Below are 57671 nucleotides of genomic sequence, written 5' to 3'. Positions count from 1 at the left end.
ATTTTAGGTTGTTGAGTGGGTAACCTCAATTCAAACCAAAAAAGTAAAGGAGTGGCAAGTTTTTGTATATATACCTCTAATATTGAAGAATGATTACGTTTTGAATATTGAACCTTTTAAATAGGAAAAAGAAGATGGATGTGAAACATGGAGAAATACTTTGATGTAAATTACATAGTTGAATCAGTACCAATGTTAATTCCTTTTCTAAAAGTAACATTAATGGTTGCTGGTCTTTCGGTCCTATTCGGGACAATCTTAGGTTTCATCTTAGCAGCCATGAAAATAGGAAATAGTAAAATTGCTAAGAAAATTGCCTATGGGTATACAACAATATTAAGATGTACACCATCTATTGTTCTCCTATTTCTAACTTATTATGGGATTCCAGCAATTGCAGATAATTTTGGCGTAAACCTAAACGACATTGACAAAGCGGTATTTGTTGTTATTACCTTTTCGCTTCAATTTGCAGCTGCCATGTCTGAGGTTATCAGAACATCGTATGAATCTATAGATAGAGGGCAATTTGAAGCTGCAGTAAGTGTAGGATTAAGTAATACACAAGCGTACTGGAGAATTATTTTACCGCAAGCTTTTGTAGTTGCTTTACCAAACTTCGGTAACAGCTTACTTGAGTTGATGAAAGAAGGAGCCCTAGCATATACAATCGGATTGATAGATATCATGGGGAAAGCAGAACTTATAATCGCTGGGAATTATAATACTCATGCATTAGAAATTTATCTTGCTTTAGCTGTTATTTACTGGATATTATCAATTGCTATTGAACAACTATTCTTAAAATTAGAGAAGGTATTTAGTAAAGGAAAACAAGTGATAACAACTACATAGGGGGTGACAGAGTGTCAGAAGGATTGGATTATAAATTTTTAGTGGAAACCTTTTTTGTAGCATTATCAGGGGTGCCCACGGCGTTATTCATTACAATTGTAGCTTTACTTGTTGCGCTTCCGTTAGGATTTTTGCTTGCTTTAACAAGAATAAATCAAATTCCAGTTTTAAATCGTGTAGCACAGATATATGTTTCCTTTGTAAGAGGAACTCCTGTCATAATTCAAATTTTTATTATTTATAGCAGTGTACCCTTATTGCTAGCTTCGATATTTGATAAGTATAACATCGAAATGAATGTATACGATGTAAATCCGATTTGGTACGCATTCATTGTTTTTTCATTGAATACGACAGCTATTCTAATAGAAGTGTTTCGTTCAGCAATAAGCACAGTGAGTAAGGGACAACTAGAAGCTGCTTATTCAGTCGGATTAACAAATGTCCAAGCATTTAGAAGAATTATTATTCCACAGACATTAGTTGTAGCATTACCAAATATTTGTACAGCAACAGTCAATCTAATTAAAGCAACATCTCTCGGATATGCATTGTCATTGCAAGAAATTACTCTAAGAGCCAAGGTAGCTGCCAATGTAGGCTACAATTATGTTGAGGCTTATATTGATATCTTTCTTGTATACCTGATTTTATGTAGTTTAGTAGAGTATTTATTTAAGCTGTATGAAAAACGTTTAAGTAGGTATAGAGCAGTAGGTATTTGAAATGAAGCAGGAGGTGGACATGATGTTAGAAATTACAAATATCCATAAATCATTTGGAGAAAATGAGATTTTAAAAGGTGTAGATTTAAAAATAGAAAAGGGTGACGTGGTAGTAATTCTGGGCCCAAGCGGTTCAGGAAAGACAACATTACTTCGATGCATTAACTTTCTTGAAAAAGCAGATCAAGGACATGCAATTTTTGGGGATATTGATGTAAATCTTAAAACAGCATCAAAAAAGGCGATTCATGGAATTAGGCAAAAGATCGCTTTTGTATTTCAAAATTATAATCTGTTTAATAATAAAACGGCATTAGAAAATGTGACAGAAGGTCTTGTTATTGGAAGGAAGATTGCGAAAGCCGAAGCAAATGAGATTGGTAAAAAAGCATTAGATAAAGTAGGTCTGTCAGAAAAATACAATGCTTACCCAATTGAACTATCAGGTGGTCAGCAACAAAGGGTTGGCATTGCGAGAGCAGTAGCTTTAAATCCTGACATTATTCTATTTGACGAACCAACTTCTGCACTTGATCCTGAACTTGTCGGTGAAGTTTTAACAGTAATGAAGCAAATAGCAAAAGAAGGAACAACCATGTTAGTAGTCACGCATGAAATGTCTTTTGCAAAGGATGTAGCAAACAGAGTAATATTTATGGATGCTGGTGTCGTAGTAGAAGAAGGATCACCTAAAGATATTTTTGTGAAACCAAAAGAAGAAAGAACAAAGAAGTTCTTAAAAAGAGTCTTACCGGAGGATTATATTTTTTACATTTAATTTTTAAATGAAATTAAGAGTTAATAAGAAAAGGGTGAATTTTTGAAGCTGATCCAGAGCGATAGATTAATAGCGATCACTCTATACATATAAGTAATTAAAACAAACGCATGGTAATCCATACTTGTGTTGAAATAAAAAATCATTCTTTTCAGTAATAATCAATGAAATTATGGGCTTCAGTGTAGCCTATATGAAGTAGTCAAAAAACGAATTACCTATGAAAACCTGCTTGGGAATTTCGTGTAAATAACTAGTGATCCTACGAGATGAAATTAACTCTTCACTTGATCACTAGATTAAAAAAATTGCATAATTGAACGTATGTTTTCAATGCTTTTCTCCTTGCGTTTAGTTAATTGATGACGGTGCTCTTTAGTTTTTACAAGTGTGTTTTTGGTTTATAATAACAATTATCAAGTCATATCAGGGGGTGAAACTTTGAATGAATATAATGTTACAGTTAAGAATGGCAGCACAGTAATTCTGTCAGAAATTATTAAAGCTGAAGATGAAAGAGAAGTCCTTGGCACACTATTGATTACTAGCGAATTATTTAATCAACCTTTTACTGACATTAGGATTTTAGAACGCTAATTTGTTACTGAACTCTCCATTTGTTACAATCATAATAAATCTTAAAACAGTAGGCGATATTATGTGCGGGCGTTTCACCCTTTTCACAGACATTGAAGAAATAATTGACAGGTTTGATATTCAAGCGCCATTTAATGCCGAGTACCAATTCAGCTACAACATAGCACCTTCTCACTCTGTCTTATCCGTTATTAATGACGGATCTAGGAATCGACTTGGATATCTTCGTTGGGGACTCATACCTTACTGGGCAAAAGATGAGAAAATGGGCTACAAGATGATTAATGCCCGAGCGGAGACCATTGCTGAGAAAACAAGTTTTAAGAATTCGTATAAGAAGAAACGGTGTTTGATACTTGCCGACTCTTTTTATGAGTGGAAGAAGACACCAGAACGTAAAATACCTATGCGAATAAAACTTAAGAGTAATGCCCCATTTGGAATGGCTGGTCTCTGGGAATCATGGAAATCACCTGAAGGTATCACGATATATTCCTGCTCAGTTATTACCACTACTCCGAATGAGCTAATGACTAGTATTCATGATCGCATGCCAGTTATACTTAAACCTGAAGATGAAAAGACTTGGCTGGATCCTTCAATTAATGATACTGCATATCTACAGCAATACTTAAAATCATTTGATACTGAACAGATGGAAGCTTTTGAGGTATCGAATGATGTGAACTCACCTAAAAATAATTCACCTAAGTTAATACACCAAATTTGCTGAGAGGTCCTAGGACCTCTTTTTGTTTTTCTCTTTTCAATTAAAGGTGAAGTACTTTATCATCATTCATAAGTTCCTCTTTACTCATTTGAAAAAAGCCTCTTTATAAAATACTTTAGGCTACACCTTGCGGAAATACATAAAATACTGTACTCTTATATTTGCTTTTCGATGCGGGTATCGATGTCACTTTCCTAGAGTGAATGGATGAAAAGCTAGGACTGCAAAAAGACAACTTAGCAATCGAACAATGCAGTGCACTTGTTAACCTGCCTGATTCTTTACTCGTAGACATCGGAACATTTGATAATATCATTACGTAATTTGGATCTTCTTATCAAGAGAGACGGAGGGACTGGCCCGAAGATGTCTCGGCAGCAGACTTAATAGGAGTGCTGTGCCAAATCCAGCAGGCGAATACGTCTGAAAGATGAGGAGGGTGTTTTTTATAGATTAAAAGACCTCTTCTTATTGTTTAATAGAAGAGGTCTTTTTTCACGTTCGATGGTTTAGCTTTAGCTTCGTATTGGCTATTATGCTTTTGGAGTCATGCTTACAATAATATGAAAGAAATGTTGGATCTTACTAGAATTTTTTACCGAATTAGTTCAATGAATAAGGGCTATGACATATTTGTCATGGGAAAAATAAAAAGAGGTGTTCATCATGAGTACAAACAATAAAGGGAATCCTTGGGCTTTAGTCCCATTTGTCGTTTTTTTAATTTTATTTATAGGTTCCGGGGTTATTACAAGAGATTTTTATTCATTTCCGGTGATTGTGGCGATTGCGATTGCATCAGCGGCTGCATTGGCAATGAATCGAAAAGAGTCTTTCAATCAAAAAGTTGAAATCTTTTGTAAAGGTGCCGGGGACTCCAATATTATGTTAATGGTTATCATTTTCCTTTTGGCCGGTGCTTTTTCAGAAGTGGCGAATGGAATGGGTGCGGTAGAATCAACGGTGAATCTTGCGTTATCGGTTTTTCCGCAAAATCTATTAATGGTAGGTATTTTCATTATCGCTTGTTTTATTTCTCTATCTATGGGGACAAGCATGGGAACAATCGTAGCGCTAGCACCTATAGGTGTAGGAATTAGTGAACAAACCGATATTTCGCTTGCCCTTTCAATGGCCGCCGTTATCGGTGGTGCGATGTTTGGTGACAACCTATCTTTCATTTCAGATACGACAATCGCAGCTGTTCGAACGCAGGGAACGAAAATGAAGGATAAGTTTAAAGTGAATTTTTTCATTGTTTTACCTGCGGCCATCATCACATGTGTCATCCTTGGCTTTTTAACAATGGGTGAACAAGCAGCTATCTCTCAACATTCCTATAATTGGGTGAAGATTCTACCTTATATTTGCGTTTTGATCACTGCATTAGCTGGAGTCAATGTGTTCCTTGTCCTCTCCATCGGTATTGTGTTTGCCGGAATTATCGGGTTAGCGGATGGTAGTTATCAACTGATGGGCGTCATTCAAAAAATGGGGGATGGAATGGCGGGAATGTATGAGATCTCTTTTCTTGCCATTTTAATTGCTGGTATTGTGTCAGTCATCAAACATAACGGCGGCATCGATTATCTTCTCCACGTCGTGACCCGTAATAGCAAATCAAGAAAAGGTGCTGAATTCAGCATTGCCGGTTTAGTCGGTTTGACAAATCTATCTACGGCAAATAACACGATTTCTATTATCATTGCCGGTCCGCTAGCCAAAAATATTGCGGAAAAGTATGGCATCGATCCCCGTAAATCGGCGAGCTTGCTTGACGTTTTTGCTTGTTGTATTCAAGGGTTAATTCCATATGGGGCACAACTGCTTGTTGCGGCGGGGGTAGCACAAATTTCACCTGTAAGTATTTTACCCTATTCTTTTTACCCAGTATTAATTGGGATTTGTGGAGTCATAGCCATTTTGATTGGTTTTCCGCGATTTTCAGGGAGCGAAGAGAAGAAACATACTTCTTGAAAAAGTGAATTAAACAGAAAAACACCCTGAATCTTTAGATCTAGGGTGTTTTTTTATATGCGTCCATTTTAATAAATATATATTTAGCTTTTATTCATAGAACTCTTTACAATTTTGATCTTAGAAGGGTTCAATTGAAAGTATCAGAAAGCGTGGGAGAATAATTATTTATATTTAGAAATGATACAGAATATTATATCATTCTTATTCTCGATGGGAGTTTCCCGATTCATTCCTCAAATTTATGAATGAAATAAATTGAATGGTAGGATATAATAGATTATTGTATTGGGGATTCATTCTTGAATCTCCCTTTTTTACTATGGACTTCTATCGTTTATCTTACCGAGAGAATGGGGAAATAAACAATGGTTGTCAATTGCTATCATATATAAGTTAATAATTAGAGGTGGTTTGTTTTTAATGGAGATGTTAGGAAGTTTTATTAGTGGAACAAATGATTTACTGTGGTCAAAAATACTGATTATTATGCTGATTGGATTGGGTCTTTATTTTTCCGTTCGTACGAAGTTTGTCCAATTCAGAATGGTAGGGGAAATGTTCAGGCTTTTGGGAGAAGGTGCCACAGCGGATAAAAAAGGTGTGACATCGTTTCAGGCTTTTTGCATCAGTACTGCTTCACGGGTTGGAACAGGTAACCTTGCAGGTGTTGCCATAGCCATCACAATGGGTGGTCCAGGAGCCGTTTTCTGGATGTGGTTAATAGCACTTATCGGGTCTGCCTCTGCCTTCATTGAAAGTACACTTGCACAAATTTATAAGGTCAAGGATGGCGATACATTCCGAGGTGGCCCTGCTTATTATATGGAAAAAGCATTGAATGCCCGTTGGATGGGTATCACGTTTGCTGTATTGATTTCGCTTACATTTGGGCTTGCTTTCAACTCTGTACAAGCCAACACGATCACAAGTGCGTTCAATGAATCGTTTGGGATCGATAAGTGGGTTACGGCAATCATCCTTGCTCTTGTTACGGCTGTCATCATTTTTGGAGGCATTAAAATGATTGCAAAAGTATCTGAAGTCATCGTACCGATTATGGCAGGAGCATATGTGATAGTAGCATTGATTATCATTATCATGAATATTACCGAGTTACCTGGTGTTTTTGTTTTAATCTTTGAAAGTGCTTTTGATGGATTAAGGGAAGTTGCTGGCGGAGCACTAGGCGCTGCCATGATGCAAGGAATCAAGAGAGGTCTATTTTCTAATGAAGCCGGGATGGGTAGTGCCCCTAATGCAGGTGCGACAGCAGATGTCAGTCATCCCGTAAAACAAGGGCTCATTCAGTCTCTTGGTGTATTTGTGGATACGCTTGTCATTTGTAGTTCGACCGCCTTCATCATTTTGTTCTCAGGCCTGTATACATCGAAGGAAACAGATGGTATAGTCCTTACCCAAAATGCACTTGGTACGGCATTAGGATCTTGGGCTGGCATTTTCCTTGCCATTATCGTACTGTTATTCGCCTTTAGTTCCATAGTTGGTAACTACTATTATGGAGAGTCGAACATTGGCTTTATTAATGAAAATAAAGTTTGGCTAAACTTATATCGTATCGCAGTCGTTGGGATGGTGATTTTCGGTTCGCTTGCTTCACTCAAGTTTGTATGGGGTCTAGCTGACTTGCTGATGGGGTTAATGGCCATTATCAACTTAATCGCCATAGCCTTACTTGGAAAAATTGCATTTGCTGCACTAGCCGATTATCAAAAACAAAAGAAGAGTGGAAAAAACCCAGTTTTCCATGTAAACAATATTAAAGGTTTGAAGAATGTGGAATGTTGGGGTGATCCATCCGATAATGTGGATGAGAGTAAGAGCAATCGAAAGTTAAAGATAAATTAAGGCATTTCAGCTTGTAGAAAAGTCCCTTTTTTTGGGACAAGTCTATAAGCTTTTTTTGTATAGGCGATGTTAAATCTAAATGTTGATATGTATACATTAAGAAAGGGAACTCTTGATACATATTAAGTTCCCTTTTTAATTCAACTAACGCTACCCTTTACTTGATAAAGGATTACTCCAAAATCAACGTTATATTTTTATTATCAAGGATAATTTCTTCTACCCAATTAAATATAGTTGAACCAATGTTCATTTTTGCATCCCTTATTTCTTTAATTACTTTTTCTTCATTACTTGGATGGCAATTTTTCAACATCTCATTCAGTATGGTTATTGTTTCTCCGTACACTAAATCGATTTTAGATTTGACAGAATTTCTCCAAAAAATTGTATATTCTTCTTCAACTTCTATATCACCGAAACCACCAAATAAAATATCATTAAATGCATCGAGACTTCCATTCCACTTGTATTTTCCAGAGAGAACTACATTCGAAAACTCGTTACAGAGTCCATTAAAGTCCGAAAAATTTTCACCATCTAAGACAAAAACTTTGTTAAATTTAATCACCTCTAATACATCATTTTCGTTATTTTAATTAAATCGCCTTCTTCAACTCAATACTTCTTTAGTGAAATAAGAATTAACTCGTCAAACTGAATTTTGACATAGGACGTAACTTCTATATATATTTTAAACGAACTTCAAGTTTTAGAGATAGAAAAAAATTATTAAAAAAACTCCTTCCTGAATTTAAGAGTTTAGACTTCAATTCGGCTAGTGTTAAAGGGTTAGAGAAAAATAGTTCTTGCCACTTCTTATGAGGCAATGGGAGCTAAAATAGTGGATAGCATGTTAACTAACATTGCAGATGATAACTTAAATTATTCGTTTATAGGTGGGAGGATATCAGCATATAAAAAGCATATGTCCTTTCTTATTCCACTATCGGGGCAGAAGAGTTGAATAAGGAAGTGGATACGTTGAGACAATATTGGAATAAGAAAAAGGCAAACTTTCTTTAATATGGGCTGGGTGAAATATAATACCGATAATACAAAACGTTATTAAACTCATGTAGCATACTTATACTGGCTTATGAAGTGATAATTTATAGGGGGATAATATGGAACTTTCTTTATTATTAGAGTATGGCTGGGTATTAATTATTTTGATTTTTTTAGAAGGTTTATTATCTGCAGATAATGCTTTAGTTTTAGCTATTATGTCAAAACATTTACCAGAAGAACTGCAAAAAAAGCGATTAATATTGGGTTGCTATTAGCTTTTATATTTAGGATTGGTGCAATCTTTATTATTTCGTACCTTTTCCACGTTTGGCAAGTTCAAGCAATTGGGGCTGCTTATTTAATTTTCATCTCATTAAAACATTTACTAAAAAAGGACCACGGAGAAAAAGAGAAAAAAGGGAAAAGCTATCGTATGACTATTGTGCAAATTGCATTAGCTGATATCGCCTTCGCTGTTGATTCTATTTTAGCAGCGGTAGCTCTTGTCATTGCCCTGCCAGATACACCAATGGGGGAAATTGGGGGGATGGATGGCGCACAATTTATAGTTATTTTATTAGGAGCAATTGCTGGTTTAATTGTTATTAGGTTTGCAGCAGGTTACTTCGTTAAGATATTGACAGAACGCCCTAGTCTTGAAACTGCAGCAATGTTACTCGTTGGTTGGGTTGGGGTTAAGTTATTAATGCATACTCTTGCGCATCCAGCCTTGCACATTATTCCTCACGAGTTTGTTGAAGGACCTATTTGGAATACAATCTTTTGGTCAGTAATGCTGCTTATTGCATTAGGTGGATGGTTTTTATCTAAAGGAAGAACAGAAAAACAGTGAAGCAAAATAAATATATTTGTCTGTAAAAAAATAACGATTTTTAAATTGACAAACGTTCATTCCGTTTACTAATTTTGAGTTATTTGATAATTAAACGAAAAAGTTTTGTTCTACTAAGGGGTGCTTTACTTTAATAAGGGAGGTTGTCTGCGGCAACCTTTTTTTCTTACCTACTAAAGGGGGAGGTGAGTGGTGGAAGGAAAAGTTCATCTAGAAGTTGCATATCTTCTTTCTAAACTCTGAAGAAGAAATTGATGATGAAGAATAACAGAAATTCTTATTAAGCAAAAAGGGTTATTGGTGAAGGAGGACTTATAAAAAAGCCGATTCCTTAGTGTTTTAGGGAATTACTTTTCATTTGGGAATATCAAAGTCACCATTGATCAAAATGGAAGATAGAATGAAATATGAGAGAAATCATAATAGAACTATGCTTTTGAGGAACAATAAATTGAAAAGATATAAAAAGGATACAAAGCGAGGAGTTTTATGAAAAAGATAGCAATGTTTTTCCTATGTCTTCTTATCTTAATTTTTCCATCACAAGTTATTGCTCAACGAAAAGTACCTATTTTAATTTATCATTCGATTGACGAGTTTAATGGACACGGTTCTATGGAGTTATATGTAACCCCAAAGAATTTCGAGAAACAAATGATTTATTTACGAGACCATGGCTACACATTATTAACTTTTGATCGATGGCAAGACATTAATAAAGTAAACAAACCCATTTTCATTACCTTTGATGACGGATACAAAAACAACCTGAATGCATTTGCTATCTTTCAAAAATTGAAAAACGAACGTTTTAAACCATCTGGTACCATGTTTGTTATATCTGACTTTATTGGTCGCTCAAACCGATTATCGAAATCGGATTTGAAAACGATGGCTGATTCGGGTATGATCTCAATTCAGTCTCATACTGCTACACATCCTGACTTGACGAAAATTAAAAATTATGAATATGAAATGAAAGGGTCCAAAGATAAAATTCAAAAAATAACGGGCAAACCAGTTTATGCACTTGCGTATCCATACGGGAATTTCAATGACAAAGTCGTAGCAGAAACGAAGAAATATTATTTGTTTGGACTTACGACAACTCCTGAACCATTTTCTGAGAAGGGCATTAAAGACGAACTCTATCTTTTACCACGAATCTATATCAAATATTCAACTAGCCTTGACGACTTTGCAAAGATTGTTGACAGAGAATGAAGGCGGTTCCTATTCCAAGTAATTGCTTTTTCTATTGGACCTAAGGGAAAAGTAATAGTGCTTATAAGCTAATGGATCAGAAACAAGGAAAATTTCAAATAAAAAAGGAGGATGAAATTAACCTCATTCTTCAACTTCAATTGGGCGCTTTTTTGAAAAAATAACATTAAACGGAGTTCATAAAAATGGATAGGAATGATGGATATGGATACTGAAATACCTCCATGTTTCCCATTCAAATAAGATTGAACCCTCTGGTTGTTAAATCAGTGATAAATCATTTTTTTATCTTTATTGAATATTGGATTATTTTTTACGCAAAATACCATTGTTATTACTTCATGCTGTCAATCTATATGAGATGACAAATGAAACCAAGTTTCCCTGTTTTAATAAAATAGGCAAGATAAAAATAATTCGAAATAAGGAGTGAATTCTATGGATAGCAAGGAATCAAAAAAGGATTCTTTAGATATAGCTGGAAGAATTTATGACGTCAGTGATTATAAACGAAAGGATACATTGTCCTATGGGCTTGCTAAAACCCACGAGCAAGTTTCGGATACCTATACGGAAGGTGAAATGCAATCTATAGTTGATGATGTAGACGGAAAGAATATAGAGATAAAAGGGGAAGAGGCTGAAGAAGAAAGCCAATAAAATAATTAGGGATAAATACCAGGGCATTGCATGAGCTTTCAAGAGTGATACTTTGCAGCTACTTGTGTTTCTCTGAGGTTAAAACTATCCAGGTATTGGGGTACCGACTCAATTACCTGGATAGTGAAGAATATCTCCATTTTATCCCCTAGTTTGTTTTGACCTAATGAAACAGGCTAGGGGTTGCTTCTTAATTAACCTTTTCAATCTCCATTTTTTGAAGTAATTCTTCTTTCGTTCTAGGGGCAGGGTCTTTTTCTGTGAATATCTTTGATTGAATAAGTGATTGAAACATTTCAAATATCCATGGTTTTTCTAAATGTGCTTGATACAAAAGGTCTTCATGATGAAAAATAGTGACAGGATCTCCTTGATATATGACCTTTCCATCGTTCATGACAATGATTTCGTCAGCCCATTGATAGGCTAAGTTAACATCATGGGTTGATAAAATGATTGTTTTATCAGGGAGATGGATGTTATCCAAAAGAGCCATAATCTGTTTGGAAAAATAAGAATCCAATCCCGCCGTAGGCTCATCTAGGATCCAGACTTCGGGTTCCATGGCTAACACACCAGCTATGGCAACACGCTTCTTTTGTCCTAAGCTCAAAAAATGGGTGGGCTTATCTTTCAATTCTGTTACTTCTGTTTGGGCCATCGCCCATTCAACTTTCTCCCGCACGACATCTCTTTCCCAACCTAAGTTCATCGGTCCAAACGATATATCCTGTTGAACATTAGCGGAAAAAAGTTGTGAATCCGGGTCTTGAAAAACGATTCCAATCTGTTTTCGTAATAGTAATAATGTTTTTCTGTCATATTTTAATTTCTTTCCCTTAAATTTGATGGATCCTGTTGTTGGCTTTAATAGACCGTTTAAATGTTGGAATAAAGTTGACTTACCGGCACCGTTATTGCCTAATAAAGCAATTTTTTTACCTTGTTGAATAGTAAGAGAAAGATCTTTTAATGCGAACGTCCCATCTGCGAATTGATGGGTGAGGCCATCTATATTAAAAATATGTTCTTCCATTATCGAACTGCCCCCAATTTATATATATCTATAAATAAAGAATAAGCTTACTAGAGTTACAATGGTAATCAGCCAATTACGAGAGGAATAAGTGTAAGAGTCATCGATAAATGAAATATTCTCTTGATACCCTCTTGCGTTCATTGCCATCGTTAATTGTTCAGAGCGCTGAAACACTCCTAAAAACAGGGAAGATATGAGTAACCCGAGAGATCGAATTCCCTTCCTCACTGAACTATACCCAAGCCGTGATGACTGTGATTGATGAATGGCCATAGCTGTATCTAAAAAAATAAAGATGAAGCGATAAGTTAATTCGATTAAATCAATCAGCAATGAAGGCAGTTTCAGCTTACGCAATACATATAGTATAACTGTGATGGGAGTAGTTAAGGTTAGGAAATATAAACAGCTGATACTGCTTAATACAACAACGATTAGACCAATTACCGTTTTTATACTGTCTTCGCTGATAAATATTTGCCAGCTACCGAAATTCCAGGACCACCATACATTTGGTATCGAAGTGAATTTACTTGCGAATGAAAAAAGGATGGTAATTGTACCTGATAGTACAAAAAATCCAGGTAATAAGAGTAATTTTAGATAATAAGAGATTGGGATTTTTGCCCCGAAAATGATAAAAGCACTCATCACGGTAAAGGTGATGAGTGAGACGGTCGTATCCCTCACTGCTAAAGAAAACAACAAAAGGGAGAGGGCAAAAATCATTTTCTCTAAAGGATGTACATGCTTTAGCCGGTTGAAATAGGCGTATTTATCTATGAGTAACATGTTTTGCCTGTTCGTCCTTTTCTTGAACGGACTGTTTATTTTTTTGTCGCATAACGCCGATGAAGTATCCTATGAATCCGGCGCCAATCGCGGCTTGGAGAGCAAACAATAAGCTTTCGGTTTCTGCACCTGGCGGCTCCCAGATACTGTTGAACCAAGGCTTATATTCTGGTTGGATTTTAGTGATGGCTTCTTCCGCCACTCCATCAGCTCCACCAAATTCTGTTCCTTGTTGGGTGATTAACGGAATTATAGCAAGTATGACGACTAGAAAAAGCAACAATAAACTTTTTTTCATGCTAACGAGCCTCCTTAGATAACACTCGCAGTAATTTCAATTCGCCTAGATTGTATTTCTTCAAGAAATTCATGACAACGACTGTCAATAAACCTTCACTGATTGCTAAAGGTATTTGGGTAAGGGCAAAGATTCCTGAAAATTTAGTGAATGAGGCCATGAATCCACCTACCTCCGATGGGAAAGCTAAAGCAAGTTGTACAGAAGTTATCACATAGGTGCCCAAATCTCCGAAAGCTGCTGCTAAGAAAACAGCAAGAGAGAAGGACCAACCTAATTTAGTAGCGCCTTTGAATACAAAATAAGCAATGAACGGCCCGCAAACAGCCATGGAAAAGGCATTGGCTCCTAGCGTAGTTAGTCCTCCATGAGCTAGTAATACAGCTTGAAATAACAGAACAATAGAACCGACGACACTCATGGCCAGTGGCCCAAACAAGATTGAACCTAAACCGACGCCGGTAGGGTGTGAAGAGCTTCCTGTAACGGAAGGGATTTTTAGGGCTGATAAAATAAAAACGAATGCGCCGGACAGACCCAGCATCATTTTTGTTTCTGGGTTTTCCTTCACTTTAGACCTAATAGAACGGTAACCCAAGATTAAAAATGGAAGTGTCACAGCCCACCAGAATATCGCCCATTCGATCGGTAAGAAGCCCTCCATAATATGCATTGCCATTGCTTTCTTTGGTACGAAAAGTAGTAAAATGACAAAATAAAGTATTTTCCAATTGGCTTTTTTCATTTTTTCTCCTTTCAACGCTTTTATTTTTAATGATTAAAGCTGAGAAGAGAAGTGGCGGGCAACATAAAAAGCACTTCTCTCAAAAAGAAAGAAGTGCGTAATGAACAGTAAGTTTGCAGCATAATACAAATATTAGCTTAGCTGCCTGATCCGCACACCCATCCTCGTAGGTTGTAAACAGTTTCACGCTTCATGGCAGGTCTCCTGGCTCTGGATCATCATCCTCATACATCCTTCCCATCGCGTTTGACAGTGGATTATTCATTACGTATTAGGACTTCCCTTTACAGTGGCGGGACCGCGCCGGATTTACACCGACTTCCCTATTAAGCTAAATTCCGAGGAATCTAGCACCATAAAACTTATGTAATTTTTTGAAAATTCTCGTTTATTGTACCATAAAGCAATGATTCCATCTACACTCTATTCATATTTTTTTTGAGAAGGATAAAATCGCAGTGAGGATAGGCATTAAGCTGGATTTTCACCATTAAACTTTTCAAAACAGTCGGAATAAACTATTGAATTTTAAAAAAGTTGTTATATGATAGATAAAGTTAACTAGAAATATATTATTATAAAACCAAATATTTCAATTTAAAAGTGCTCTTGTATGAACACGCAAGGGATAATAGGGAAATCGGTGAGAATCCGATGCAGCCCCCGCTACTGTAACGCTGATGAAATTGTCGATAACCACTGGCCTAGAGCTGGGAAGGGACAAAAGTAAATTGAAGCGTAAGCCAGGAAACCTGCTTTTAAAATTGTGTGATACTTTTCGGAGGGAAAGGTAGAAGGACTATGGAGATTTTGAGAGTTTCACTTTGCTTGCTGGAGGCTCCCTTTTCATATAGTTTTTTTAAAACCTTAACTCTAACAGTTAAGGTTTTTTATTTTGCCTTTTCTCAGATTTAGGAGGAAGAAGATGACAACTTGGAACTTAAAAGGCACAAATTCGCATCTTTTGATTTGTAACGGCAGCAGTTGCATGAAAAAAGGTGGCGAAGAAATAACGCAAGCAATTCGTGATGAAATTACTTCACAAGGTCTGAATCAAAAAATTCATACTACTAGAACTCGCTGTAACGGAAGGTGTAAGGATGCCTGCGTTGTGATTGCTTATCCTCAAGGGACATGGTATCGAGTGGATTCACCTGATTTTGGACGAGAGATTGTCCGTAATCTCGATGATGAGAAGTTCATTCCACAGATGATTTACCAATTTACTAATGGAGAAATGACTCCTAATCCAGATTTTCCAGCTCAAACAGGAATTTCAAAAGACAAGTTGTAAAAGGAGATGTCTAAATGAGTACAAACGGTAAATTATTTGTCGTTGGCTTTGGACCAGGGAATTTTGAACATATTACCAAACGTGCTGTAGAAGCCCTTCAAGAAAGTGACTTCATCATTGGTTACAAAACATATGTGGAACTCATACAGGGCCTTCTTACAGATCAAACGATTATAAGTACAGGTATGACTGAAGAAGTATCACGTGCACAAGAAGCAGTGAAACAGGCGGAGTTGGGAAAGAAAGTGGCTGTAATTTCGAGTGGTGATGCAGGGGTATACGGAATGGCAGGGCTGGTTTATGAAGTATTGATTGAAAAAGGCTGGAAAGAAGAAACGGGAGTAGCCATTGAAATCGTTCCTGGTATTTCTGCCATCAATTCATGTGCGTCTTTACTTGGTGCACCTGTCATGCATGATTCCTGTACCATCAGCCTCAGTGACCACTTAACGCCTTGGGATCTGATTGCCAAAAGAGTGGAGGCTGCAGCAATGGCTGACTTTGTCATTGCACTTTATAATCCTCGAAGCGGTAGACGGACAAGGCAAATTGTTGAAACACAGAACATTTTACTGCGTTACCGCTCGCCCGAAACACCTGTCGGATTGGTAAAAAGTGCTTATCGCGATCGTCAGGATATTGTGATAACCAATTTGAAAGACATGTTAAATCACGATATAGGGATGCTAACAACCGTCATTATTGGAAATTCATCTTCCTTTTTATATGATGACAAAATCATCACGCCACGTGGATATCAAAGAAAGTATACATTGAATTCGGAAAAGCAACCATTGAAGCCGCATCAACGCTTGCAAAAAGAAGCAGAACCTTGGGCATTAGATCAAGAAACAGGTTCTATGCAGGAAGCGTACACCGAGTCGACTGGCGGAGTTGGATTGCTTACAAAAGCACCAGAAAAAAAGAGCACTTCTTTTGAAGTGGCAATGGAAGCACTCACAAGAGTTAAGGGTCAAACAGTTCAGCAATCAATTACGCCGATTGTTCAGCAAAAAATTGAGTCGGTATTCGAGCTTGCCGTTAGCCCAGGTGTGGCGAACAAGCAATTTACTCCGAAACAAATGATGACACTTGCAGAAGTTGTTGGAGAAAAGGGAACGATGGAATACACGCCAAATCATAAAATCGTTTTAAAGATTCCTACAACAGATCCAGAAGTTATTACTGGAAAATTGCAATCAGCAAACTTTTTATTATCGCCAATTGGGGATGTATTGACTTTAAAAGCCTGTGATTTCTGTGATGGTGAAAAAGTGGAATCCATTCCTTACGCGGATGAAATACAGAGGGTGCTTGGTGGGATTGATATGCCTAAGGAACTGAACATTGGTTTTAATGGGTGTGGAATGGCTTGTTATAGTGCAGTGATGGATGATATAGGGATCGTTTTCCGAAAAGGGAAATTTGATTTATTCCTTGGAGCGAAACCTGTTGGCAGAACGGCTCATCCTGGTCAACCAGTTGCAGAAGGAATTGAACCGGATCAACTAGTTGAATTAATTACAAACATTGTCAACGAATATAAACAAAATGCTCATCCTAATGAACGACTATTTAAATATTTCAAACGGGCGAAAAAGATACAGGGCTATTTATATCAAGACATTGCTCCCAAAATAAAAATAGAGCCTGCGCCTTGTGAAGACTAATCAAGAGGGGGATAACAAATGAAAGCAGTATTATTCGTAGGACATGGAAGCAGACTAGCTTCTGGAAACGACGAAGTTATTCATTTTATTAAAAATATGATTCCAACAATGGACGACTCTTTATTAATTGAAACATGCTTCTTGGAATTTGCCACGCCAAGTATATCCCAAGGCATTGACAATTGCATAAAAAGAGGAGCCACTGAAGTTATTGTCATTCCGATTATTTTGTTGCATGCAGGACATTCAAAATTACATATTCCAGCTGAAATAGAGGATGGAAGGAATAAGTATCCAGCGGTTACATTCACATATGGACAAACGATTGGGGTTCACCAGGAAGTATTAACGATTCTGACAGATCGCCTTGAGGAAGTTGGATTCGATACATCTTTGGAACATCCGGAGACAGCAATATTGCTGATAGGTCGAGGTGGAAGTGATGCTGATGCAAATAGTGATATTTATAAAATTTCACGATTATTGTGGGAAAAATTAAATGTGAAGTGGGTCGAAAATGCCTTCATGGGTGTTACGGATCCGTTTGTTGATGAAGGCATTGAACGCTGTATTCGGTTAGGTGCCAAAAAAATAGTGATGCTTCCATATTTCCTCTTCACAGGTGTGTTAATGGAGAGAATGGAGAATATGCTAACAGGCTATCAAGACCAATATCCAGAGCATGAATTTGTTTTGGCGAAATACTTTGGTTATCATCCAACATTACAAACCATACTGAAAGAACGTGTAATCGAAGCTAGCGAAGGAAGGTCAAGTGGTACCCGTGATCTAGAAAACTATCGTAAACATGTGGAGGAACATGGCCATGCCCACCATCACCATCATCATCATGACCACGATCACGACCATGGGCATGACCACCATGACCACGATCACGGTCATGAAACAGACCATGGACATGACCACCATGACCATGATGAGCAAGTGGTGGGGACGACAAAATGATTTTGTTCTTAGCGGGTACAAGCGATGCAAGGGAATTAGCGATTGAAATCCAACGGGTTGGATTCCAAGTTTTGGCAACGGTAGTAACCGAGTCGGCAGCAAAAAGTTTGCAAGATGCGAAGATAGCAACTCAAATTGGACGATTAACTGCAACAGATATGGCATCTTTAATCATCGAAAAAGGATTTCATGCGGTAGTTGATGCAAGTCACCCATTTGCAGAAGAAGCATCGAAAAACGCTCTTCAGGCAGCAAAGGAAGCAAATGTTCCTTATATTCGTTATGAACGTGAAAGTCAACGATTCCAGAATGAGAAATTGATTATGGTTCGTGATTATGCTGAAGCCGCCAAGCTTGCTGCTACAAAGCGGGGAGTTATTATGCTAACGACTGGAAGTAAAACCTTAGCGATTTTTGCTAAAGAGTTAGTAGGTCTGGAGAATACAAGAGTGATAGCGAGAATGCTTCCGCGCATTGATAATATGGAAAAATGTGCTCAGTTAGGCATTGAGCAAAAAAATATAGTCGCTGTTCAAGGTCCATTTTCAAAAGAATTGAACAAAGCGCTATACAATCAATATGGTGTCACGTTAATGATTACAAAAGAAAGTGGCAAGGTTGGATCTGTTGATGAGAAATTGGAAGCAGCATTGGAATGTGGAATTGAGACGATTATGATTTCTCGTCCTGATGTTGATTATAAAAATGTTCATTCCAGTTTTAATCTGGTCATTGCCGATTTGAAAAAACAACTAAACGAAAAATAGGAGGAATGTACGATGGATTTTAAAACAGATTTTAAACCCCTAACGGTTGATCCAGATAAAATATATGATTATAGTTTTTCAATTATTGCTGAAGAAATGGGTAATCATGATTTTTCAGAAGATGAGTGGAAGATAGTTCGCCGTGTAATTCATGCATCAGCAGACTTTGAATTAGGAAGAAGTGTCATTATCCATCCAAATGCCATTCAAGCTGGTGTGGAAGCAATCCGCAAAGGAAGACATGTTATTGCCGATGTTCAAATGATAGAAAGTGGAACGGGGAAAAAACGTTTTCAAAAACATGGCGGGGACGTGCATTGCTATATTTCAGACCCAGATGTAATGGTTGAAGCAAAACGATTGAAAACGACAAGAGCCATCATTTCGATGCAAAAAGCCGTAAAGGAAAATGAAGGCGGGATATATGCCATTGGTAACGCACCAACAGCATTATTAGAACTCATTCGTCTTATTAAAGAAGGGATTGCTAAACCCGACTTAATTATTGGTATGCCTGTTGGATTTGTTTCTGCCGCGGAATCAAAAGAAGAACTAGCAAAAATTACCGAAGTGCCATTCATTACAAATGTTGGCCGAAAAGGCGGAAGTACTGTCACGGTTGCGGCATTGAATGCGATTTCCCTTTTAGCTGATTAGGTTAAATCATGGAAAAGAAAGTCAAGAAAGATCCCTCCCAAATGCGGCATGGGTATACGACCGGAGCCTGTTCAACAGCAGTAACTAAAGCGGCATTGATCGCATTGATCACTGGTGATGCACTTGAGGAGGCAACGATTTCTTTGCCTATAGGTAGAGATGCTACTTTTACAATTGAGAAATATGATATAACGGAAAATTCAGTTAGTGCAGAAACAATTAAAGATGCTGGCGATGATCCAGATGCCACTCATCTGGCACATATAATTTCTACTGTCAGCTGGGTAGATACACCTGGCATCATCTTGGATGGAGGGATTGGTGTTGGTCGCGTGACCAAAGCTGGTCTTCCTGTTCCTGTCGGAGAAGCGGCAATTAATCCTGTGCCGCGCAAAATGATTTTAACAACCGTGCAACAAACATTAGAAGAATTTAAGGTTAATAGAGGTGTGAAAGTCGTTATATCCGTACCAGCAGGTGAAGAAATTGCGAAGAAAACATTAAACGGCCGGTTAGGGATTGTCGGTGGCATTTCCATTTTGGGAACAAGGGGCACCGTCGTTCCTTTTTCCAGTTCCGCGTATATGGCAAGTATTGTTCAGGCGATTAGTGTTGCTAAAGCTGGTGGCTGTGATCATCTTGTCTTAACGACAGGTGGTCGAAGCGAAAAGTATGCAATGGGTCTTCTTCAGGGGTTACCTGAAGAAGCCTTTATTGAAATGGGTGACTTTGTAGGGTTCTCGCTAAAGCAATGCAAAAGACAGGGAATTAAAAAGGTATCTCTTGTCGGTATGATGGGGAAATTTTCGAAAGTTGCACAAGGTGTGATGATGGTGCATTCAAAAAGTGCACCAGTCGACTTCGGCTTTTTATCTGAAATTGCCCAAAGTGTCGGAGCAGATGATAATCTTGTTTTTGAAATTAAGAACGCAAACACCGCATCGCAAGTCGGTGATATGATGGCCGAGATTGATAACAAAGAATTCTTCAATAAACTTTGTGAAGCCTGCTGTCACTCAGGATTAAAGCAAGTGAAGGGCGGCATTGAAATGGAAACAGCGATTTATTCGTTGAAAGGACAATTACTAGGAAGGGCTGTTGGAATTGACTCAATCGATTAAATTAATCGGGATAGGAGATAACGGTCAAGAAAGCTTACTGCCTCAATATGCACAATGGATTGAAGAAAGTGAAGTGCTTATCGGCGGTGAGAGGGTCTTGTCCTTCTTCCCGAATTATCAAGGAAAGAAAATTGTCATAAAGGGCGGCATGAAAGCAGTTGTAGAACGACTACAGGAAGAGACTCGTCCGACGGTCGTTTTAGCTTCTGGTGATCCGCTATTTTACGGAATTGGCGGCTATCTTTCCAGCAAGATGAATATAGAAGTATACCCATATTTTAGTTCAATTCAACTCGCTTTTGCCAAAATGGGTGAAAGCTGGCAAGATGCTTTCCTTGTTAGTGTTCATGGTCGAAGTATGAAAGGGTTGGCCCAACGGATCGATGGGAAAGCAAAAGTTGCATTGCTTACTGACGTTGAAAATAGTCCTAATCAACTTGCTAAATATCTTCTATCATTTGGTATGACAGAATATCGGGCATTTGTGGCGGAGAATCTTCAAGGAGAAAATGAACATTCAGGCTGGTATGAACTTGAAGAAATGATAGAGCGGAAATTCTCTCCGTTAAATGTCGTCATTTTGAAAAAGATATCTGAAGGACCGAGCTGGTCTTTAGGCATTGAAGATGAAGAATTTTCGCAGCGGAAGCCAGATAAAGGTCTCATTACCAAAAAGGAAATTCGAGTATTAAGCCTTCATGCGTTAAAACTTAAGAAAAGCAGCATAGTCTGGGATGTTGGGACGTGTACGGGCTCAATGGGGATTGAAGCTGCGAAGCTCTCACCTGAAGGTCAAGTTTTTGCGATTGAAAAAAATGAGCCGGATTTAGAAAATTGTTTACAAAACCAACGTAAGTTTCGTACCGATTTAACGGCGATTCATGGAAAAGCACCGCAAGGCTTAGAAACGTTTCCTGATCCGGATGCCGTTTTTATCGGTGGGACAGGCGGAGAGATGGTAGACCTCATCAATACTTGCTGCAATCGGTTGAAAAAAGGCGGAAGGATTGTCCTTAATGCCGCTACGATAGAAAATCTTTACCGTGCGAACGAGGCATTTGCAGAAGCAGGTTTTCAAACCTCCATCATGCACGCTCAAATTTCACGAAGCAAGCCTATTTTAGGAATGAACAGATTTGTTCCGCTGAATCCGGTTTATATCATTACTGCACAACGAAAGGAAGACATGAATGAGTAATCTTGGTACATTATATGGTCTTGGCGTCGGTCCTGGAGATCCGGAGCTTATTACAGTAAAAGCGTTTCGAGTCATTCAGGAATCGCCAGTTATTGCGTATCCGAAAAAAAGAAAAGGTAGCAAAAGCTACGCCCATCGTATCGTAGAAGTATACATTCGGCCTGAGGAGAAGGAAATGCTCGGACTTGTTTTTCCGATGACGAAGGATCAAACGATTTTGGATCGGGAATGGAACGAAACAGTTGAGAAGGTTTGGCAAAAGTTATATGAAGGTAAGGATGTTGCTTTCGTTACAGAAGGAGATCCGCTTTTATATAGTACGTTCATACATATGATGAAATTGATGCAGGAATTGCATCCTGAAGTTGAGATTAAGACGGTACCAGGCATTTCTTCGTTTAACGGGTCAGCTTCAAGATTGGGCATTGCTTTGGCAGATGGCGATGATCATGTCGCGATTATTCCTGCAAGAGATGATTATGAAGCGATGAAGAAGGCGATTGAAGATCATGATGCTGTAGTGTTCATTAAAGTCGCAAAAGTAATCGATTTAATGATAACTGTATTAAAAGATTTAGATTTGCTTGAAAAGGCTTCAGTTGTAACCAAAGTCACTTCCGATGAAGAAGTAATTTGGAACTTAAGTGAATTGGAAGGACTTGAACTAGAATACTTAACTTTGATGGTGGTGAGAAAGTGAAAATATATATTGTAGGTGCTGGTCCAGGAGATCCGGATTTGATTACGGTAAAAGGATTGAATATTCTCCAAACAGCAGACGTTATTTTATATACGGATTCATTAGTAAATGAAGAATTGATTGCAAAGGCAAAACCTGATGCCGAGGTGCTGAAAACGGCTGGAATGCATTTGGAAGAAATTGTTGATGTTATGGTTGATCGTGTTAAAGCAGGAAAAATGGTAGCCCGTATTCACACAGGAGATCCTGCTATGTACGGTGCAATCATGGAACAAATTGTTCTATTGAAGAAAGAGGATATTGGCTATGAGGTGATTCCTGGTGTTAGTTCAGTATTTGCTTCAGCAGCAGCAATTGGCGCCGAGCTGACGATTCCCGATTTAACTCAGACACTTATTTTAACGAGAGCTGAAGGACGGACACCGGTTCCAGAATTCGAAAAATTACGAGATTTAGCGAGTCATCATTGTACGATTGCCCTTTTCTTAAGCGCAACCTTAACAAAAAAAATCGTCAAAGAACTCCAAACAGCGGGGTGGAAAGATGATACGCCTGTTGCAGTCATTCAACGGGCAACATGGCCGGACCAAAAAATTGTTCGTACTACCTTAGTGAATTTAGATGATGATATGCGTAAAAATGGAATCCGCAAGCATGCAATGATTTTGGCTGGATGGGCGTTAGACCCTAATATCCATGATAAAGATGAATACCGTTCCAAACTATATGATGCGAGCTTTACCCACGGTTTCCGAAAAGGTGTCAAGCCATGATCATTGAATTAAAAGAAGAGGAACTAGCCCCCATAAAACAGTCTCATACTTATGCAATCGTAGCGATTACAAAGCATGGTGTAGAACTAGCAAGAAAATTACACACTGTTTTTTCAAATTCTGATCTATATTACATGAGCAAGTTTGAAAAAGGGGATGAAGAGCACAGACAAATCCAGCTTTTTTCGGGAAGTGTCCGTATGCTGTTACCCGCTTTATTCAAGGAATATAAAGGAATCATTTTAATTATTTCACTCGGTGCCGTCGTCCGGATGATAGCTCCAATTTTGAAGGATAAAAAAACGGACCCAGGAGTTGTTGTCATTGATGACAAAGGGGAGAATGTTATCAGTGTTTTGTCAGGACACCTTGGAGGAGCAAATGAACTTACCAAGGAAGTTGCAGCAGCGCTTGATGCAAATGCAATTATTACAACTGCATCAGATGTACAAAAAACAATTCCTGTCGATTTATTTGGCCAGCGCTTTGGCTGGGTTTGGGATTCTGCGGAAAAATTAACGCCAGTCAGTGCGTCCGTTGTAAATGAAGAGCATGTTGCAATCGTTCAGGAGTCGGGTGAACGGAACTGGTGGACGTATGAAACAGTATTACCTGAACAAATAATCGTTTATCCGTCAATTGATGACGCCCTTAAAGCAAAGCCTCAAGCAGCCTTAGTAGTTACTCATCGGGAGCTTAGGCAGACTGAAAATAAGATCCTGGACAATGGTATTGTATTTCGTCCAAAAGTCATTGTTCTTGGAATCGGCTGTAATCGAGGAACATCAGCCGTTGAAATTGAGCAGGTAATTGTGGAAACATTAGCGGAACTATCATTTTCAATAAAAAGTGTTAAAGCAATATGTACAATTTCAATAAAGAAAGATGAAATTGGTTTGCTCGAAGTCGTTCAAAAACACGGTTGGGAATTTGTGTATTTTGAACCGGAAGAACTTAATCAGGCTAAAATTGAAGCTCCGTCAGACACAGTATATAAATACACAGGTGCTTATGGTGTGAGTGAGCCAGCTGTTAGAATTTTTACAGGAGCGGAACAACTGGAGCTGGTTAAGAAAAAATCGGGAAATGTCACTATTTCTGTAGGGATTATTCCTTTATAAGGAAGGGGGGATATTTATGAGCGATAGAAGATTAGTTATTGCTGGCACCGGAAGCGGGGTCGGAAAAACGACATTGACCATCGGAATTATGGCAGCCCTCCAGAAGAAAGGGTATACCGTTCAGGGTTTTAAATGTGGTCCTGACTATATTGATCCAACCTATCATACAGCCGTTACAGGGCGAACTTCACGAAATCTTGACAGCTGGATGTTTGAGCACGATATCGTCCGAGAAATACTTAACAAAGCAAGCGTTGGAGCGGATATCTCGATTATCGAAGGAGTCATGGGCTTTTTCGATGGAAAAAATCCTTTATCGAATACGGGGTCAACAGCTGAAATCAGCATGAGTACTGAAAGTCCTGTCTTGTTAATTGTCAACTGTGCGAGTATGGCGCGTAGCGCAGCTGCGATTGTTAAAGGGTTTCAAGCTTTTTCTACGGGTCCGAACATTATTGGAGTAATTGCCAATCAAGTGGGAAGTGAGGGGCATTACAAAATTGTCAAAGCAGCCATCGAGCAGGAATGCGATGTTCCAGTGATGGGGTATATGAAGCGAGAGTTAGATATTGATATTCCTAGCCGTCATTTAGGCTTAATTCCTGCCATTGAACGAGGTGAACTTGAACCATTTTTCGATAAACTCGCTCATTTAGTTATGGAAACGATTGATATCGAACAGCTGTATCTCTTGGCTAAGACCAGCACCATTTCCAGTGGGAATTCAGGAATCTTTCAGTCTAGTAGCAAGAAAGACGTGTGCATAGCCGTTGCAAAAGATGCGGCCTTTAATTTTTATTATCAGGAAAACCTTGAGTTGCTTGAAGCAAAAGGAGCGAACATCAAGTATTTTTCTCCATTAAAAGGGGATGAAGTTCCGGTGGATGCGGATGGCTTATACCTTGGAGGCGGTTTTCCAGAAGAATTTGCAGATGAACTTTCTCGCAATGAAATTGCTATAAAATCCATCAGAAATGCCATTGAAAAGGGTTTGCCAACTCTAGCAGAATGTGGTGGATTCATGTTTTTGAGCAAATCTATTGAAACAACTTCTAGAGAAATGTATCCGATGGCAGGATTGATTCCAGGTAGGATCAAAATGCAGAAAAAGCTTGCGGCACTGGGATATCGTGAAATAACTGGAACCGAAAGCAATTTTTTAATAAAAGATTGTGAGCAGGCAAAAGGTCATGAATTCCACTATTCCACATTTGAGTCAGATGATGTGCTTCCGCATGCCTACGAGGCGAAAGGAAGATTTGGTTCAAAGAAAGAAGGGTGCATAATAGGTAATCTGGTTGCTGGTTATACCCATTTTCATTTTGCTTCCAATCCTAAACTTGTTGAGAATTGGATAGGTGCATGCTTAAAACAAAAAAAACTGATGGGACACGAAACATATCAACAATGAAAAGTTGTTTTTTTGATAAATAAGAGGAGGCAAGAGCATGAAACCGGGAAAGGTACATCTGGTCGGTGCGGGTCCCGGAGATCCGAAACTAATTACGGTATATGGAATGGAATGTATTCAAAAGGCTGATGTCATAGCTTATGACAGGCTCGTCAATCCAAAACTATTAACCTATGCAAAAGAAAATGCGGAGCTTGTATATTGCGGGAAATCACCCGGGAGACATCATCTCATTCAAGAAGAAATTCATTCACTTTTGGTAGAAAAGGCCTTGCAGGGGAAAAATGTTACCCGCCTAAAGGGAGGAGATCCGTTTGTCTTTGGTCGGGGAGGAGAGGAAGCTGAGGTCCTGGCGGCTAATGGGATAGAATATGAAATAATCCCAGGAGTAACTGCGGGCATTGCAGCTCCAGCTTATGCCGGTATACCGGTTACCCATCGTGAACATGCGTCGAGTTTTGCGATTGTGACCGGCCATGGACGTGATTACAAGGGTCAAGACAACCTGAATTGGCAGGCATTGGCTCAAGGAATTGATACCATCGCCTTTTACATGGGAATTGGTAATATGCCATTTATCTGCGAACAATTGATAGAGCATGGTAGGGACGAAGAAACACCAGTGGCTGTCATTGAATGGGGTACTACAGATAAACAAAGGACGATAACTGGAACCTTGAACACGATTTCTATGCTTGCTTTGAAAGAGGAAATTCAAAATCCGGCAATCTTTCTGGTAGGTGAAGTCGTTCAATTAAGAGAAAAAATCCAATGGTTTGAAAAAGTGATTGAATCAGAGTCTACGAGTGAAGGGAACGAGTCTAAATGTCTATCATTCAAGAATTGAAAGACCGCAGAGCTATTCGGAACTATGAAGAGCAAGAAGTAGAAGATGAAAAAATCAGGCAGTTATTAGAAGCAGCTACATATGCCCCTAATGACCGACTACGTGAACCTTGGGGGTTTTATGTAATAAAAGGAGACGCGAAGCAGCGCTACGAACAGTTGGCAGAAAAATATTTACATGAGCGTTTCCCGACCAAGCCGAAATTGATTGATAGTTCACTAGAAGTTGTAAAAACCACACCGCTTATCATTGTCGTAACCTCTGATATTTTGCCTGACGATCCGGAATCAACCGAGGACAATGTGTTTGCCTCTTGTTGTGCTGTCCATTCGATGTGGCTTGCAGCAAAAGAACTAGGTCTTGGCTTTGTATGGCGCACTAGAGGAGTAGGCCTTGTCAGAGATGAACGACTGCACGAATTTATCGGTTCGCCGGAAAACAAAAAAGTAATCGGTACTATTTTTATAGGCTATCCTAAAAAGGGTCAACCTGTTCCTGCTACTAAAAGAACTTCATACATAGAAAAAACAGTTTGGCTATGAAGGTAGGCGAATAAGATGGCTCGCAGAGGATTGTTTCTTATATATACCGGAAATGGGAAAGGGAAAACGACTGCCTCGCTTGGTGTTACTTTACGGGCGATTGGGAGAGGCATGAACGTTAAATTTCTCCAATTTATAAAATCTCCAGAGCGTACATATGGAGAGGCATTGGCTTTAAAGAAATTAGGGGTTGAAATGGAACAACTCGGGATTGGTTTTACATGGACCAAAACACCACAAGAGCATCGGGAGGCACTAACGATTGCTTGGGAAAAAGCAAAACAGGCCCTTTGTGATTCAACCATCGATTTACTGGTTCTGGATGAGTTAAACAATGCGTTAGCCATCTCTAAGTTCCCGATTGAAGATGTCTTGCCACTAGCAGAAGTAATCGATGTGATTCGTAATCGACCCGCTCATATGCATCTAGTCGTTACTGGCAGAGATGCCAAACGGGAACTGATGGATTTGGCGGATTTAGTCTCTAATATTGATGCGACTAAGCATTACTATGAAGAGGGAATCGGCGCTGTCAAAGGATTAGAGTTTTAAGGGGTGAGTCGAATGAAGGCAAGATCCATTATGATACAAGGGACGTCCTCTGATGTAGGGAAAAGTTTGATTTGTACGGCACTGTGCCGGGTTTTTTCCAATAAAGGATTACGAGTCGTACCATTCAAATCGCAAAATATGGCTTTAAATTCGTATGTAACGTTGGATGGCGGTGAAATCGGCCGTGCTCAAGGAGTACAAGCCGAGGCTGCACGTATTACAGCAACCACTGATATGAATCCGATTCTATTAAAACCGAAGCAGGATATGGTTTCAGAAGTCATTGTGCATGGAAAACATTTTCTTGATATGGATGCAAAAAGCTATCGATATCAATTTGTCCAAGAGGCCATGCCCATCGTTCGTAAATCGGTGGAAAAACTTCAGGACGAATATGACATTATCGTTCTTGAAGGAGCAGGAAGTCCAGCTGAAATCAACCTGAAGGACCGAGATATTGCAAATATGCGTATGGCCAAACTTGCAGATGCCTCGGTCATTTTGGTAGCTGACATTGATCGCGGTGGAGTTTTTGCGTCAATTATTGGAACACTTGCCTTATTGGATAAGGATGAACGCGAATGTGTAAAGGGGATTATCATCAATAAATTTCGTGGGATGCGTGAGTTATTGGATGACGGCATTGAATGGGTGGAAAAAGAAACAGGGATTCCAGTCCTCGGTGTACTTCCTTATATAGACGTGAATATTGAAGCGGAAGATTCATTAGCACTATCTTCCTTGCGGTTTAAAAAACCTAAAAAGGCGGAATTTCCAATCGATGTCGCCGTTTTAAGATTGCCTCGTATCTCCAATTTTACAGATGTGGATCCTTTCTTTGATGAACCGGGTGTAGGCGTCAGACTTGTAGGCAGTGTGCAAGAATTAGGGAATCCTGACCTGCTTATCTTGCCAGGTACAAAAAACACGATGGAAGATCTAGAGTGGCTGAGAAGAGCAGGACTGGATAGGGCTATCCAAGATTTGCGTGAAAAAGGGACATTAATATTTGGGATATGTGGTGGATTTCAAATGCTTGGTACGAATCTTTTCGATCCTGATGCTGTCGAGGGCTGCGGAGAAAATGCAATAGGACTTTCTCTTCTTCCAGTACAAACCGTTTTTAATGCAGAAAAGAAAACGGTCCAAATGGAAGGTGTTCTTTCTTCAGGGATCATGGAAGGAGAAATGAATCTGACCGGATTTGAGATCCATTTAGGGAGAACATCATTGGACTCTGCACTAGTAAGGCCATTTCTTTTATTGAAGGATGGAAGAGAGGATGGGGCTATTTCTGCAGACAACAAAGTCATTGGAACCTATCTTCATGGGATTTTCCATAATCGCTTGTTTACAAGAATGCTAGTTAATCAAATTCGAAGGTCAAAAGGATTAGATGAAGTGAAGGAAAATGTTCAAAGTGACTTAGAGCGAAGAGAAGAAGCTTATAACCTCTTAGCTTCACATTTGGAAGAAAATATAGATATGGATACTATTTATGAATGGCTGCAGTTTGAAACCATGGAAAGTTGAATAGTAGTCTCACCTTATCCATCAAGCTATCGTGAATTATTATCCAAAATAAAGCGCAATTCTTTCCATGTATCATGGAAAGAATTGCGCTTTATTGTATATCGTAAGGATTCAAATGAACTAATATTCTTTCGTTTTTATATGATTTACTTTCGTGAAAATCACATTCACCATTAATTACAGGGTTAAACTTTCTTTTATTTAGTCATATTAAGTGACAGACATATACAAGATATGTTATGTTGGCTTCTCTACATAATTTATAGAATTAAAAGGATGAGGTGTTTGATATGAACAAAACAGAACTAGTGAGTAGTGTAGCGACACAAGCTGAACTAACAAAAGACGACGCTAAAAAAGTAGTGGATGCATTGTTTGAAACAATCACAACTACGCTTGCTAAAGAGGAAAAAATCCAATTAGTAGGATTTGGAACATTTGAAGTGCGCGACCGTGCGACTCGTACAGGAAGAAACCCACAAACAGGTGAAGAAATACAAATTGCGACTAGCAAAGTACCCGCTTTTAAAGCAGGTAAGGAATTAAAAGAAGCTGTAAAATAAAATAAACATGTAGTGAAAAAAACTCTGGAGATGAGAAAAGTCTCCAGAGTTTTTTTATTTAAATAAGTTTCATTTTAAAAGTTTATTCTTTTATTTGCGTTTAATTTAGGCCGTACTAACATTTAGTTATATTGCGCTGAAAAAGGTAGCTATTGAAGTTAAACAGATTTAACAAACGAAGATTTTTAATAAGTACTTATTAGTAAGGTTTATCTCTAGTATATGTTAGGCTATAACAATAAAACAGTAAGCGCTAGAAAAGAAGAAAAGAGGTGAAAAATATGTTTAAAAAAATAATGAAGAAAATTAAGCAGCTTTCCGAAGGCAGCAGCGAGGGAAGACATAGCCATTATCGCCGAGGCAGCAGTAGCAGTAGCAGCAGGGGGTATAAACGGTCTCCAATGAGTGGTAGTAACCGCTATAAACGAAAAGGAGGGAGGAGTAGCAGTTAATACCCCTCCATGAATTAATTTATTTTTCTTTAGATATAAGTGCAGCATGAAGATCTGCTGAAAGTTCACTGATATCTGAATAAGGTTCTTGAATTCTTAATAACCTTTTTAGTAAATGTACGGTTTTTTTTTCTAAAGAAAGTTCTTCTGTCCAAGGAAGAACTTTTTTATTGTTGGAAGAGTAAGTCGTATAAAGTAAATATAAAAGTATGTCTCCTAAATCATAATAGTCCTGCTGTTTCATTTCTAATTCTATTGATGATGAACAAAATGGGTCAACCGAGACAATCTGTTTCGACAGACCAAAGTCGATTAAAAAAGGCTCTTTGTCTTTTAGTAAAATATTTGGAATTCGTAAATCTTGATGGTACATACCATTTTTGTGAAGATAAGCTACTAATTCTAGCAGGTGAGCAAGTAAAAGTAGAGACTCTTTCTCTTTAAAGGTTTTATGATTTAAGAAAATTTGGTCTTCCAAATTGTCCCCTTCAATGTAATTCATTACATAATAAAAATATCCGTTATTTGAAAATTCATCATATAACTTAGGCATACTTTTGTGGTTTAACAAACGCAGAATAGAGATTTCATTTTCAAACAGCTTAATCTCTTTTTTGATACGGCGTTTACTTGGACGAAGCTGTTTGACTACTCTATTCTCATTTGTTTTCAAATCGTTGCAGAGATAAACAATGCCGTAACTTCCAGTTCCTATAACACTTATGACCTCGTATCGATCATACAAAACTGCACCTTTTTTAATAGGTTTATCTACAAAAAACTGAAAGAACTTTCGAATGGAACGCCAAATTGAAACTTTCCTCACCTCTTCATTTACATTGGAGTCATACACACATAGGACAATTATGATTTAAATTAACATTATATTTTCTTGATGCTTTAAAAAACAAAACAGTTTGGAAAAAGAAGCATTATGGTTATCATTTACTTTTCTGATAGTATTTGCTATTTATGCCTTGTATAATAATAAAAAGCTTATAAAAAGGAGATATCTGATGACTATGAGGCCACATTTGTCTTTACCTAAAGAATTAGAGAAATTCAGGAAAGACATTGAATCAACTATGCAACCGACTATAAAAATCTCGACATCAACGAACAAGCCGACTTTGTTTGCAAGCAAGTTTGCAGGCTATCCTTATTTACCTAAAAATTTTGAACACCCAATCGATGGAAAAGGGAACTATATGAAACTATTAGCGCAAATCAATTTTGAAGATTTACCACGTGTACTAAATGATATGCCACAAAAAGGTATGTTGCAAATTTTCCTTTCTGGTGACGATGATGTTATGGGGCTTGATTTTAATAATCAAACCAACCAAAAGAATTTCCGGGTCATCTATCATGAAGATATCTTGAAGGAAGGCGAGGTGACAACTGATTTCTCATATATGGCCACTTTTGAAGATGAGCATTTTCCAATTGGAGATGAGGTTAGTCTATCTTTCTCGGTAAATTTTGAAGCCGTTTCTACCTCTGATCGAGCTTTTGATGAATTCTATGGTGAATTAGATTTTGAGGAAATAATAGGAGAAGATGAAAATGGAGATGAAATTACTCTCTTGGAATTGTATGAAGAAAACCTATCTAATGAGGGTCATAAGATTGGTGGATATGCTTTTTTTACGCAATCTGATCCAAGGGAAGATAGATCTTATAAGCATTATAACGTCTTATTACTACAAATTGATACAGACGATGATAATGAGATTATGTGGGGAGATTGCGGCGTAGCTAACTTCTTCATCAAGGTAGAGGATTTAAAGAAACTTGATTTCTCTAACGTTTTATACAATTGGGATTGTCATTAATACTGGTATTAAGTGTAACGAGTAGAATATTTATTAGATCTCAGGTGTACATATAGATAAATCGTTACTCTGCTATCAAAAATTTAATAGATTGAGATATAAGATATTAATCTAGGAGCTGTTTATTAGTGGAAACACTACTCATTTTTAAAGACGCCACATCACATAAGTTCTGGAAAATTCATATTGCAGGAAACACATTTACCGTGACATATGGGAAAGTAGGTACTATAGGTTCGGTGAAATCAAAGGAGTTTGAATCAGAAGAAATCTGTAAAAACGAAGGAGAGAAACTGATTCAATCCAAAATTAAAAAAGGGTATGTGGTGACCCAATTGTCAGATCAGGTTGTAAAAGATAGTTCGATGACAGAAGATTTGTTTTGGGGATTACTGGATAGATGCAAGGAAAAGGGAAACGATGCTGATGAACAGGTCGAGTGGTTAGTCGCTCAATTGTCAAGAAAACCTGTGAAAGATATAATTATGTTTGAATCGATTTTTAAACAATACTATTACAAGTTGCACACATCCAATTTATGGGCAATTGCCTATATTGTCATGGGTGGGTGTTCAGATGATTGCTTTGACTATTTCAGAGCATGGGTTTTATATCTTGGAAAAGACCCTTATGAAGCGGCTATACAAAATCCTGAAACACTGCTTCCCTATTTTATATTATTGAAAGAGCAAGAAGAAATACCCCAGCTGGAAGAATTGCTTTCTGCAGCATGTATGGCCTACGAAGAGAAAACGGGGCTGGATGATGATAGGTATGATAAATTATACCATCAATTGGCGAAAGATGATTATACCGAACCAGAAATAGAATTTGATTGGAATGAGGATGATGAAGAGGGGTTACGTCAAAAGTTTCCTTTGCTATGGGAAGCATTTGGAGAAAATCCGTTAGATTGAGCAAAAATCATTCTTTTGAAGGAGTATTAGGTGGCATCACAAAAACAAGTGATGCTGCTTTTCTTATGAGCACTCTTATTTTTTAAAAGGTTACTTTCCATATTTGATGTGTTGTAATTGTCCACGCTACACCTTTCATTTGCATTGAATATTATGTATAGTTAGTATTATATGCAAAATAGTTAGAATATTCAAAATAGAGAGAAGGGAAGTTATGAGCTTAACAATCACAGATTTGTTTATCGGACAGATTGCTAGTCTTCAGCGTACTTTTAATGAATCAGATGTAAGGTTATGCAGTGAATTAACAAAAGATTATAGCCCGATTTATCAAGTGAATAAAGAGGAGTGGAGAAGCAATTACAGCAAGCCGATTGTTCCTGGTTTGTTAACAGAAGGGCTTATTACTCAAGTAATAAGTGAAAAACTCCCTGGCAGTGCCTGTATTTTACTACAAAAGGAATTAGTGTTTTACCATCCTGTACATATAGGAGATATGATTTCGGCTGAGCTGGAGGTTATTGACATTAATTTAAATAGAGATTGGGTGACACAAAAGGTGACTTGCTATAATCAAGCAGGAATTGAAGTTATTAAAGGACAAGTTGTGATATTAGTTTTAACTAATCAAGATGTTAGGTGATGTGAATGGAAAACGTCAAAAACGTTAAAAGAAATTGGGGATCAATTGAAGTCGATGAAAACGGAAAAGTTATAGGCGCCAGTGCTGATTTTTATGAGCATTTCACTATAATACCGACTGATTTGATAGGGGAGTCCATTGCGAAGGTCATTCACACTTCTACGAATAATTCTTTAAAAAATCCTGATAAAAAACATGTGTTTCCCGGTGTGATCTCAGGACACTCTTGTTTTATTAGAACTATTCGAAAAAAAAGCATTACCATTTATAATGTAATCATCCGACAAGAAGAGCTTGAATACGCTGATTTAGTATATTATGCCAATTCCTTGGATAGGCATAAAGCTAAGAAAAAAACTGGAAGTCAAAGTCGATATGGCTTTGAAGAGATTGTTGGAAAAAGCCAAGCGATTGAACGGATAAAAGAGCTGGCAGCTAGAATTGCTACCAGTAGTTCAACAGTGCTGCTTACCGGAGAAACTGGAACAGGTAAGGAACTGTTTGCTCAAGCGATTCATGGTTTGAGTACAAGAAAATCACACCCGTTTGTTCCGGTCAATTGTGCTGCAATACCAGATGAATTATTTGAATCGGAGATCTTTGGTTATGAAGCTGGGGCATTTAGCGGTGCGAAAAAAGAAGGTAAACCTGGGAAAATAGAATTAGCTCAAAATGGTACCCTTTTTTTAGACGAGATTTCTGAACTGCCTTATCAGGCTCAGGGCAAGCTCTTACGTGTCTTACAGGAAAGGGAAGTAGAAAGACTCGGTGGAACAGGGAGTAAGAATGTCGATATCCGTATTATTGCGGCGACGAACAGAGATCTAAAAACCCTTATTCAAGAAGGAAAATTCCGGCAAGATTTATATTACCGTCTTTATGTTTTTGAATTGAAAATTCCTTCATTAAGGGAACGGCCGGAAGATATTCTTCCGTTAGCTTATTATTTTATCGATTATTTTAATAACAAATTAGGGTGTAACGTTAGAGAAATTGAGCCTAAACTCCAAGAATGGCTTTCAAATTATAGCTGGCCCGGAAACGTTCGTGAATTTAAAGCAATTATCGAACGAGGTATGAATATCGTAGAGGGACGGACTTTAACATTGGACTCTTTATATTTTACACCTAATTTAACTTTGCATGATGAGGTAGAGGAACTGGGAATTTCTTACTCAAGTAGCTTGGATGAGGTGGTCGGGAAAGCTGAGATATCTGCTATTCAGCGTGCGTTAACAGAGTCGGATGGAGATCGTTCTTTAGCCGCTCAAAAGCTGAAAATTCATATTGCGAGCTTATATAGAAAAATTGCGAAGTACAAGCTGAAATAACGTTACTATAAAGTTGATAAGTGAAATATAAATCAAGTTAGCCTTTGAACACACTTTAGAAGTGTGTTCTTTTTTTGATTTCGCATATTTGATTTGCAAGATTGCGAAAAAAATTAAAAATGCGAAAACGATATTAAATGAAGCCTGATATGCAGCAAAAATAAGTTGGCACACAACTTGCAATAATAGATTGACAAAGGATGAAGTTACTTAACTTAGATCATAAGATAGCCCGTGAATAGATTGTTTTGTAACTTCGTTAAACATAACAAAGGAGGTAATAATATGTTGAATTTTTCCTTTACAGAAGAACAAGATTATTTTCGTAAAATGTTGAAAGAATTTGCGAAGGAGGAACTGCTTCCTCACTATACAAAGTGGGATCGAGAAGAGATTACTCCAAGACACTTGTGGAAAAAGCTTGGGGAGTTAGGCGTAAATGGCCTGCGGATTCCAGTTGAGTATGGCGGTAGCGGTGCCGACTGTGTGACAACGGGGATTGCTGCGGAGGAGATAGGACGAGGTGATTTCAATCTAACCTATGCTGTGATGTTGAATGCGTTAATAGGTGAAATTATCAATAATCACGCTAGAGAGGAATTGAAAAAAGAATGGCTTCCCAAAATTGCGAGCGGGGAAAAAATTGTCGGCATCGCTATTACAGAACCATCGGCAGGGACGGATGCAGGCGGGATTAAAACAACAGCAGTACATAAAGGGAATGTATATGTTCTTAATGGAGAAAAGTCAGGAATTAGCGTAGCTACATGTGGAGATGCCTTTGTTATATTTGCAAAAACAGAACCTGAATTAGGAAATCGGGGAATTAGCGCTTTTATAGTTCCTGCCAATCTTCCAGGAGTTGAATGCAAAGGTTACAAAGACATGGGTAATATTCCAATTAGCAGAGGTTCTATCTATTTAAACGATGTAGAAGTTCCAGAAGAGTATATGATCGGTCTTCAGAATAAAGGCTTTTCCCAGGTGATGAATGGGTTTGATCTAAGCCGGCTCTTAATTGGATTGCAATGTGTTGGGGCTGCCTCACAAAGTATTGATGAGACCATCGAACATGTGAAAGTTAGACATTCTTTTAACAAGCCGTTGGCAACGTATCAAGGAGTTTCATTCCCAATAGTGACTCACTATACTCAGTTAGAGCTTGTGAAGTGGCAAGCCTATCGAGGACTTTGGCTTCGTGATCAAGGGTTGAACCATAGTAAAGAATCAGCTTCAGTAAAATGGTTAGGTCCAAAATATAGTGTAGATGCCATTCATGAATGTTTACTGTTGAACGGCCACTATGCTTATACGAAGGAAATGCCGCTAGAGCAACGTTTACGTGACGTCATTGGTTTAGAAATTGGTGATGGAACTGCTCAAGCCAATATGATGGTCATTGCAAAAGACATTATTGGAAAAGAATTCCGATCATATTAAACTAGAGGATTGTAGTGTATGGAAAAGGTAAATTGCTATTTTATCGGTCAAATTGCAAGAGTGCAAAGAACCTTTACAGAGGATGATGTGAAGCGCTGGAGTTTGTTAACGCAGGATTTCAATGATGTCTATGACCCGGAATTTTTCAGTAAAGATTTAGGTCGCTCACTGGTCCCAGGAATTTTAAGCGAAGGTCTCCTAACAGAGGCAATCAGTAAAGAGTTGCCAGGTGGATCATGTGTCATTATACAAAAGGAATTAGTGTTCATACATCCAGTTCAAATCGACAACACGATTACAGCAGAGATAGAGATTATTGATGTGAATGTACAGCGAAATTGGATCACAATAAAAGTTCGATGTAGGAATGAACTTCGTATTGACGTGATTCAAGGGAAAATTATTCTGAAACTATTATGACAATGGAGGGATTAATACGATGGAATTAACAGATGTTTTATATGAAAAAACCAATGGGATTGCAAAGATTACAATGAATCGGCCTAAAGTCTACAATGCTTTTCGTGCAAGAACAGTTCAAGAATTAATTTGGACCTTCCGTGATGCTTGGGACGATAACCGTATTGGCGCGGTAATCTTGACAGGAGCTGGAGAGAAGGCATTTTGTGTCGGTGGAGATCAAAAAGAAAAAGGAGAAGAAGGTGGATATGATTATTCTGGAGGTTTAGGGGGAGGGATGGGGTTGGAAATTGAAAATCTACACCAAACAATCCGCAATATCCCAAAGCCTGTTATTGCAGCGGTTAATGGATTTGCTATTGGAGGTGGGCATGTCCTTCATGTCGTTTGTGATTTAACGATTGCATCTGAAACGGCAAAATTCGGCCAGAGTGGGCCTAAGGTAGGAAGTTATGATGCCGGATTTGGTTCTGCTTATCTAGCCCGAATTGTCGGTGAAAAGAAAGCAAGGGAAATCTGGTATTTGTGTGAACAATACACTGCACAAGAAGCAAAAGAAATGGGACTTGTGAACAAAATCGTTCCCGCAGAACAACTGCAACAAGCAGCAGAAGAATGGGCGGAAAAGATTCTCGAGAAGAGCCCGACAGCGCTTAAAATGCTTAAATACTCCTTTAATGCTGATAGTGCAAACATCCAAGGGATTTCTCAGCTATCGATGGGCAGTCTAGCGATGTTTTACAACACGCAAGAATCGGAAGAAGGAAAGAATGCTTTCCTAGAAAAGCGGCCAGTAGATTTTAAAAAGTTCAGAAGGTAATGAGGGGGATGGAAACTAGTGAAATTGGATACGATTTTGAGTCAAGAATATGTGGAAAAATATCAATGTATTTGGCCAAATCGAACGATTTTAGATTATTTAAATGATGCGATAGAGAATGATCCAGATAAAATAGCGATTATTGATATAAAAAGCCGTTTTACTTACAAGGAACTCGGTAAGTTGGTTGATCGAATCGCTTTAGGCCTTTTGAATATAGGATTGGGAAAAGGAGATGTTATCTCTTTTCAACTGCCTAATTGGAATGAGTTCATTATCCTTCATTATGCGGTTACAAGGATAGGCGCCATAAGCAATCCCTTAATTCCGATTTATCGTGATCGGGAAATTGGCTATATGGTCGAAATGGCAGAGTCTAAAATGATCGTTGTTCCAGATAGTTTCCGAGGTTTTTATTATCCTGCCATGATTGAGAGGCTAAGCCATAAATGGCCTTCATTAGAACATATTTATGTGATAGGGGACGAAGTGCCGAATGGGATGAAATCTTTCTCTTCTTTGCTTGAGGAACCTTGGGAAGAGCGGATGGATGCATCCATTTTGGATGAAATCATACATGACCCAAATGATGTTACCGAAATTATCTTTACATCGGGAACGACGGGGAGTCCAAAGGGAGTCATGCATACACATAATACTCTTTGTGTATCAACGAATTACTGGATTGACCATTTACATTTAACATCCGATGACGTCCTATTCATGGCGTCAACATTTGCTCATCAAACTGGATTTGGTTATGGGGTGAGGCTACCAACTCATTTTGGGGGTACAGGTGTTTATCAAGACATTTGGAATCCGAATGAATTTATTGAATGGATTGAGAAGGAGAAGATAACGTTTACAGCGGGTGCGACTCCCTTTCTGCAAGATATGATTCAAATGGAGGGAATAGAAACGTACAATCTTAACTCATTCCAAGTCTTTGTAGCTTTAGGCGCCCCGATTCCAAGGCAGTTGGTGAAAGACGCGGCAGAAAAAGTACGGTTCAAAATATTGTCAGGATGGGGACAAACAGAAGATGGCCTAGTGACCTTGACGAGACTTGAAGATTCAGCAGAAAAACTGACAAATACCGATGGGGTTCCATTTCCGGAAATGGAGTTGAAAGTAGTGAATTTTGAAGGAAAGATCTGCGCTCCAAATGAAGAAGGTGATTTACTTGCTAGGGGTCCTGCCCTATTTGTCGGGTATTTGAAGAGGATTGATGACACCATTGCAGAACATAAGGACGGATGGTTCATTACCGGTGATCGAGCAATTATGGATGAAGAAGGATATATCAGGATTTCTGGAAGAAACAAAGACATTATCATTCGTGGAGGTGAAAATATACCAGTCGCTTACGTAGAAAACGTATTATATGAACACCCGGATATTTCAAGCGTGCAGGTCATTGCTGTACCAGATGTTAGGCTTCAGGAAAAAGCATGTGCATGTATCAGCGTAAGACCAGGGAAGAGCCCGATTACAATGGAATCATTAAAGAAATTTCTATATGAAAAAGGTTTGGCCAAACAATATTGGCCAGAACAACTTGAAATCATGGATGATTTTCCGCGTACTCCTAGCGGGAAAATCCAGAAGTTCCGTCTTCGGGAAATGATAAACGAAAAGATACAAGACAAAATATAGGACCAGTTAATGTAACCACATAGCAATTTCATGATAAAAATGGAGGGATTTATGATGAATAACCGAGTAGCATTTATCACTGGAGCAGGAAGCGGAATTGGTAGAGAGATTGCTAAAACATTAGCCTCTCGAAATATGAACATTGTTGTGGCCGATATCAATAGTAAAAACGCAGAAGAAACTGTTTCTTTAATTGAGCAAGCGGGTTATGAAGCTAAGGCCGTCTATTGTGATGTAACGAGTTTAGAGAGTGTGAAAAAAGCAGTTGAAGAATCAGTGAGCCTTTATCAAAAGATTGATGTATTGGTTAATAATGCAGGATGGGACAAAGTAGAACCTTTCCTAAAAAGTGATCCAAGCACTTGGAAAAGGATTATCGATATTAATTTACTGGGTCAAGTTCATACTTGTAAGGAAATTTTACCGCTTATGATTGAAAACGGTTACGGAAAGGTAGTCAATATTGCGTCGGATGCAGCAAGAATTGGATCTAGCGGTGAGGCCGTCTATTCGGCTGCTAAGGGTGGGGTCATTGCGTTCACGAAAACAATAGCAAGAGAAATGGCACGTCATAAGCTTAACATCAATTGTATTGCGCCAGGTCCAGCCGACACGCCTTTATTTCAAGAAATTGGTTCTTACAATGAAGGAATAGCTGGAGCTTTGGAGAAAGCGATTCCGTTCCGTCGTTTAGCTCAACCAGAAGATATTGCCGGTGCTGTGGCCTATTTTGTTTCGGAAGAAGCAGGATATGTAACTGGGCAAACTCTTTCCGTCAATGGCGGCTTAACCATGGTTTGACTTTATGAAACTGATTAAATGGTAATCACAAAAAGTAAAACTATAGCCTGAAAATATTTCTTAGGATTTTTAATCACCCAGTGGGTCAAATAGGTTGATTTTGTTTGATTTGATAGCCATTTGTATTATTTCGAAGCTTAGGAGAATAGTATCCTCCTATATGTAAAAGAAATCGGGTTAAGGAATTAAACCTAATACCAATAGAAGGGGGAGAAAATACCGTGAATTTTGAATTTTCAGACGATATCAAAATTTTAAAACAAGGAATCCGAGAATTTATTGATAACGAAGTAGAACCACATGCCATGTTAATTGAAGAAAGCAATGAAATCCCAGAAATCATTATGGGGAAATCGAAAGAAATGGGACTGTTTGGCCTTAGCATTCCTGTAGAATATGGTGGGTTAGGCATTGATATGGTAGGGAAATGCGCCATTCTAGAGGAGTTGGGAAGAACACATAACGGTTATACAACAGTAATAGGCGGACATACGGGAATTGGCGGCGTTGGAATTGTAGAGATGGGAAATGAAGAACAAAAACGCAGATATTTACCTGACATGGCATCAGGTGACAGAATTGGCGCTTTTGCTTTAACTGAACCAAGCGCAGGTTCACATGCCTCAAATCTGAAAACAACAGCGGTTAAAAAGGGTGAAAAGTATATCCTGAATGGAAGCAAACATTACATTACTAATGCTCCAATCGCAGATGTGTTTACAGTAATGGCTGTTACAGATCCTTCTAAGGGTGCAAAAGGAATCACATCTTTTATCGTCGAAAAAGACTCCCCAGGATTTCAACTAGGAAAAATCGAACGGAAAATGGGCCTTCATGGTTCACATTCTTCTGAAATTTTCTTTGAGGATTGTGAAGTTCCAGTTGAGAATGTATTGGGTGAAGAGGGGCAAGGGTATATGAATGCCCTGAAAATCTTGGCGAATGGACGTGCAGGAATGGCAGCACGAAACCTAGGGTCGTGTGAAAAATTACTTGAGATGTCGATTGATTTTGCTCATATGAGAATTCAGTTCGACAAACCAATCTTCGAACAACAAATTATTCAACATTACTTGGCAGATATGGCATTAGATACAGAAGCCCTTCGATCCATGACCTATCGCGTTGCGTGGATGGTTGATCAAAAAAAGAACGTCATTAAAAATGCGGCTATGGTCAAGTTACTTGGTTCAGAAACGTATAATCGTGTAGCTGATAAGGCTCTCCAAATTCATGGAGGGATTGGTTACATTTCTGAATATCCCATTGAACGTTTTTATCGTGATGCACGTATTACGAGAATTTATGAAGGTACATCCGAAATCCAAAAGAATATCATAGCGGCTCAGCTTCATAAACAGTACCAACGATAATTAGGAAAGCAGGATTAATAGTAAAATAAACTTTGCTTAAGGTTAATAGAGAATATTTTTTATGTGATTAAGTTCGATTTCCAAAGAGTATGTTAGGCGATTTTTTATTTAACATATCGTTGGATTTTATACATTACTAAAAAAACTTTATTTAATAAGTTTGACAATTAGATTGAACGTGTTAATATAAAGGCAAATGAACTAAATATACAATTTGTACCACTAGGGGTGCTTTACAGGTAAAAGTCAATTTTACCGCAGAAGCTGAGATTAAAGTATAACTTTAAGACCCTTAGAACCTGATCTGGTTTACACCAGCGTAGGGAAGTGGGGTCATGAAACAATACGTTTATGTATTATTTCAAGTACAACCACTTTCTTTACGTCGGTAAAGGAAGTGGTTTTTTATTTGCTCAAAAGAGGTGATTATAGGTTACCAATCATTATTTATCCAGTTTCATTGCTTAATAAAATACAAATTTGGAGGTATAGAAAATGAAATTTTCAGAGGTCATTCGTAAAGAAGTAGATCATATTTGGGAAGCAAGCTTCAATCACCCGTTTGTTAGAGGAATTGGAGATGGCACATTGCCAGTAGAGTGTTTTCGTTTTTATGTCATGCAAGATGCATATTATTTATCTCACTTTGCTAGAGTTCAAGCTTTAGGTGCAGTCAAAGCAACAGATTTACATACAACTAGTCGACTAGCAAGCCATGCACAAGGAACATATGAAGCTGAATTAAAGCTTCATGAAAATTTTTCTGAGAGATTAGGTATTACAGAAGAAGAAAGGAAAAACTTTAAGCCTGCTCCTACTGCCTATGCCTACACATCCCATATGTATCGTGCCGCGTATTCTGGCCATTTAGGGGATGTGATTGCGGCCATCTTACCGTGTTACTGGCTGTACTATGAAATAGGTGAAAAACTGCAAGGGTGTATACCTGATGAGCCAATTTATCAAGAGTGGATTGCGGCATACGGAGGAGAATGGTTCCGTACGTTGGTAGAAGAACAAATCGCGAGACTTGATGAGATCGCTGAAAAAGTAACGGAAGAAGACAAAGAAAGAATGAAAGAGCATTTTATCCTTAGCAGTCAATATGAATACTCATTTTGGGAAATGGCTTATCGCTTAGAAACTTGGCCAGTGCATAAGGAAACATTAGAAGTATAAAGGAGATTGACAATGAGAAAAGGGTTGAAATTAACGGATATTTTAGTCACAATCGTGATTGCCGTCGCATTTGGAATAGTTTATATCCTTTGGGGATCGATATATTATTCCGTTAAACCATTAGGGTTACATGTAGATCAATTAATTTATGGAATGTGGTTTATAGCAGGGCCCGTTGCTTTTTTAGTTATGAGGAAACCGGGTGTGGCTCTGTTGGCAGAAATCGCGGCAGCGTCCGGTGAATTCTTTTTAGGTTCACCGTGGGGATTAACCGTACTCTTATATGGAGTTGTACAAGGAGTATTCGCGGAACTGGTGTTTATGGCGTTCAGGTATAAAAAGTTTAATATGTCGGTTGCTGTATTAGCGGCGATAGCTTCATGTGTAGGATCGGTCCTCATGGATTTTGCATACGGAGAAATTGGTGCCCTCTCTCTTTGGAATTTACTATTATTTATGATTGCAAGATTTATCGGGTCAATTTTCTTTGCTGGTGTATTTGCTTACTATCTAGTAAAAGTATTAGAAGCAACAGGAGTAACTAATCTAGTTCGTCCAGTATCAAGTAAGGATTATGCTGCACTGGATCAAAAGTAGAGGTTGATAAGTATGGAACGAATAGCTCTTGTTGAAAAGTTAAGATTGAAGTTTCCCGGTGATGAGTCCTTGATATTCAAGGACTTATCCGTCTCGTTTGATAAAGGTGAAAAAGTTCTATTGTTGGGACCGTCCGGATGTGGAAAGTCTACACTTTTGCAAGTGTTAAGTGGGCTGATCCCACATTCCATTGAAGTCCCGATGAAAGCGAAAGAACTGGAGAGCCCTTCTTCATGGGGATATGTTTTTCAAGACCCAGATAGTCAGTTTTGTATGCCATTTGCAGATGAAGAAATTGCCTTCGTCCTTGAAAACCTTTCCGTTCCTAAGCAGCAAATGAATGAAAGGATTCACAATCATATCCGGCAGGTAGGATTACACTTAGATGATATCCATACAAGTATTGATACATTATCAGGCGGGATGAAACAGCGTTTAGCGATTGCGTCAGTATTGGCACTTGAACCTGAAGTGATATTTTTAGATGAACCAACCGCTATGCTTGATCCGGTTGGAACAAAAGAAATTTGGGGTGTTTTAAAGGAAATTGGCAAAGACAAGACCGTTATTATCGTTGAACATAAAATTGACCATGTTTTAGAATTTATCGAACGAATAGTGCTTTTTAACGATAACGGTCAAATCATTGCTGATGGTCCCAAAGACAACATTCTTTCATTATACAAAAACAAAATGAAAGAACATGGAATCTGGTTCCCTGGTGTTTGGGATGAGTATATTCATGACCATGCACCCATTCGTGAACAAACGGAAGTTAATGATGGCGGTACCATTATGCAAATGCAAGGTTTTAGAGGTTTCCGAAAAAAGGAAGAAAAAATTATGGTTGAAGAGCTGCAGATCCACTCAGGGGAATGGATTGTCATCAGCGGAGAAAATGGAGCGGGCAAGAGTACGCTTTTGCATGCACTGATGCAGTTCATTAAAACGAATGGTTATTATGATTTGATGGGAACCTCGATTAAAAAGGTGAAAAATCTAACAGATTACATGACGTTTGTCTTTCAAAATCCTGAGTTTCAATTCGTTGCGAATTCTGTATATGAAGAAATCGCTTATTCATTACGAATTGACAAAAAGCCTCCAAAAGAAATAGAAGAGAGAGTTCATGCACTGCTTGAAGTGTTCCACCTTACGGCCCATCGCGATAAACATCCTTTTCAATTATCGATGGGTCAAAAGCGGCGATTAAGTGTAGCGGCTTCAATAGTGAAAGAAAAAAAGATCATTCTTTTAGATGAGCCTACCTTTGGCCAAGATTCGAAAAATACCTTTGCCTTACTGGAATGGTTCGAGGAATATCGAAAGCGGGGTATTACAGTGATTATGGTAACCCATGATGATCATATTTCAAAAAACTTTGCAACTAGGATCTGGACGGTTAAGGATGGGAAAGTAATTAGTGATGAAAAGATTAGCAAGCAACTAGCGTTTTTAGAGACCGAAGTTTTATCACTATAGAAGGGGTGTCATGTAAGTGAATGTTTCGAGTGCAGAAACATGGCTCCATAAGATTAATCCAAGCCTTAAGCTTTTTGTATTAATTGTGTTATGTATGGTGGCGTTATTTATTAAAGACCTAAATTATATGATTAACGTTACCATGGGTGTTTTACTCTTATTTTTGTGTTTTTCCGGTCATCCGATAAAACGTATTTTACTCCTATCAATTCCTTTTTGTTTCATTTTTTTATCTACTTCTTCTGCAATGATATTATTCGGACAAGGGGAAACACTTTGGTTTAAGTGGGGACTCATTTCGATTACGGAAGAGAGTTTCATGAGGGGATTATTGGTTGGCTTTCGAGCCTTGCTTTTTGCGGTACTTGGATTAACTTTTTCGTTAACGACGAGACCTGTCAACCTGTTTTATTCCTTAATGCAGCAAGTTAAGCTTAAACCTAAATATGCTTATAGTTTCATGGCGGCGTTAAGGCTTATTCCTATCATGTTGGAGGAATTTCAAACGATACGGAATGCGATGAGGGTACGTGGCGTCGAAAGGAAAAAAGGAATAAGATCCGTATATTTTAAAATGAAAGCCTACTCCATTCCGTTGTTATCCGGAAGTATTAGACGGGCTCACCGGATTGCGGTCGCGATGGAGGCCAAACGATTTTCAGATACCAGGAATCGAACATACTATTATGAATTTGGGTTTTCTAAAAATGACCATGGGTTCATTCTGTATTTTGTCATCTTGTTGTTGGCAGGGTTTTATCTATCTGTCCAATTTCCGTATTTATCAATTTGATTAAAGAAGAATTGATTATTATCGTTAAGGAGTTCTTAGTATGAATGCACAAGAATTGCATATTATTTCTACTGGGAAACAGCCAATTGAAAAGTTTGTTGAGATTGCTTCAAACATTCAGGATTATGTTGATTTCTTTTATCTTAGAGAAAAGCAGATGAGTGCGTCACAACTCTATAAAGCTGTGACCTTATTACATGAAAAAAAGATTCCGTTGTCTAAAATCATTATTAATGACCGAGTGGATGTAGCTTGGGCTATGAAGGTTTTTGGTGTGCAATTGGCTTTTCATAGTTTAGATGTCAGAGTCGTAAAGCAAGCATTTCCAGAAATCAGGGTTGGGAGCTCTATTCATTCCTTTGATGAAGCAAAGGCTGCTTTCCATAATGGAGCCAATTACGCGATTTATGGCCATATTTTCGAAACAAACTCAAAACGAGGTCTCGCTCCTAAGGGAGTAGAGGAGCTTCAAAAAATCACGATGAATATCAAACTACCTATTATTGCAATAGGTGGAATAACACCATCTAATAGTCAACTTGTACTAAATTCAGGTGCACAAGGGATCGCGGTTATGTCAGGTGTTCTAGAAGCGGAAAATCCAATAAAATCTGCAAAAGAGTATGCAAGGTCTTTAGGAAAGGAGATATAAGATGAATTCCATATATGATGCGATCATTGTAGGTGGTGGTGTAATTGGAGGGTCTATTGCTTATCAATTAGCTAAACGAGGTAAAAAAGTCCTTTTATTAGAGAAAGATAGACTTGCTAGTAAAGCATCTAGTGCAGCTGCCGGGATGTTAGGAGCGCAATCCGAGTTAGAATCTGATAACCCGCTTTTTACATTAGCAAGACAAAGCAGGGGGATGTTTCCCGAGCTGTCGGAAGAATTAAAAGACATAAGCGGGATTGATATTGAATTAGTTAACAAAGGAATGTTTAAGGTAGCACTTACTAGTGAACAAGAATCAGATTTGAAGAACATGATCAAAATCCAGCAAAAAGCCGGGCTTGAGGCGGAATGGTTTACAACTGCTGAAATAAGAAAAAAGGAGCCTCTTCTTTCTGATGAGATTAGAGGTGGTATGTATATTCCAAAGGATGGACAAGTTTCGGCCTCTAGGTTGTCGCTCGCTTTTACTAAATCTGCTGCTGCTCTAGGCGCTGATATAAAGGAATATGTACATGTCTCTGATTTGATTATTGAAAACGCGTGTGTAAGAGGTGTGGTCACTAATATAGGAGAATTTTTTAGTGAAAATGTAATAGTAGCAAGTGGAGCATGGAGCAATTTTCTTCTAGAAAAGGCCGAGGTAAAGCTTGATACATATCCCGTAAAAGGCGAGTGCTTTTCAGTTTTGACTAATCGTCCATTGCTTGAAAAAACGATTTTTTCACATGGGTGCTATCTTGTACCTAAAGTTGGCGGGAGAATCATTGTTGGTGCGACGGTTAAAGCTCACACTTTTGACCAAAAGGTAAGTATCGAAGGAATTTCAACATTAATAGAAAAGGCAACACATCTGCTTCCAGCACTTAAAGAAACGGAGTGGGAAAAAGCATGGGCTGGAATACGTCCTCAAACAGGAGATGGCCTACCTTACTTTGGAGAACATCCAGCATACAATGGACTTTTTATTGCAACGGGTCACTTTAGGAATGGAATTCTACTATCTCCTATTACGGGTGTACTTATAGCAGATATAGTTGAAAGAAAGGCAAATTCTGAATGGTCTGCTTTTCGAGTGGATCGTTCGATAAATACAATTTTTTCATAATAGAGGTGAATGAATTGGAATTAATTATTAATGGAGAAAAAATACAAATTCCTGCTAATGAGTCAACTGTTGCGGAGTTATTGCAAAGCATTTTAGCTTACATCAGAAAGTCGTGATTGTGGAATTAAATGATGAAATTTTAGAAAAAGAATATCAGAATGAAACGCGTTTGTCAAATGGAGACAAAGTTGAGATTGTACATTTTGTAGGAGGCGGATGATATGTTAAAAATTGGTTCTTATGAATTTTCTTCAAGATTACTATTAGGTACTGGGAAATATTCAAGTTTCGATGTTCAGAAGCAAGCAGTGGAGATTTCAGAGACTGAAATATTAACATTTGCAGTTCGGAGAATGAATATTTTTGAAGCTAGCCAACCAAATTTTTTAGAAAAGCTTGATTTGAAAAAATATACACTTCTTCCCAATACAGCAGGAGCTAAAACGGCCAAAGAAGCTGTCCGAATAGCTCAGCTTGCCAAGGCGTCTGGGCTTTGTGACATGATAAAGGTAGAAGTGATTGGTTGTCAAAAAACACTATTGCCTGATCCGATTGAAACACTAAAGGCAGCAGAGGAATTAGTAAAGCTAGGTTTTATAGTGTTACCATATACTTCTGATGATGTGTTACTTGCTAAACGTTTAGAAGAAGTAGGATGTCATGCGATTATGCCTGGAGCTTCTCCAATTGGATCAGGCCAAGGTATTATAAACCGACTAAACTTACGATTTATTATTGAACAGTCCAATGTTCCGGTAATTGTTGATGCTGGAATTGGAACACCATCGGATGCAACGATTGCCATGGAATTAGGGGCAGATGGTGTATTGCTTAATACAGCTGTATCGGGTGCCAAAGATCCAATCAAAATGGCGAAAGCAATGAAGCTTGCTATTGAATCAGGGCGCTTAGGGTATGAAGCAGGGAGAATTGAAAAAAATGAGTACGCTATAGCAAGCAGTCCAGTTGAAGGAATGAGCATTGGATGAATGAACGTTATTCACGCCAAGAACTCTTTTCACCAATTGGAGTCGAAGGGCAACAGAAAATTTCTAAGAAACACGTTTTGGTGATTGGAGCAGGGGCTCTCGGTACGGGAAGTGCTGAAGGACTTGTGCGAGCAGGAATTGGAAAACTGACCATTGTTGACAGAGATTATGTGGAGTGGAGTAATCTTCAAAGACAGCAACTTTATTGTGAGGAAGATGCTGAAAAAAGAATGCCAAAAGCAGTGGCGGCGGAGAATCGATTGAAAGCGCTAAATTCAGATGTAATTGTAAAATCACATGTGTTGGATGTGTCAGTGGAGGAACTGGAGCGACTCGTTGACAGAGTCGATTTAATATTGGACGCCACCGATAATTTTGATACAAGGATGCTGATTAATGATATATCACAAAAATTCAAAATTCCATGGATTTACGGAGCGTGTGTGGGGAGCTATGGAATAAGTTACACAATTGTCCCAGAAGTAACTCCATGTTTGAATTGTTTGCTGGAAACGGTTCCAATTGGTGGATTAACCTGTGATACGGCTGGAATTATTAGTCCCGCCGTTCAAACGGTTGTTGCTTATCAACTGACTGAAGCATTAAAAATTCTTGTGGAAGATTATGATTCCCTTAGAAATAAAATCGTTTCATTTGACCTTTGGAAAAATGAGCATACAGCCATAAATGTAAAGAAATTAAAAAAAGACAGCTGTTTGTCATGTGGGTCAAAGCGAACCTACCCACACCTTTCTTATCTAAATAAAACAAAAACAGCGGTTTTATGCGGGAGGGAGTCTGTCCAGATTCGCCCAGCAATGAAGTTTGAAAGAGATTTAGTGCAACTTGAAAAAAATCTGCTTGCTCAAGGTGGTAAAATCGTTCGAAATCCATATTTACTTTCATTCACAATCGGGCCTCATCGATTAGTTGTTTTTAAAGATGGTCGGGCCCTGATTCATGGAACAAAAGAAATCGCAGAAGCAAAATCGTTGTATCATCGCTATTTAGGCTAAATTATTGCAGTCAGTAAAATGAAAATTCACACTGAAAGAGTGTTAGGCAAAGATGTGCTATCCGTTTATTTCAAGCTATCAATCACCCATAAAACTAGCATATATTTACCTCCGATATTATTGCTTAGGTGGTCAAGTAGGGGATGGAAACCTTGTTAAGCGTGAAAAGCCTACGTCTTTGTCTGACATCAGTGTGCCTTTTTCAGGTTCATTGAACCAAAGAAATAAAAGAGTTTCTGCATAACAAAACGAATTTAGCAGATATCCTTTTTCTCCTAGTTTTCAACCTATGCTAGTCCTACTTATTTAAAACCTCTCATATCACTGCTGACTAATCCTCTATACACTTGCCGTGTACCTTTCTTATATAAAAAAGCTAGGGAAAGCTGGTTTACTTTCTTCTATTAATAAGACGCAAAAGGAAATCTTATTAGATGAGATGCATGTAGAAGAGGAAACAGCTAAAGTATGCATAACTACAGCTTTTTGTATCTGGTGCCACCTTGCTGCAGTTACGTATATCCGTAACTAATAATGAAGTGATAAAAAGTAAATTGGTGTCATCTTTTGAGAATGGGAACTGTTAGGTGCAACAGGACAGTCTATCTTGTTGAAATATTAAGCAGGGCTTGAAAAGCTGAACTTAAGCGCAGAACCTACAGAAGGCGGCTATATTCTTAAAGGTGTTCTGGCGTCTGTTTCAAACCTTGGTATAATCATTGGTTCGGATTAATAGCAGGTGTCAACGAAAATAATCGTATTCTGGGTGTTATCTGAAGATGCTGATACATTTGTGGAGCAGATTCGTCCGGCATTCATAGCTTACCAAATTCCTCTCGGTCTGGGTGTTACCCAAGTGCTAATATCCGCCTTAAAGCGGAATACTTAACAATTAAAGCCGTTCAATCAAGTATGATGCATAACGGGAGTGCCGGTTATTTAAAAGACAGTGCACCATCACGTCGCCTTCGTGAAGCATATTTCTTCGCTAACTTGACAGTTGACACCAACAGTGAAACATTTGGAAAAAGTCCTAAATGGATAACGAAATCCCCCAAGATTATAGCCTTATACTCAAGTGCAGAGATATATCTGGGTAATTAATGCGTACCCAAAAAATATTAAAAGATTAGTCCGGACTATTTTGAATCCAGCATTTGGTCATTCTGTGAATTAGAAAAAGTATGTAAACAAAAGCGATGTCGACCCTTTAAGGCGGCACCGCTTTTGTTATGGAACGAATATATAAGCAGAACCGTTTACATATCGTGACTGCTATTATGTTTCTGACGGGAGTGCTGTCTATTTTTTACCTTATGAGAACCGCTTAGCGGGGCAGGTTGACCTGGGTTATTACCTTTAGGTGCATTTTTTCGAATATCTTTACCATCATTTTTGTTCATGTGCGATCCCTCCTACACCTTAAGATAATCAATCGGTGAAAAATTATTCATATACATATATTTGTATACCTCGTACATGCTATGGATGGATACTAATTAAGGAGATGAATCTAATGCAGGATAAACAAGATAAGCGGAGGACTTTTCAAGAAGCTCAGCAAAGCCATCAACAAGTAACTGATATGTACTCAGCCATTGAAAAAACGGCGCCGAATTACGGAACAGAATTGAAACATGTGAAGCAGGAAGTAAATGAGGCCTTTCAGCAAATACAATCAGCTTTAGTCACCGCTTCTGAGCATCAGCGAGAACAATTAAAACAATTTGAACAGGATATTCAGGCAATTGTAAATGAAGTCAATTCAGACGATTATTGATTTCTATACCTGAAGGCACTAGTAGAAGCGCTTTTTCCCTGTTTTTAGAATAGAATAGGCTTTTTGAAGAATGCAGTTCATCTGCATTTTCAAAAAGCCTTTACTATTTAATGCTAGAATAAGGAAATTATTGGTTTTTCTTTCGTTTTTTATTATTTTGCCTTTGGATCTCGGTTAACGGTGGTTCATTTCCTAATTCATCATGGTAACCCGCTCCATTACCCTGTGCTTTTGCAGCGTTCATTCCGGGTATTACATGATTAGCCTTTTGTTTTGCCATTTCGACACCTCCACTCATAGAGTGTGATAATGGTGAATGATTATGTATGCATTACTAATATGTTTTATTGGAATAATTTATCAGGTATATAATTAGAACATTTTAGAAAAACAACATGCAAGTAAGGCTTCCCAAAAGCACTTTAATAAATAAAGGAGATTTTTCTATAAGTCAAACTTATCAAAAACAATAACTTTCTTGTTATTTACTTATACTCAATTCTATATTAGTATTAAGTCGAAGGAAGAGTTAGGGTGGGAGAACAGAGAGAAAATTCGACAAACTAACTTTTTTACTTATATTTATAGTAGACATGGTTTCAGTGAACCAGGTTTTACTTTTATGTGCAGAATAAGTTCTGACAGTTTAATAGGGGGTAATATTCATGACGAAAAATGACGTATACCAAGCGCGTAAATCCTTTGAAATTGAAGGGGAACGCTACAACTACTACAGCCTAGACGCTATTGAAAAAGCAGGGGACGGCCAAGTATCACGCCTTCCATATTCCATTAAAGTCCTACTTGAAGCAGTACTTCGCCAAGTAGACGGAAGAGTAATCACAAAAGAACACGTTGCGAACCTTGCTAAATGGGGAACAAGCGAGCAACAAGATATAGATGTTCCGTTCAAGCCTTCACGTGTTATCCTACAAGATTTCACTGGTGTTCCAGTTGTTGTAGATTTAGCTTCTCTACGTAATGCATTCGCTGCACTTGGTGGAGATCCTGATAAAATCAACCCGGAAATTCCAGTTGACCTTGTAATTGACCACTCTGTACAAGTTGATAAAGCAGGTACAATTGATTCTCTTGATGCCAATATGGATCTTGAATTCGAACGTAATGCAGAGCGTTACCAGTTCCTAAGCTGGGCTCAAAAATCATTCAACAACTACCGTGCGGTTCCACCAGCAACTGGTATCGTTCACCAAGTTAACCTTGAGTACCTTGCGAACGTAGTACATGCGGTTGAAACTCCAAACGGCGACTTTGAAGTATTCCCTGACTCTGTATTCGGTACAGATTCACATACTACAATGATCAACGGTATTGGTGTTCTTGGTTGGGGTGTCGGCGGTATCGAAGCAGAAGCAGGTATGCTTGGACAGCCTTCATACTTCCCAGTACCAAAAGTAGTTGGTGTGAAACTAACTGGTCAACTTCCTAAAGGAACAACAGCTACTGACCTTGCATTGAAAGTAACTCAAGTTCTTCGTGCACACGGCGTAGTTGGTAAATTTGTTGAGTTCTACGGCCCTGGAGTAGGATACCTTCCACTTGCTGACCGTGCAACAATTGCTAACATGGCTCCTGAATACGGTGCTACAGTTGGTTTCTTCCCAGTTGATGCAGAAGCCATCGATTACATGCGCTTAACAGGCCGTGATGAAAAACAAATTAAAGTTGTTGAATCTTACTGCAAAGAAAATGGATTGTTCTACTCTCCTGAAAACGAAGATCCAGCTTACAATGATGTTGTGGAAATCGACCTTTCAGCAATTGAACCAAACCTTTCAGGCCCTAAACGCCCACAAGATTTGATTCCACTTTCTCAAATGAAACAATCTTTCCATGATGCTATCAATGCACCTATGGGTAACCAAGGTTTCGGCATGGACAATTCTGAATTAGATAAAGAAGTAACTGTTAAATTTGCCGATGGTAAAGAAACGGTAATGAAAACAGGCGCGATCGCAATTGCTGCAATCACAAGCTGTACAAATACTTCTAACCCATACGTAATGCTTGGAGCAGGTCTTATTGCTAAAAAAGCAGTTGAAAAAGGCTTGACTGTTCCGGATTATGTAAAAACATCATTAGCACCAGGTTCTAAAGTTGTTACTGGTTATCTTCGTGATGCAGGTCTTCAACCATACCTTGATCAATTAGGATTCAACGTAGTTGGTTACGGATGTACAACATGTATCGGTAACTCAGGTCCATTAGCGGACGAAATCGAAGCAGCAGTTGCTGAAGCAGATCTACTAGTAACTTCAGTACTTTCTGGTAACCGTAACTTCGAAGGTCGTATTCATCCACTAGTGAAAGCAAACTACCTTGCTTCTCCAACTTTGGTTGTGGCATATGCACTTGCAGGTACTGTGGACTTCGATCTTAACAATGATTCACTTGGTAAAGATAAAGACGGCAACGATGTGTATCTTGCTGATATCTGGCCATCACAAGAAGAGGTTAACGCTGCTGTTAAAGCAACAGTTACACCGGAATTATTCCGTAAAGAATACGAAACAGTATTCAACGATAACAAACGTTGGAATGAAATCCAAACAAGCAACGAAGCAATTTACGCTTTCGATTCTAAATCAACATACATTCAAAATCCTCCATTCTTTGAAGGATTATCACCAGAACCAGGTTCAGTTAACCCACTTTCTGGCTTGCGCGTAGTAGGTAAATTCGGTGACTCAGTAACAACTGACCACATTTCTCCTGCAGGTGCTATCGGTAAAGATACACCAGCTGGTATCTACCTTCGTGAAAACGGTGTGAAACCACGTGACTTTAACTCTTACGGTTCTCGTCGTGGTAACCATGAAGCAATGATGCGTGGAACTTTCGCTAACATTCGTATCCGTAACCAAGTTGCTCCAGGTACAGAAGGTGGTTACACTACTTACTGGCCAACAGGCGATGTAATGGCTATCTATGATGCTTGTATGAAATACAAAGCTGATGGAACAGGTCTTGCAGTTATTGCTGGTAAAGACTACGGTATGGGAAGCTCTCGTGACTGGGCTGCAAAAGGTACTAACCTTCTTGGCATCAAAACAGTTATCGCTGAAAGCTTCGAACGTATTCACCGTTCTAACCTTGCGTTAATGGGTGTTCTTCCTCTTCAATTCAAAGAAGGCGAAAACGCTGAAACACTAGGATTAACTGGTAAAGAAGCGATTGCTGTTAAAATCGACGAAACAGTTAAACCACGTGATATCGTAACAGTTACAGCTACTGATGAAGCTGGAAACGTAAAAGAATTTGATGTACTTGTTCGTTTCGACTCTGAAATCGAAATCGACTACTACCGTCACGGTGGTATCCTTCAAATGGTATTACGTAATAAATTAAAAGGCTAATTTAAGCTTTTGAGAAGCGGCAAACCTACATGCTAGGTTTGCCGCTTTTTTTGTGTCAAGATTATGAAATACTGGAGTAATATATAGTGATTTTTATTAATAACGCTTTTCTGAATATGCATTTATTGATAAGATGGAAGAGGTTAGTGGAAATGGAAGTAAGTTGTTCTATTTCTGGAATTGAACAAATATTATATTGTAATGGGACTAGGGGGACGAGTATGCTTAAAAAAATTATTGCCTCGGTGGTCTTACTGTCACTGTTTACGATAGCAATCGTGCAAGCGATGGATAATAAACCGGATAAAAATGCTGAAAATGATTCCCTGGGCGGACTTAAAATTGGTGCAGCGGCACCAGATTTCTCCCTAAAGACGCTCGATGGCAAGCAGGTTAATTTGTCGGACTATAAAGGGAAAAAAGTAATGCTGAACTTCTGGGCTACGTGGTGCCCGCCTTGTAAAAAGGAAATGCCAGATATGCAGAAATATTCGCAACAGGCAGGAGAAGATGTCGTCATTCTAGCTGTCAACATTGATCCGGAAAATGATGTACGAGCATTTGTTGAGGATAATGGTATCACTTTTACCATTCCTTTAGACAGTCAGAGTGCAAAAAACCCGGTAAATGAGCGTTATAAAATTCTTAGTATTCCGACGACGTACTTTATCGACAGTAAGGGTATTATCAGAAATAAAGTTATTTCAGCGATGCAGCTTAAAGATATGGAACGAAACATCAATAGCATCAATTGACGGAATCCTTATGGGGTTCCGTATTTTTTTATATAGTGGTTATTGATTTAGCTTATATGTAACAAATTTGTCATAAATTAATTGAAAAATCAAAAAAATATTAAAAATAAGGTTACTGCCTATGAAAAATGGGTTAAAGTATAGAGGGTGATATAAAGGGGTGTTTATAAATATAAATAACTGATAATTATGACAATTGAAAGAATTCGCACCATATAGTCATAATTTTACGTTAATTGGGTAATGCTGAACATTATATTATGAACAAGTAGGTGAAAAACATGAAAAAAAGAAAACGGACGTTTGAAGAATTGATTAAAGAAAATAAAAAAGAATTGTTGATGGACGTTAAACAAATGGAAAGACTTGAGGAACGACTTGAGAAAAAACATATGCAAAAGGCTGAATAACCTTTGCAAGGGCTTTCTTTCGAAAAAAAAGAGCCAGTACATTGAAGTTTTCTTCAAAGTGCTGGCTCTTTTTCGGTTTAGTTTAAAAAATATAGTGCCTTTTCAAAAACTGGCACTCATGAATTTCAGCTTTTTTAACAATGATAAGGTAAGGAGGCGATTAAAAATGGGTAATCCTAAAAAAGATTCTAAACACTTCAGACCAAGCCATCTTGGTACACAGCCGAGAGCGGCAGGAGGAAATAACGGAAAGCAAATGCAGGACAAATCTGGTAAGCATGCTCAGGTTATTCAAACAAAAGGCGAATAAACTGCTTTTAATTAAATACTTGTAATAATATTATGTAAACTATTTACAAAAAAATAACATGATTTGAGGCGATAGAAAATGGGCTCATTTAAACACAATCAAGACAACAGATTGGATAATGTTGAAAAACTTCAGGATGCAATTCAGAATACAGAAGAGAACATAAAGGTCGCAAATGAAACAATGTCACTCTCTTCATCAGCGGATAAAGAGGCGATAAGGGCCAAAAACGACCGAAGGAAAGAGAGTATTGCTGGCATGATGTCAGAAGTAGAAGATGAACAACAAGCTCGTGAAAGAGGTTATAAAACCGATAATCAATTAGAATAAATAGAAAGGGGGAGAAAGAAGGTTCTTTCTCCCCCTTCTTTTATGATTTTTCGTTTTTAGATGAATGGATAAAGAATGGAGAGTAGGAGATTCGCTTACATGAAAGTTAGCCGGAAGTTATGGTAAAATGTATATTGCAATAGAAATGAAAGTGGGGAAATATGATGTTGATTGCTGAAAATGAAATTGAGGTTCGATATGCAGAGACAGATCAAATGGGTGTAGTGTACCATGCTAATTATTTTGTATGGATGGAACTTGGCAGAACGAAATTAATCAATGATTTAGGGTTTTATTATGCTGATATGGAGGCGGTTGGTATCCTCTCTCCTGTTATGGATATCCAGGCTTCATATAAAATACCTGTCCGCTATGGTGATAAAGTAAAGGTAAAAACTTGGATTGAAAAATATGATGGTCTGCGTGTCATTTATGGATATGAAATCATTAACGGGGAAAATGAAGTGTCTGCAACCGGCCAGTCTTCACATGTTTGCGTTAAAAAGGACAACTTCCGACCTATATCTATTAAACGTATGTTCCCTGATTGGCATGAGGCCTATGAGCAAAATAAAAAACAGGATTAACTAATGTAATTACATAATTTGAGGTGAATTAAGGATGGCGTTTGGGATAAAACGGGTAGACGTAGTAGCCTGGAAGCAGCAAATTGATCAGGGACAAATTGCATTTCTGACTCATTATTGGCTCGATGATCGCTTTCCTGGTTGTAAGACCGTGACAAAAGTTGGGTGCAATGATTTAGAACGATTAGCAGAGTGGGGCAAAAAATACGGACTGAAAAAAGAATGGATTCATCACCGGAAGGATGGCTATTCTCATTTTGATCTATTGGGGGCTAGGCAAAAGGAAATTCTTAAAGCCGAGGATATTAATGAAAGGCTGGTCAATTGAATAGGGAATTTTGCAACAGCAGTCTACACCGCTGCTGCATGTATCAAGCACTTTTTTCGTAATGAAATTCTGGCTCAGTTAGTTTTTCATTAAAGGTGATAAGTAAATCGTGACCATCGAAGTACCAGATATCTTTTTCTTCCACATAGAAAGTAATCTTATTCAATGTAGTTGCCGCTGCCACAGCTTCAGGTTCTTCTATCATGATACCTAATGAAAAGCCGCTTTGAACGGAACTATGTCCTCCATATCTTACATAAAAGCGCAAATGAGAGCCTTCCTGAAGCTCTAACTCATCGCTATACCACTTAGCAGCTTGTTCGGAAATTGTTAGTTTCATTCAAATTCTCCTTCCCAGAGGTTCGCTATTTAAGTATAAAGTAATTATATAGCAGATGCGAATA

General features: G+C 38.3%; 63 protein-coding genes, 1 pseudogene and 4 riboswitches. Of the genes and pseudogenes, 55 read left to right on the top strand and 9 right to left on the bottom strand.

Going from position 1 to position 57671, the window contains the following annotated elements; genetic code table 11:
- Nucleotides 1-192: 192 nt before the first annotated feature.
- From JFU50_RS25640 to JFU50_RS25610, 7 genes are all read left to right on the top strand, one after another.
- On the top strand, nucleotides 193-855 hold the full coding sequence (locus tag JFU50_RS25640; protein ID WP_242489101.1) for an amino acid ABC transporter permease: 663 nt from the start codon (nucleotides 193-195) through the stop codon (nucleotides 853-855).
- Between the two features lie 11 nt (nucleotides 856-866).
- Complete coding sequence (locus tag JFU50_RS25635) at nucleotides 867-1580, top strand: amino acid ABC transporter permease (protein WP_223305291.1); 714 nt, start codon at nucleotides 867-869, stop codon at nucleotides 1578-1580.
- Between the two features lie 22 nt (nucleotides 1581-1602).
- Nucleotides 1603-2358, top strand: coding sequence for an amino acid ABC transporter ATP-binding protein (locus tag JFU50_RS25630; RefSeq protein ID WP_056527041.1), 756 nt, complete (start codon nucleotides 1603-1605; stop codon nucleotides 2356-2358).
- 441 nt (nucleotides 2359-2799) lie between these two features.
- On the top strand, nucleotides 2800-2955 hold the full coding sequence (locus tag JFU50_RS25625; protein ID WP_201180823.1) for a hypothetical protein: 156 nt from the start codon (nucleotides 2800-2802) through the stop codon (nucleotides 2953-2955).
- A gap of 61 nt (nucleotides 2956-3016) precedes the next feature.
- Complete coding sequence (locus JFU50_RS25620) at nucleotides 3017-3688, top strand: SOS response-associated peptidase (protein ID WP_201225187.1); 672 nt, start codon at nucleotides 3017-3019, stop codon at nucleotides 3686-3688.
- 328 nt (nucleotides 3689-4016) lie between these two features.
- Nucleotides 4017-4122, top strand: a riboswitch (SAM riboswitch).
- 229 nt (nucleotides 4123-4351) lie between these two features.
- The gene (locus JFU50_RS25615; protein ID WP_201224727.1) at nucleotides 4352-5662 is read left to right on the top strand and encodes a Na+/H+ antiporter NhaC family protein; all 1311 of its coding nucleotides are present in this window, start codon (nucleotides 4352-4354) and stop codon (nucleotides 5660-5662) included.
- Nucleotides 5663-6085: 423 nt separating this feature from the next.
- On the top strand, nucleotides 6086-7531 hold the full coding sequence (locus tag JFU50_RS25610) for an alanine/glycine:cation symporter family protein (RefSeq protein WP_201180820.1): 1446 nt from the start codon (nucleotides 6086-6088) through the stop codon (nucleotides 7529-7531).
- 172 nt (nucleotides 7532-7703) lie between these two features.
- On the opposite strand, the gene JFU50_RS25605 is transcribed toward JFU50_RS25610, so the two are convergent.
- The gene (locus JFU50_RS25605; RefSeq protein WP_201224726.1) at nucleotides 7704-8102 is read right to left on the bottom strand and encodes a hypothetical protein; all 399 of its coding nucleotides are present in this window, start codon (nucleotides 8100-8102) and stop codon (nucleotides 7704-7706) included.
- A gap of 556 nt (nucleotides 8103-8658) precedes the next feature.
- Here JFU50_RS25605 and JFU50_RS25600 point away from each other — a divergent pair.
- The 3 genes and pseudogenes from JFU50_RS25600 (at nucleotide 8659) to JFU50_RS25590 (ending at nucleotide 11279) form a co-directional block, all read left to right on the top strand.
- Nucleotides 8659-9395 (top strand): annotated as a pseudogene (locus JFU50_RS25600) (TerC family protein).
- Between the two features lie 489 nt (nucleotides 9396-9884).
- Nucleotides 9885-10619, top strand: coding sequence for a polysaccharide deacetylase family protein (locus tag JFU50_RS25595; protein ID WP_201180816.1), 735 nt, complete (start codon nucleotides 9885-9887; stop codon nucleotides 10617-10619).
- Nucleotides 10620-11057: 438 nt separating this feature from the next.
- Nucleotides 11058-11279: a YozQ family protein gene (locus tag JFU50_RS25590; protein WP_201224725.1), complete on the top strand. Its 222-nt coding sequence runs from the start codon at nucleotides 11058-11060 to the stop codon at nucleotides 11277-11279.
- Nucleotides 11280-11469: 190 nt separating this feature from the next.
- On the opposite strand, the gene JFU50_RS25585 is transcribed toward JFU50_RS25590, so the two are convergent.
- Genes JFU50_RS25585 through JFU50_RS25570 form a run of 4 tightly spaced genes read right to left on the bottom strand, consistent with a single transcriptional unit; the run spans nucleotide 11470 to nucleotide 14153 of the window.
- Complete coding sequence (locus JFU50_RS25585) at nucleotides 11470-12315, bottom strand: energy-coupling factor ABC transporter ATP-binding protein (RefSeq protein WP_201224724.1); 846 nt, start codon at nucleotides 12313-12315, stop codon at nucleotides 11470-11472.
- 18 nt (nucleotides 12316-12333) lie between these two features.
- On the bottom strand, nucleotides 12334-13110 hold the full coding sequence (gene cbiQ, locus JFU50_RS25580; RefSeq protein ID WP_098174658.1) for a cobalt ECF transporter T component CbiQ: 777 nt from the start codon (nucleotides 13108-13110) through the stop codon (nucleotides 12334-12336).
- Nucleotides 13094-13408, bottom strand: a complete 315-nt coding sequence (locus tag JFU50_RS25575) for an energy-coupling factor ABC transporter substrate-binding protein (RefSeq protein ID WP_201180814.1) — start codon at nucleotides 13406-13408, stop codon at nucleotides 13094-13096. Before JFU50_RS25575 ends, cbiQ begins: the two co-directional genes overlap by 17 nt.
- Before the next feature lies 1 nt (nucleotide 13409).
- Nucleotides 13410-14153: an energy-coupling factor ABC transporter permease gene (locus JFU50_RS25570; RefSeq protein ID WP_201180813.1), complete on the bottom strand. Its 744-nt coding sequence runs from the start codon at nucleotides 14151-14153 to the stop codon at nucleotides 13410-13412.
- A gap of 177 nt (nucleotides 14154-14330) precedes the next feature.
- Nucleotides 14331-14526: riboswitch (cobalamin riboswitch) on the bottom strand.
- Nucleotides 14527-14737: 211 nt separating this feature from the next.
- Nucleotides 14738-14927, top strand: a riboswitch (cobalamin riboswitch).
- A 151-nt stretch (nucleotides 14928-15078) separates the two neighbouring features.
- Between JFU50_RS25570 and JFU50_RS25565 the strand changes: the two genes are divergently transcribed.
- The 16 genes from JFU50_RS25565 to JFU50_RS25490 all read left to right on the top strand — a co-directional run bounded on the left by JFU50_RS25565 (nucleotide 15079) and on the right by JFU50_RS25490 (nucleotide 29868).
- Complete coding sequence (locus tag JFU50_RS25565; RefSeq protein WP_201180812.1) at nucleotides 15079-15447, top strand: (2Fe-2S) ferredoxin domain-containing protein; 369 nt, start codon at nucleotides 15079-15081, stop codon at nucleotides 15445-15447.
- Between the two features lie 14 nt (nucleotides 15448-15461).
- The gene (gene cobJ, locus JFU50_RS25560; RefSeq protein WP_201224723.1) at nucleotides 15462-17117 is read left to right on the top strand and encodes a precorrin-3B C(17)-methyltransferase; all 1656 of its coding nucleotides are present in this window, start codon (nucleotides 15462-15464) and stop codon (nucleotides 17115-17117) included.
- An 18-nt stretch (nucleotides 17118-17135) separates the two neighbouring features.
- On the top strand, nucleotides 17136-18083 hold the full coding sequence (locus JFU50_RS25555; RefSeq protein ID WP_201224722.1) for a sirohydrochlorin chelatase: 948 nt from the start codon (nucleotides 17136-17138) through the stop codon (nucleotides 18081-18083).
- Nucleotides 18080-18850 carry a precorrin-6A reductase gene (gene cobK, locus JFU50_RS25550; RefSeq protein WP_201224721.1) on the top strand — a complete coding sequence of 257 codons (771 nt, stop codon included), beginning with the start codon at nucleotides 18080-18082 and terminating at the stop codon, nucleotides 18848-18850. Before JFU50_RS25555 ends, cobK begins: the two co-directional genes overlap by 4 nt.
- A gap of 12 nt (nucleotides 18851-18862) precedes the next feature.
- Nucleotides 18863-19507: a precorrin-8X methylmutase gene (locus JFU50_RS25545; protein WP_053345847.1), complete on the top strand. Its 645-nt coding sequence runs from the start codon at nucleotides 18863-18865 to the stop codon at nucleotides 19505-19507.
- 8 nt (nucleotides 19508-19515) lie between these two features.
- Nucleotides 19516-20628: a cobalt-precorrin-5B (C(1))-methyltransferase gene (locus JFU50_RS25540; RefSeq protein ID WP_056526998.1), complete on the top strand. Its 1113-nt coding sequence runs from the start codon at nucleotides 19516-19518 to the stop codon at nucleotides 20626-20628.
- The gene (gene cbiE, locus JFU50_RS25535; RefSeq protein WP_201180807.1) at nucleotides 20612-21826 is read left to right on the top strand and encodes a precorrin-6y C5,15-methyltransferase (decarboxylating) subunit CbiE; all 1215 of its coding nucleotides are present in this window, start codon (nucleotides 20612-20614) and stop codon (nucleotides 21824-21826) included. The genes JFU50_RS25540 and cbiE overlap by 17 nt, the downstream gene beginning before the upstream one ends.
- Entirely contained in the window at nucleotides 21819-22526 is a 708-nt protein-coding gene (gene cobI, locus JFU50_RS25530; protein WP_053345849.1) for a precorrin-2 C(20)-methyltransferase, read from the top strand. Before cbiE ends, cobI begins: the two co-directional genes overlap by 8 nt.
- Nucleotides 22523-23299 (top strand): precorrin-4 C(11)-methyltransferase, encoded by a 777-nt coding sequence (gene cobM / locus JFU50_RS25525; RefSeq protein WP_098174651.1) that lies wholly within the window; start codon nucleotides 22523-22525, stop codon nucleotides 23297-23299. The genes cobI and cobM overlap by 4 nt, the downstream gene beginning before the upstream one ends.
- Entirely contained in the window at nucleotides 23296-24420 is a 1125-nt protein-coding gene (locus JFU50_RS25520; protein ID WP_201180805.1) for a cobalt-precorrin 5A hydrolase, read from the top strand. The genes cobM and JFU50_RS25520 overlap by 4 nt, the downstream gene beginning before the upstream one ends.
- 16 nt (nucleotides 24421-24436) lie before the next feature.
- Nucleotides 24437-25831, top strand: coding sequence for a cobyrinate a,c-diamide synthase (locus JFU50_RS25515; RefSeq protein WP_201224720.1), 1395 nt, complete (start codon nucleotides 24437-24439; stop codon nucleotides 25829-25831).
- 37 nt (nucleotides 25832-25868) lie between these two features.
- Complete coding sequence (gene cobA / locus JFU50_RS25510) at nucleotides 25869-26678, top strand: uroporphyrinogen-III C-methyltransferase (RefSeq protein WP_201180803.1); 810 nt, start codon at nucleotides 25869-25871, stop codon at nucleotides 26676-26678.
- Complete coding sequence (locus JFU50_RS25505) at nucleotides 26657-27220, top strand: nitroreductase family protein (protein ID WP_201224719.1); 564 nt, start codon at nucleotides 26657-26659, stop codon at nucleotides 27218-27220. Before cobA ends, JFU50_RS25505 begins: the two co-directional genes overlap by 22 nt.
- A gap of 15 nt (nucleotides 27221-27235) precedes the next feature.
- Nucleotides 27236-27772 (top strand): cob(I)yrinic acid a,c-diamide adenosyltransferase, encoded by a 537-nt coding sequence (locus tag JFU50_RS25500; RefSeq protein WP_201180801.1) that lies wholly within the window; start codon nucleotides 27236-27238, stop codon nucleotides 27770-27772.
- A gap of 12 nt (nucleotides 27773-27784) precedes the next feature.
- Entirely contained in the window at nucleotides 27785-29305 is a 1521-nt protein-coding gene (locus tag JFU50_RS25495) for a cobyric acid synthase (protein ID WP_201224718.1), read from the top strand.
- A gap of 290 nt (nucleotides 29306-29595) precedes the next feature.
- Nucleotides 29596-29868: an HU family DNA-binding protein gene (locus tag JFU50_RS25490; protein WP_201224717.1), complete on the top strand. Its 273-nt coding sequence runs from the start codon at nucleotides 29596-29598 to the stop codon at nucleotides 29866-29868.
- 471 nt (nucleotides 29869-30339) lie between these two features.
- Here the strand turns inward: JFU50_RS25490 and JFU50_RS25485 are convergent, their stop codons facing one another.
- Nucleotides 30340-31146 carry a protein kinase domain-containing protein gene (locus JFU50_RS25485; protein ID WP_342366318.1) on the bottom strand — a complete coding sequence of 269 codons (807 nt, stop codon included), beginning with the start codon at nucleotides 31144-31146 and terminating at the stop codon, nucleotides 30340-30342.
- 190 nt (nucleotides 31147-31336) lie between these two features.
- Here JFU50_RS25485 and JFU50_RS25480 point away from each other — a divergent pair, with 190 nt between their 5' ends.
- From JFU50_RS25480 to JFU50_RS25380, 21 genes are all read left to right on the top strand, one after another.
- Nucleotides 31337-32155 carry a YwqG family protein gene (locus JFU50_RS25480; protein ID WP_201183287.1) on the top strand — a complete coding sequence of 273 codons (819 nt, stop codon included), beginning with the start codon at nucleotides 31337-31339 and terminating at the stop codon, nucleotides 32153-32155.
- A 128-nt stretch (nucleotides 32156-32283) separates the two neighbouring features.
- Nucleotides 32284-33072, top strand: a complete 789-nt coding sequence (locus tag JFU50_RS25475) for a DUF4240 domain-containing protein (RefSeq protein ID WP_201224716.1) — start codon at nucleotides 32284-32286, stop codon at nucleotides 33070-33072.
- 214 nt (nucleotides 33073-33286) lie between these two features.
- Entirely contained in the window at nucleotides 33287-33715 is a 429-nt protein-coding gene (locus JFU50_RS25470; protein WP_053345859.1) for a MaoC/PaaZ C-terminal domain-containing protein, read from the top strand.
- A 5-nt stretch (nucleotides 33716-33720) separates the two neighbouring features.
- Nucleotides 33721-35046 (top strand): sigma-54 interaction domain-containing protein, encoded by a 1326-nt coding sequence (locus tag JFU50_RS25465; protein WP_201224715.1) that lies wholly within the window; start codon nucleotides 33721-33723, stop codon nucleotides 35044-35046.
- A 285-nt stretch (nucleotides 35047-35331) separates the two neighbouring features.
- Nucleotides 35332-36486 carry an acyl-CoA dehydrogenase family protein gene (locus JFU50_RS25460; RefSeq protein WP_200949460.1) on the top strand — a complete coding sequence of 385 codons (1155 nt, stop codon included), beginning with the start codon at nucleotides 35332-35334 and terminating at the stop codon, nucleotides 36484-36486.
- An 18-nt stretch (nucleotides 36487-36504) separates the two neighbouring features.
- Complete coding sequence (locus tag JFU50_RS25455; protein ID WP_201224714.1) at nucleotides 36505-36906, top strand: MaoC/PaaZ C-terminal domain-containing protein; 402 nt, start codon at nucleotides 36505-36507, stop codon at nucleotides 36904-36906.
- A 19-nt stretch (nucleotides 36907-36925) separates the two neighbouring features.
- On the top strand, nucleotides 36926-37726 hold the full coding sequence (menB, locus tag JFU50_RS25450; protein ID WP_053345862.1) for a 1,4-dihydroxy-2-naphthoyl-CoA synthase: 801 nt from the start codon (nucleotides 36926-36928) through the stop codon (nucleotides 37724-37726).
- Nucleotides 37727-37744: 18 nt separating this feature from the next.
- Complete coding sequence (locus tag JFU50_RS25445; protein ID WP_201224713.1) at nucleotides 37745-39382, top strand: AMP-binding protein; 1638 nt, start codon at nucleotides 37745-37747, stop codon at nucleotides 39380-39382.
- Between the two features lie 54 nt (nucleotides 39383-39436).
- Nucleotides 39437-40183: an SDR family NAD(P)-dependent oxidoreductase gene (locus tag JFU50_RS25440; RefSeq protein WP_201180794.1), complete on the top strand. Its 747-nt coding sequence runs from the start codon at nucleotides 39437-39439 to the stop codon at nucleotides 40181-40183.
- A gap of 221 nt (nucleotides 40184-40404) precedes the next feature.
- Entirely contained in the window at nucleotides 40405-41556 is a 1152-nt protein-coding gene (locus JFU50_RS25435; RefSeq protein WP_201224712.1) for an acyl-CoA dehydrogenase family protein, read from the top strand.
- A 214-nt stretch (nucleotides 41557-41770) separates the two neighbouring features.
- A riboswitch (TPP riboswitch) is annotated at nucleotides 41771-41899 on the top strand.
- A 152-nt stretch (nucleotides 41900-42051) separates the two neighbouring features.
- On the top strand, nucleotides 42052-42735 hold the full coding sequence (gene tenA / locus JFU50_RS25430; RefSeq protein ID WP_053345866.1) for a thiaminase II: 684 nt from the start codon (nucleotides 42052-42054) through the stop codon (nucleotides 42733-42735).
- Between the two features lie 12 nt (nucleotides 42736-42747).
- On the top strand, nucleotides 42748-43332 hold the full coding sequence (locus tag JFU50_RS25425; protein ID WP_201180790.1) for an ECF transporter S component: 585 nt from the start codon (nucleotides 42748-42750) through the stop codon (nucleotides 43330-43332).
- Nucleotides 43333-43344: 12 nt separating this feature from the next.
- On the top strand, nucleotides 43345-44814 hold the full coding sequence (locus JFU50_RS25420) for an ABC transporter ATP-binding protein (RefSeq protein ID WP_201224711.1): 1470 nt from the start codon (nucleotides 43345-43347) through the stop codon (nucleotides 44812-44814).
- 16 nt (nucleotides 44815-44830) lie between these two features.
- Nucleotides 44831-45607 carry an energy-coupling factor transporter transmembrane component T family protein gene (locus JFU50_RS25415; protein ID WP_309559055.1) on the top strand — a complete coding sequence of 259 codons (777 nt, stop codon included), beginning with the start codon at nucleotides 44831-44833 and terminating at the stop codon, nucleotides 45605-45607.
- 40 nt (nucleotides 45608-45647) lie between these two features.
- Complete coding sequence (tenI, locus tag JFU50_RS25410; protein ID WP_201224710.1) at nucleotides 45648-46259, top strand: thiazole tautomerase TenI; 612 nt, start codon at nucleotides 45648-45650, stop codon at nucleotides 46257-46259.
- 1 nt (nucleotide 46260) lies between these two features.
- Nucleotides 46261-47385, top strand: a complete 1125-nt coding sequence (gene thiO / locus JFU50_RS25405) for a glycine oxidase ThiO (RefSeq protein WP_201224709.1) — start codon at nucleotides 46261-46263, stop codon at nucleotides 47383-47385.
- A 112-nt stretch (nucleotides 47386-47497) separates the two neighbouring features.
- The gene (gene thiS / locus JFU50_RS31835; RefSeq protein ID WP_342214663.1) at nucleotides 47498-47605 is read left to right on the top strand and encodes a sulfur carrier protein ThiS; all 108 of its coding nucleotides are present in this window, start codon (nucleotides 47498-47500) and stop codon (nucleotides 47603-47605) included.
- Nucleotide 47606: 1 nt separating this feature from the next.
- The gene (locus JFU50_RS25395; protein WP_057214788.1) at nucleotides 47607-48374 is read left to right on the top strand and encodes a thiazole synthase; all 768 of its coding nucleotides are present in this window, start codon (nucleotides 47607-47609) and stop codon (nucleotides 48372-48374) included.
- Nucleotides 48371-49390: a thiazole biosynthesis adenylyltransferase ThiF gene (locus tag JFU50_RS25390; RefSeq protein ID WP_201224708.1), complete on the top strand. Its 1020-nt coding sequence runs from the start codon at nucleotides 48371-48373 to the stop codon at nucleotides 49388-49390. The genes JFU50_RS25395 and JFU50_RS25390 overlap by 4 nt, the downstream gene beginning before the upstream one ends.
- A gap of 739 nt (nucleotides 49391-50129) precedes the next feature.
- Entirely contained in the window at nucleotides 50130-50279 is a 150-nt protein-coding gene (locus JFU50_RS25385; RefSeq protein WP_201224707.1) for a hypothetical protein, read from the top strand.
- A gap of 23 nt (nucleotides 50280-50302) precedes the next feature.
- Entirely contained in the window at nucleotides 50303-50494 is a 192-nt protein-coding gene (locus tag JFU50_RS25380; protein WP_201224706.1) for a hypothetical protein, read from the top strand.
- A gap of 155 nt (nucleotides 50495-50649) precedes the next feature.
- On the opposite strand, the gene JFU50_RS25375 is transcribed toward JFU50_RS25380, so the two are convergent.
- Nucleotides 50650-50793: a small acid-soluble spore protein P gene (locus JFU50_RS25375; protein ID WP_083450736.1), complete on the bottom strand. Its 144-nt coding sequence runs from the start codon at nucleotides 50791-50793 to the stop codon at nucleotides 50650-50652.
- Between the two features lie 113 nt (nucleotides 50794-50906).
- Here JFU50_RS25375 and JFU50_RS25370 point away from each other — a divergent pair, with 113 nt between their 5' ends.
- The gene (locus JFU50_RS25370; protein ID WP_116822025.1) at nucleotides 50907-51170 is read left to right on the top strand and encodes a hypothetical protein; all 264 of its coding nucleotides are present in this window, start codon (nucleotides 50907-50909) and stop codon (nucleotides 51168-51170) included.
- A gap of 127 nt (nucleotides 51171-51297) precedes the next feature.
- On the opposite strand, the gene sspO is transcribed toward JFU50_RS25370, so the two are convergent.
- Entirely contained in the window at nucleotides 51298-51450 is a 153-nt protein-coding gene (gene sspO, locus JFU50_RS25365) for a small acid-soluble spore protein O (protein ID WP_201180781.1), read from the bottom strand.
- A 385-nt stretch (nucleotides 51451-51835) separates the two neighbouring features.
- Here sspO and acnA point away from each other — a divergent pair, with 385 nt between their 5' ends.
- The 7 genes from acnA to JFU50_RS25330 all read left to right on the top strand — a co-directional run bounded on the left by acnA (nucleotide 51836) and on the right by JFU50_RS25330 (nucleotide 57267).
- Nucleotides 51836-54547, top strand: a complete 2712-nt coding sequence (gene acnA / locus JFU50_RS25360) for an aconitate hydratase AcnA (protein WP_053345876.1) — start codon at nucleotides 51836-51838, stop codon at nucleotides 54545-54547.
- Nucleotides 54548-54699: 152 nt separating this feature from the next.
- Nucleotides 54700-55302 (top strand): peroxiredoxin family protein, encoded by a 603-nt coding sequence (locus tag JFU50_RS25355; protein ID WP_309559057.1) that lies wholly within the window; start codon nucleotides 54700-54702, stop codon nucleotides 55300-55302.
- Nucleotides 55303-55583: 281 nt separating this feature from the next.
- On the top strand, nucleotides 55584-55712 hold the full coding sequence (locus JFU50_RS25350) for an FbpB family small basic protein (protein ID WP_081108788.1): 129 nt from the start codon (nucleotides 55584-55586) through the stop codon (nucleotides 55710-55712).
- Nucleotides 55713-55878: 166 nt separating this feature from the next.
- Entirely contained in the window at nucleotides 55879-56022 is a 144-nt protein-coding gene (locus JFU50_RS25345) for an acid-soluble spore protein N (protein WP_201180780.1), read from the top strand.
- 78 nt (nucleotides 56023-56100) lie between these two features.
- Nucleotides 56101-56352, top strand: a complete 252-nt coding sequence (locus JFU50_RS25340; protein ID WP_201224705.1) for a small acid-soluble spore protein Tlp — start codon at nucleotides 56101-56103, stop codon at nucleotides 56350-56352.
- 164 nt (nucleotides 56353-56516) lie between these two features.
- Nucleotides 56517-56939 (top strand): acyl-CoA thioesterase, encoded by a 423-nt coding sequence (locus JFU50_RS25335; protein ID WP_201180777.1) that lies wholly within the window; start codon nucleotides 56517-56519, stop codon nucleotides 56937-56939.
- A gap of 34 nt (nucleotides 56940-56973) precedes the next feature.
- Nucleotides 56974-57267 (top strand): hypothetical protein, encoded by a 294-nt coding sequence (locus tag JFU50_RS25330; protein WP_201180776.1) that lies wholly within the window; start codon nucleotides 56974-56976, stop codon nucleotides 57265-57267.
- 43 nt (nucleotides 57268-57310) lie between these two features.
- On the opposite strand, the gene JFU50_RS25325 is transcribed toward JFU50_RS25330, so the two are convergent.
- On the bottom strand, nucleotides 57311-57607 hold the full coding sequence (locus JFU50_RS25325; protein ID WP_056526443.1) for a HesB/YadR/YfhF family protein: 297 nt from the start codon (nucleotides 57605-57607) through the stop codon (nucleotides 57311-57313).
- Nucleotides 57608-57671 lie beyond the last annotated feature (64 nt).

The sequence above is a fragment of the Peribacillus sp. TH14 genome, from assembly GCF_016651145.1.
GTDB lineage: Bacteria > Bacillota > Bacilli > Bacillales > DSM-1321 > Peribacillus > Peribacillus butanolivorans.
This window is presented reverse-complemented; position numbering and strand designations above follow the sequence as displayed.

Bases quoted from the DNA above. Each gene is read 5' to 3' on its own strand.
- JFU50_RS25640 (WP_242489101.1), top strand. From the start codon at position 193: ATGTTAATTCCTTTTCTAAAAGTAACATTAATGGTTGCTGGTCTTTCG.
- JFU50_RS25630 (WP_056527041.1), top strand. From the start codon at position 1,603: ATGTTAGAAATTACAAATATCCATAAATCATTTGGAGAAAATGAGATT.
- JFU50_RS25620 (WP_201225187.1), top strand. From the start codon at position 3,017: ATGTGCGGGCGTTTCACCCTTTTCACAGACATTGAAGAAATAATTGAC.
- JFU50_RS25615 (WP_201224727.1), top strand. From the start codon at position 4,352: ATGAGTACAAACAATAAAGGGAATCCTTGGGCTTTAGTCCCATTTGTC.
- JFU50_RS25610 (WP_201180820.1), top strand. From the start codon at position 6,086: ATGGAGATGTTAGGAAGTTTTATTAGTGGAACAAATGATTTACTGTGG.
- JFU50_RS25595 (WP_201180816.1), top strand. From the start codon at position 9,885: ATGAAAAAGATAGCAATGTTTTTCCTATGTCTTCTTATCTTAATTTTT.
- JFU50_RS25590 (WP_201224725.1), top strand. From the start codon at position 11,058: ATGGATAGCAAGGAATCAAAAAAGGATTCTTTAGATATAGCTGGAAGA.
- JFU50_RS25585 (WP_201224724.1), bottom strand. From the start codon at position 12,315: ATGGAAGAACATATTTTTAATATAGATGGCCTCACCCATCAATTCGCA.
- cbiQ (WP_098174658.1), bottom strand. From the start codon at position 13,110: ATGTTACTCATAGATAAATACGCCTATTTCAACCGGCTAAAGCATGTA.
- JFU50_RS25575 (WP_201180814.1), bottom strand. From the start codon at position 13,408: ATGAAAAAAAGTTTATTGTTGCTTTTTCTAGTCGTCATACTTGCTATA.
- JFU50_RS25570 (WP_201180813.1), bottom strand. From the start codon at position 14,153: ATGAAAAAAGCCAATTGGAAAATACTTTATTTTGTCATTTTACTACTT.
- JFU50_RS25565 (WP_201180812.1), top strand. From the start codon at position 15,079: ATGACAACTTGGAACTTAAAAGGCACAAATTCGCATCTTTTGATTTGT.
- cobJ (WP_201224723.1), top strand. From the start codon at position 15,462: ATGAGTACAAACGGTAAATTATTTGTCGTTGGCTTTGGACCAGGGAAT.
- JFU50_RS25555 (WP_201224722.1), top strand. From the start codon at position 17,136: ATGAAAGCAGTATTATTCGTAGGACATGGAAGCAGACTAGCTTCTGGA.
- cobK (WP_201224721.1), top strand. From the start codon at position 18,080: ATGATTTTGTTCTTAGCGGGTACAAGCGATGCAAGGGAATTAGCGATT.
- JFU50_RS25545 (WP_053345847.1), top strand. From the start codon at position 18,863: ATGGATTTTAAAACAGATTTTAAACCCCTAACGGTTGATCCAGATAAA.
- JFU50_RS25540 (WP_056526998.1), top strand. From the start codon at position 19,516: ATGGAAAAGAAAGTCAAGAAAGATCCCTCCCAAATGCGGCATGGGTAT.
- cobI (WP_053345849.1), top strand. From the start codon at position 21,819: ATGAGTAATCTTGGTACATTATATGGTCTTGGCGTCGGTCCTGGAGAT.
- JFU50_RS25520 (WP_201180805.1), top strand. From the start codon at position 23,296: ATGATCATTGAATTAAAAGAAGAGGAACTAGCCCCCATAAAACAGTCT.
- JFU50_RS25515 (WP_201224720.1), top strand. From the start codon at position 24,437: ATGAGCGATAGAAGATTAGTTATTGCTGGCACCGGAAGCGGGGTCGGA.
- cobA (WP_201180803.1), top strand. From the start codon at position 25,869: ATGAAACCGGGAAAGGTACATCTGGTCGGTGCGGGTCCCGGAGATCCG.
- JFU50_RS25505 (WP_201224719.1), top strand. From the start codon at position 26,657: ATGTCTATCATTCAAGAATTGAAAGACCGCAGAGCTATTCGGAACTAT.
- JFU50_RS25500 (WP_201180801.1), top strand. From the start codon at position 27,236: ATGGCTCGCAGAGGATTGTTTCTTATATATACCGGAAATGGGAAAGGG.
- JFU50_RS25495 (WP_201224718.1), top strand. From the start codon at position 27,785: ATGAAGGCAAGATCCATTATGATACAAGGGACGTCCTCTGATGTAGGG.
- JFU50_RS25490 (WP_201224717.1), top strand. From the start codon at position 29,596: ATGAACAAAACAGAACTAGTGAGTAGTGTAGCGACACAAGCTGAACTA.
- JFU50_RS25480 (WP_201183287.1), top strand. From the start codon at position 31,337: ATGACTATGAGGCCACATTTGTCTTTACCTAAAGAATTAGAGAAATTC.
- JFU50_RS25470 (WP_053345859.1), top strand. From the start codon at position 33,287: ATGAGCTTAACAATCACAGATTTGTTTATCGGACAGATTGCTAGTCTT.
- JFU50_RS25465 (WP_201224715.1), top strand. From the start codon at position 33,721: ATGGAAAACGTCAAAAACGTTAAAAGAAATTGGGGATCAATTGAAGTC.
- JFU50_RS25460 (WP_200949460.1), top strand. From the start codon at position 35,332: ATGTTGAATTTTTCCTTTACAGAAGAACAAGATTATTTTCGTAAAATG.
- JFU50_RS25455 (WP_201224714.1), top strand. From the start codon at position 36,505: ATGGAAAAGGTAAATTGCTATTTTATCGGTCAAATTGCAAGAGTGCAA.
- menB (WP_053345862.1), top strand. From the start codon at position 36,926: ATGGAATTAACAGATGTTTTATATGAAAAAACCAATGGGATTGCAAAG.
- JFU50_RS25440 (WP_201180794.1), top strand. From the start codon at position 39,437: ATGAATAACCGAGTAGCATTTATCACTGGAGCAGGAAGCGGAATTGGT.
- tenA (WP_053345866.1), top strand. From the start codon at position 42,052: ATGAAATTTTCAGAGGTCATTCGTAAAGAAGTAGATCATATTTGGGAA.
- JFU50_RS25425 (WP_201180790.1), top strand. From the start codon at position 42,748: ATGAGAAAAGGGTTGAAATTAACGGATATTTTAGTCACAATCGTGATT.
- JFU50_RS25420 (WP_201224711.1), top strand. From the start codon at position 43,345: ATGGAACGAATAGCTCTTGTTGAAAAGTTAAGATTGAAGTTTCCCGGT.
- tenI (WP_201224710.1), top strand. From the start codon at position 45,648: ATGAATGCACAAGAATTGCATATTATTTCTACTGGGAAACAGCCAATT.
- thiO (WP_201224709.1), top strand. From the start codon at position 46,261: ATGAATTCCATATATGATGCGATCATTGTAGGTGGTGGTGTAATTGGA.
- JFU50_RS25395 (WP_057214788.1), top strand. From the start codon at position 47,607: ATGTTAAAAATTGGTTCTTATGAATTTTCTTCAAGATTACTATTAGGT.
- JFU50_RS25390 (WP_201224708.1), top strand. From the start codon at position 48,371: ATGAATGAACGTTATTCACGCCAAGAACTCTTTTCACCAATTGGAGTC.
- JFU50_RS25380 (WP_201224706.1), top strand. From the start codon at position 50,303: ATGATGCATAACGGGAGTGCCGGTTATTTAAAAGACAGTGCACCATCA.
- JFU50_RS25375 (WP_083450736.1), bottom strand. From the start codon at position 50,793: ATGAACAAAAATGATGGTAAAGATATTCGAAAAAATGCACCTAAAGGT.
- JFU50_RS25370 (WP_116822025.1), top strand. From the start codon at position 50,907: ATGCAGGATAAACAAGATAAGCGGAGGACTTTTCAAGAAGCTCAGCAA.
- sspO (WP_201180781.1), bottom strand. From the start codon at position 51,450: ATGGCAAAACAAAAGGCTAATCATGTAATACCCGGAATGAACGCTGCA.
- acnA (WP_053345876.1), top strand. From the start codon at position 51,836: ATGACGAAAAATGACGTATACCAAGCGCGTAAATCCTTTGAAATTGAA.
- JFU50_RS25355 (WP_309559057.1), top strand. From the start codon at position 54,700: ATGGAAGTAAGTTGTTCTATTTCTGGAATTGAACAAATATTATATTGT.
- JFU50_RS25350 (WP_081108788.1), top strand. From the start codon at position 55,584: ATGAAAAAAAGAAAACGGACGTTTGAAGAATTGATTAAAGAAAATAAA.
- JFU50_RS25345 (WP_201180780.1), top strand. From the start codon at position 55,879: ATGGGTAATCCTAAAAAAGATTCTAAACACTTCAGACCAAGCCATCTT.
- JFU50_RS25340 (WP_201224705.1), top strand. From the start codon at position 56,101: ATGGGCTCATTTAAACACAATCAAGACAACAGATTGGATAATGTTGAA.
- JFU50_RS25335 (WP_201180777.1), top strand. From the start codon at position 56,517: ATGTTGATTGCTGAAAATGAAATTGAGGTTCGATATGCAGAGACAGAT.
- JFU50_RS25330 (WP_201180776.1), top strand. From the start codon at position 56,974: ATGGCGTTTGGGATAAAACGGGTAGACGTAGTAGCCTGGAAGCAGCAA.
- JFU50_RS25325 (WP_056526443.1), bottom strand. From the start codon at position 57,607: ATGAAACTAACAATTTCCGAACAAGCTGCTAAGTGGTATAGCGATGAG.